This window comes from Pseudidiomarina sp. (assembly GCF_048268165.1).
Taxonomy (GTDB): domain Bacteria; phylum Pseudomonadota; class Gammaproteobacteria; order Enterobacterales; family Alteromonadaceae; genus Pseudidiomarina.
This window is the reverse complement of the sequence record NZ_JBLWWA010000001.1, coordinates 974,290-1,031,960: the sequence shown is the minus strand read 5'-3', so window position 1 is coordinate 1,031,960 and position 57,671 is coordinate 974,290. Positions and strand designations below refer to the sequence as shown.

At 48.6% G+C, this 57,671-nt stretch carries 51 protein-coding genes (2 of these 51 only partly in view); 34 read left to right on the top strand and 17 right to left on the bottom strand.

The window, feature by feature from the left end; translation table 11 throughout:
• Both ACN0UY_RS04975 and ACN0UY_RS04970 read right to left on the bottom strand, forming a co-directional pair.
• Nucleotides 1-201 carry the beginning of an ABC transporter permease gene (locus ACN0UY_RS04975; RefSeq protein WP_417665618.1) on the bottom strand. The gene continues 1,470 nt to the left of window position 1, outside the view, so the window shows 201 of its 1,671 coding nt (coding positions 1-201); the start codon lies at nucleotides 199-201; its stop codon lies beyond the left edge, outside the window.
• Entirely contained in the window at nucleotides 201-1,229 is a 1,029-nt protein-coding gene (locus tag ACN0UY_RS04970; RefSeq protein WP_417665617.1) for a Fe(3+) ABC transporter substrate-binding protein, read from the bottom strand. Before ACN0UY_RS04970 ends, ACN0UY_RS04975 begins: the two co-directional genes overlap by 1 nt.
• Nucleotides 1,230-1,374: 145 nt before the next feature.
• Between ACN0UY_RS04970 and ACN0UY_RS04965 the strand changes: the two genes are divergently transcribed.
• The 13 genes from ACN0UY_RS04965 to ACN0UY_RS04905 all read left to right on the top strand — a co-directional run bounded on the left by ACN0UY_RS04965 (nucleotide 1,375) and on the right by ACN0UY_RS04905 (nucleotide 15,043).
• The gene (locus ACN0UY_RS04965; RefSeq protein WP_417665616.1) at nucleotides 1,375-3,177 is read left to right on the top strand and encodes a cation:proton antiporter; all 1,803 of its coding nucleotides are present in this window, start codon (nucleotides 1,375-1,377) and stop codon (nucleotides 3,175-3,177) included.
• Nucleotides 3,178-3,399: 222 nt separating this feature from the next.
• On the top strand, nucleotides 3,400-3,870 hold the full coding sequence (locus ACN0UY_RS04960) for a hypothetical protein (RefSeq protein WP_417665615.1): 471 nt from the start codon (nucleotides 3,400-3,402) through the stop codon (nucleotides 3,868-3,870).
• A 14-nt stretch (nucleotides 3,871-3,884) separates the two neighbouring features.
• Nucleotides 3,885-4,202 carry a BolA/IbaG family iron-sulfur metabolism protein gene (locus tag ACN0UY_RS04955; protein ID WP_417665614.1) on the top strand — a complete coding sequence of 106 codons (318 nt, stop codon included), beginning with the start codon at nucleotides 3,885-3,887 and terminating at the stop codon, nucleotides 4,200-4,202.
• Nucleotides 4,203-4,288: 86 nt separating this feature from the next.
• Nucleotides 4,289-5,467 carry an enoyl-ACP reductase FabV gene (gene fabV / locus ACN0UY_RS04950; RefSeq protein WP_128351182.1) on the top strand — a complete coding sequence of 393 codons (1,179 nt, stop codon included), beginning with the start codon at nucleotides 4,289-4,291 and terminating at the stop codon, nucleotides 5,465-5,467.
• A 283-nt stretch (nucleotides 5,468-5,750) separates the two neighbouring features.
• Entirely contained in the window at nucleotides 5,751-7,091 is a 1,341-nt protein-coding gene (locus ACN0UY_RS04945; RefSeq protein WP_417665613.1) for a Na(+)-translocating NADH-quinone reductase subunit A, read from the top strand.
• Nucleotides 7,092-7,093: 2 nt separating this feature from the next.
• The gene (locus tag ACN0UY_RS04940; RefSeq protein WP_417665612.1) at nucleotides 7,094-8,293 is read left to right on the top strand and encodes an NADH:ubiquinone reductase (Na(+)-transporting) subunit B; all 1,200 of its coding nucleotides are present in this window, start codon (nucleotides 7,094-7,096) and stop codon (nucleotides 8,291-8,293) included.
• Nucleotides 8,286-9,062, top strand: a complete 777-nt coding sequence (locus tag ACN0UY_RS04935) for a Na(+)-translocating NADH-quinone reductase subunit C (protein WP_417665611.1) — start codon at nucleotides 8,286-8,288, stop codon at nucleotides 9,060-9,062. The genes ACN0UY_RS04940 and ACN0UY_RS04935 overlap by 8 nt, the downstream gene beginning before the upstream one ends.
• Nucleotides 9,062-9,694, top strand: a complete 633-nt coding sequence (locus tag ACN0UY_RS04930) for an NADH:ubiquinone reductase (Na(+)-transporting) subunit D (protein WP_417665610.1) — start codon at nucleotides 9,062-9,064, stop codon at nucleotides 9,692-9,694. The genes ACN0UY_RS04935 and ACN0UY_RS04930 overlap by 1 nt, the downstream gene beginning before the upstream one ends.
• Before the next feature lie 10 nt (nucleotides 9,695-9,704).
• Complete coding sequence (gene nqrE, locus ACN0UY_RS04925) at nucleotides 9,705-10,313, top strand: NADH:ubiquinone reductase (Na(+)-transporting) subunit E (protein ID WP_128351177.1); 609 nt, start codon at nucleotides 9,705-9,707, stop codon at nucleotides 10,311-10,313.
• A gap of 61 nt (nucleotides 10,314-10,374) precedes the next feature.
• A complete protein-coding gene (nqrF, locus tag ACN0UY_RS04920) occupies nucleotides 10,375-11,601 on the top strand; it encodes an NADH:ubiquinone reductase (Na(+)-transporting) subunit F (protein ID WP_128351388.1) in 1,227 nt (408 codons plus the stop codon).
• A gap of 5 nt (nucleotides 11,602-11,606) precedes the next feature.
• On the top strand, nucleotides 11,607-12,632 hold the full coding sequence (locus ACN0UY_RS04915; protein WP_417665609.1) for an FAD:protein FMN transferase: 1,026 nt from the start codon (nucleotides 11,607-11,609) through the stop codon (nucleotides 12,630-12,632).
• Nucleotides 12,633-12,646: 14 nt separating this feature from the next.
• On the top strand, nucleotides 12,647-12,880 hold the full coding sequence (nqrM, locus tag ACN0UY_RS04910; protein ID WP_339878823.1) for a (Na+)-NQR maturation NqrM: 234 nt from the start codon (nucleotides 12,647-12,649) through the stop codon (nucleotides 12,878-12,880).
• A 15-nt stretch (nucleotides 12,881-12,895) separates the two neighbouring features.
• Nucleotides 12,896-15,043 carry an aminotransferase class V-fold PLP-dependent enzyme gene (locus tag ACN0UY_RS04905; RefSeq protein WP_417665608.1) on the top strand — a complete coding sequence of 716 codons (2,148 nt, stop codon included), beginning with the start codon at nucleotides 12,896-12,898 and terminating at the stop codon, nucleotides 15,041-15,043.
• Here the strand turns inward: ACN0UY_RS04905 and ACN0UY_RS04900 are convergent.
• From ACN0UY_RS04900 to ACN0UY_RS04885, 4 genes are all read right to left on the bottom strand, one after another.
• On the bottom strand, nucleotides 14,996-15,973 hold the full coding sequence (locus ACN0UY_RS04900) for a WD40/YVTN/BNR-like repeat-containing protein (RefSeq protein ID WP_417665607.1): 978 nt from the start codon (nucleotides 15,971-15,973) through the stop codon (nucleotides 14,996-14,998). The genes ACN0UY_RS04905 and ACN0UY_RS04900 overlap by 48 nt on opposite strands.
• A 65-nt stretch (nucleotides 15,974-16,038) precedes the next feature.
• Nucleotides 16,039-18,279: a heavy metal translocating P-type ATPase gene (locus ACN0UY_RS04895; protein WP_417665606.1), complete on the bottom strand. Its 2,241-nt coding sequence runs from the start codon at nucleotides 18,277-18,279 to the stop codon at nucleotides 16,039-16,041.
• Between the two features lie 10 nt (nucleotides 18,280-18,289).
• Nucleotides 18,290-18,580, bottom strand: coding sequence for a metal-sensitive transcriptional regulator (locus ACN0UY_RS04890; RefSeq protein WP_128351172.1), 291 nt, complete (start codon nucleotides 18,578-18,580; stop codon nucleotides 18,290-18,292).
• 150 nt (nucleotides 18,581-18,730) lie between these two features.
• Nucleotides 18,731-19,492 carry a YciK family oxidoreductase gene (locus ACN0UY_RS04885; RefSeq protein ID WP_417665605.1) on the bottom strand — a complete coding sequence of 254 codons (762 nt, stop codon included), beginning with the start codon at nucleotides 19,490-19,492 and terminating at the stop codon, nucleotides 18,731-18,733.
• 269 nt (nucleotides 19,493-19,761) lie between these two features.
• Between ACN0UY_RS04885 and ACN0UY_RS04880 the strand changes: the two genes are divergently transcribed.
• The 4 genes from ACN0UY_RS04880 to ACN0UY_RS04865 all read left to right on the top strand — a co-directional run bounded on the left by ACN0UY_RS04880 (nucleotide 19,762) and on the right by ACN0UY_RS04865 (nucleotide 24,627).
• Nucleotides 19,762-22,224, top strand: coding sequence for a VolA/Pla-1 family phospholipase (locus tag ACN0UY_RS04880; protein ID WP_417665604.1), 2,463 nt, complete (start codon nucleotides 19,762-19,764; stop codon nucleotides 22,222-22,224).
• A gap of 60 nt (nucleotides 22,225-22,284) precedes the next feature.
• Complete coding sequence (sohB, locus tag ACN0UY_RS04875) at nucleotides 22,285-23,283, top strand: protease SohB (RefSeq protein WP_417665603.1); 999 nt, start codon at nucleotides 22,285-22,287, stop codon at nucleotides 23,281-23,283.
• 62 nt (nucleotides 23,284-23,345) lie between these two features.
• Nucleotides 23,346-23,921: a DNA endonuclease SmrA gene (gene smrA, locus ACN0UY_RS04870; protein WP_417665602.1), complete on the top strand. Its 576-nt coding sequence runs from the start codon at nucleotides 23,346-23,348 to the stop codon at nucleotides 23,919-23,921.
• A 10-nt stretch (nucleotides 23,922-23,931) separates the two neighbouring features.
• Nucleotides 23,932-24,627 (top strand): hypothetical protein, encoded by a 696-nt coding sequence (locus ACN0UY_RS04865; RefSeq protein ID WP_417665601.1) that lies wholly within the window; start codon nucleotides 23,932-23,934, stop codon nucleotides 24,625-24,627.
• Nucleotides 24,628-24,712: 85 nt separating this feature from the next.
• On the opposite strand, the gene ACN0UY_RS04860 is transcribed toward ACN0UY_RS04865, so the two are convergent.
• Nucleotides 24,713-25,999, bottom strand: coding sequence for a dicarboxylate/amino acid:cation symporter (locus tag ACN0UY_RS04860; RefSeq protein WP_417665600.1), 1,287 nt, complete (start codon nucleotides 25,997-25,999; stop codon nucleotides 24,713-24,715).
• Nucleotides 26,000-26,180: 181 nt separating this feature from the next.
• Nucleotides 26,181-26,777, bottom strand: a complete 597-nt coding sequence (locus tag ACN0UY_RS04855; protein ID WP_128351164.1) for a Yip1 family protein — start codon at nucleotides 26,775-26,777, stop codon at nucleotides 26,181-26,183.
• 177 nt (nucleotides 26,778-26,954) lie between these two features.
• On the opposite strand from ACN0UY_RS04855, the gene miaE reads away from it, so the two are divergent.
• Nucleotides 26,955-27,716 carry a tRNA isopentenyl-2-thiomethyl-A-37 hydroxylase MiaE gene (gene miaE / locus ACN0UY_RS04850; RefSeq protein ID WP_417665599.1) on the top strand — a complete coding sequence of 254 codons (762 nt, stop codon included), beginning with the start codon at nucleotides 26,955-26,957 and terminating at the stop codon, nucleotides 27,714-27,716.
• 9 nt (nucleotides 27,717-27,725) lie between these two features.
• On the opposite strand, the gene lpxH is transcribed toward miaE, so the two are convergent.
• Together lpxH and ACN0UY_RS04840 are read right to left on the bottom strand one after the other, a co-directional pair.
• Nucleotides 27,726-28,472 carry a UDP-2,3-diacylglucosamine diphosphatase gene (lpxH, locus tag ACN0UY_RS04845; RefSeq protein ID WP_417665598.1) on the bottom strand — a complete coding sequence of 249 codons (747 nt, stop codon included), beginning with the start codon at nucleotides 28,470-28,472 and terminating at the stop codon, nucleotides 27,726-27,728.
• Nucleotides 28,473-28,475: 3 nt separating this feature from the next.
• Nucleotides 28,476-28,973, bottom strand: a complete 498-nt coding sequence (locus tag ACN0UY_RS04840; RefSeq protein ID WP_417665597.1) for a peptidylprolyl isomerase — start codon at nucleotides 28,971-28,973, stop codon at nucleotides 28,476-28,478.
• Between the two features lie 142 nt (nucleotides 28,974-29,115).
• On the opposite strand from ACN0UY_RS04840, the gene cysS reads away from it, so the two are divergent.
• From cysS to ACN0UY_RS04825, 3 genes are read left to right on the top strand one after another with little or no spacing between them, the layout of a single operon-like run.
• The gene (cysS, locus tag ACN0UY_RS04835) at nucleotides 29,116-30,510 is read left to right on the top strand and encodes a cysteine--tRNA ligase (RefSeq protein WP_417665596.1); all 1,395 of its coding nucleotides are present in this window, start codon (nucleotides 29,116-29,118) and stop codon (nucleotides 30,508-30,510) included.
• 24 nt (nucleotides 30,511-30,534) lie between these two features.
• Nucleotides 30,535-32,067: a leucyl aminopeptidase family protein gene (locus ACN0UY_RS04830; RefSeq protein ID WP_417665595.1), complete on the top strand. Its 1,533-nt coding sequence runs from the start codon at nucleotides 30,535-30,537 to the stop codon at nucleotides 32,065-32,067.
• Between the two features lie 44 nt (nucleotides 32,068-32,111).
• Nucleotides 32,112-32,966, top strand: a complete 855-nt coding sequence (locus ACN0UY_RS04825) for an MBL fold metallo-hydrolase (protein ID WP_417665594.1) — start codon at nucleotides 32,112-32,114, stop codon at nucleotides 32,964-32,966.
• Between the two features lie 74 nt (nucleotides 32,967-33,040).
• Here ACN0UY_RS04825 and ACN0UY_RS04820 read toward each other — a convergent pair whose 3' ends face one another.
• From ACN0UY_RS04820 to ACN0UY_RS04810, 3 genes are all read right to left on the bottom strand, one after another.
• Nucleotides 33,041-33,439, bottom strand: a complete 399-nt coding sequence (locus ACN0UY_RS04820) for an acyl-CoA thioesterase (RefSeq protein ID WP_417665593.1) — start codon at nucleotides 33,437-33,439, stop codon at nucleotides 33,041-33,043.
• Nucleotides 33,440-33,493: 54 nt separating this feature from the next.
• The gene (locus ACN0UY_RS04815; RefSeq protein WP_417665592.1) at nucleotides 33,494-35,770 is read right to left on the bottom strand and encodes an alpha/beta fold hydrolase; all 2,277 of its coding nucleotides are present in this window, start codon (nucleotides 35,768-35,770) and stop codon (nucleotides 33,494-33,496) included.
• Nucleotides 35,771-35,864: 94 nt separating this feature from the next.
• On the bottom strand, nucleotides 35,865-38,006 hold the full coding sequence (locus ACN0UY_RS04810; protein ID WP_417665591.1) for a TonB-dependent receptor: 2,142 nt from the start codon (nucleotides 38,004-38,006) through the stop codon (nucleotides 35,865-35,867).
• A gap of 149 nt (nucleotides 38,007-38,155) precedes the next feature.
• On the opposite strand from ACN0UY_RS04810, the gene ACN0UY_RS04805 reads away from it, so the two are divergent.
• The gene (locus tag ACN0UY_RS04805; protein WP_417665590.1) at nucleotides 38,156-39,784 is read left to right on the top strand and encodes a M28 family metallopeptidase; all 1,629 of its coding nucleotides are present in this window, start codon (nucleotides 38,156-38,158) and stop codon (nucleotides 39,782-39,784) included.
• A 94-nt stretch (nucleotides 39,785-39,878) separates the two neighbouring features.
• Here ACN0UY_RS04805 and ACN0UY_RS04800 read toward each other — a convergent pair whose 3' ends face one another.
• On the bottom strand, nucleotides 39,879-42,266 hold the full coding sequence (locus ACN0UY_RS04800) for a zinc-dependent metalloprotease (RefSeq protein ID WP_417665589.1): 2,388 nt from the start codon (nucleotides 42,264-42,266) through the stop codon (nucleotides 39,879-39,881).
• 32 nt (nucleotides 42,267-42,298) lie between these two features.
• Here ACN0UY_RS04800 and ACN0UY_RS04795 point away from each other — a divergent pair, with 32 nt between their 5' ends.
• Entirely contained in the window at nucleotides 42,299-42,772 is a 474-nt protein-coding gene (locus ACN0UY_RS04795) for an HIT domain-containing protein (RefSeq protein WP_417665588.1), read from the top strand.
• Here ACN0UY_RS04795 and fldB read toward each other — a convergent pair.
• On the bottom strand, nucleotides 42,747-43,280 hold the full coding sequence (gene fldB, locus ACN0UY_RS04790) for a flavodoxin FldB (protein ID WP_417665587.1): 534 nt from the start codon (nucleotides 43,278-43,280) through the stop codon (nucleotides 42,747-42,749). The genes ACN0UY_RS04795 and fldB overlap by 26 nt on opposite strands.
• Nucleotides 43,281-43,402: 122 nt before the next feature.
• Here fldB and ACN0UY_RS04785 point away from each other — a divergent pair, with 122 nt between their 5' ends.
• Nucleotides 43,403-43,690 (top strand): YfcL family protein, encoded by a 288-nt coding sequence (locus ACN0UY_RS04785; RefSeq protein ID WP_417665586.1) that lies wholly within the window; start codon nucleotides 43,403-43,405, stop codon nucleotides 43,688-43,690.
• Here the strand turns inward: ACN0UY_RS04785 and mnmC are convergent.
• Entirely contained in the window at nucleotides 43,647-45,503 is a 1,857-nt protein-coding gene (gene mnmC, locus ACN0UY_RS04780) for a bifunctional tRNA (5-methylaminomethyl-2-thiouridine)(34)-methyltransferase MnmD/FAD-dependent 5-carboxymethylaminomethyl-2-thiouridine(34) oxidoreductase MnmC (protein WP_417665585.1), read from the bottom strand. The genes ACN0UY_RS04785 and mnmC overlap by 44 nt on opposite strands.
• A gap of 134 nt (nucleotides 45,504-45,637) precedes the next feature.
• Here mnmC and fabB point away from each other — a divergent pair, with 134 nt between their 5' ends.
• The 10 genes from fabB (at nucleotide 45,638) to purF (ending at nucleotide 56,886) form a co-directional block, all read left to right on the top strand.
• The gene (fabB, locus tag ACN0UY_RS04775) at nucleotides 45,638-46,849 is read left to right on the top strand and encodes a beta-ketoacyl-ACP synthase I (RefSeq protein WP_417665584.1); all 1,212 of its coding nucleotides are present in this window, start codon (nucleotides 45,638-45,640) and stop codon (nucleotides 46,847-46,849) included.
• Nucleotides 46,850-46,960: 111 nt separating this feature from the next.
• Entirely contained in the window at nucleotides 46,961-48,148 is a 1,188-nt protein-coding gene (locus ACN0UY_RS04770; protein ID WP_417665583.1) for a 4-phosphoerythronate dehydrogenase, read from the top strand.
• Entirely contained in the window at nucleotides 48,148-49,164 is a 1,017-nt protein-coding gene (locus ACN0UY_RS04765; protein ID WP_417665582.1) for an aspartate-semialdehyde dehydrogenase, read from the top strand. Before ACN0UY_RS04770 ends, ACN0UY_RS04765 begins: the two co-directional genes overlap by 1 nt.
• A gap of 63 nt (nucleotides 49,165-49,227) precedes the next feature.
• Entirely contained in the window at nucleotides 49,228-51,204 is a 1,977-nt protein-coding gene (locus ACN0UY_RS04760; RefSeq protein ID WP_417665581.1) for a FimV/HubP family polar landmark protein, read from the top strand.
• Entirely contained in the window at nucleotides 51,204-52,001 is a 798-nt protein-coding gene (gene truA, locus ACN0UY_RS04755) for a tRNA pseudouridine(38-40) synthase TruA (protein WP_417665580.1), read from the top strand. The genes ACN0UY_RS04760 and truA overlap by 1 nt, the downstream gene beginning before the upstream one ends.
• A gap of 99 nt (nucleotides 52,002-52,100) precedes the next feature.
• Nucleotides 52,101-52,964, top strand: a complete 864-nt coding sequence (gene accD, locus ACN0UY_RS04750) for an acetyl-CoA carboxylase, carboxyltransferase subunit beta (RefSeq protein WP_128351144.1) — start codon at nucleotides 52,101-52,103, stop codon at nucleotides 52,962-52,964.
• Nucleotides 52,965-52,967: 3 nt separating this feature from the next.
• Complete coding sequence (gene folC, locus ACN0UY_RS04745) at nucleotides 52,968-54,251, top strand: bifunctional tetrahydrofolate synthase/dihydrofolate synthase (RefSeq protein ID WP_417665579.1); 1,284 nt, start codon at nucleotides 52,968-52,970, stop codon at nucleotides 54,249-54,251.
• A gap of 3 nt (nucleotides 54,252-54,254) precedes the next feature.
• Nucleotides 54,255-54,791 carry an SPOR domain-containing protein gene (locus ACN0UY_RS04740; protein WP_417665578.1) on the top strand — a complete coding sequence of 179 codons (537 nt, stop codon included), beginning with the start codon at nucleotides 54,255-54,257 and terminating at the stop codon, nucleotides 54,789-54,791.
• A gap of 73 nt (nucleotides 54,792-54,864) precedes the next feature.
• A complete protein-coding gene (locus tag ACN0UY_RS04735) occupies nucleotides 54,865-55,356 on the top strand; it encodes a CvpA family protein (protein ID WP_417665577.1) in 492 nt (163 codons plus the stop codon).
• Between the two features lie 15 nt (nucleotides 55,357-55,371).
• Nucleotides 55,372-56,886 carry an amidophosphoribosyltransferase gene (gene purF / locus ACN0UY_RS04730; protein ID WP_417665576.1) on the top strand — a complete coding sequence of 505 codons (1,515 nt, stop codon included), beginning with the start codon at nucleotides 55,372-55,374 and terminating at the stop codon, nucleotides 56,884-56,886.
• Nucleotides 56,887-56,923: 37 nt separating this feature from the next.
• On the opposite strand, the gene astB is transcribed toward purF, so the two are convergent.
• Nucleotides 56,924-57,671 carry the 3' portion of an N-succinylarginine dihydrolase gene (astB, locus tag ACN0UY_RS04725; protein WP_417665575.1) on the bottom strand. The gene runs 596 nt beyond the window's last position, so the window shows 748 of its 1,344 coding nt (coding positions 597-1,344); the start codon falls outside the window, past its right edge; it ends in the stop codon at nucleotides 56,924-56,926.

Here is a 57,671-nt window from a genome sequence, read left to right as displayed (position 1 = left end):
TACACCTGCCGCGACACCGAGCAACAGCAACACTGAGTTTCGAATGTACTCAGGAACAACTGTGACCCATAAATGGGTTAAGGTGGAAGTATCACCCCCACCTAATAATTGCAGCACCGACCAACAAATGACCAATAACGGCACGCCGATAACGACGGCCGTTAAGACCAAAGTAAATTGGCGCCACAAATTAAACCCCATTAACGCCAGCCAGCACGATTCATTAATTTAACTGCAGCGGCATTGTTTTCGCCAAGAAATGTCATCGACAAATCATCGGCTTTAAACTCGCCCCACGCTTGTAGGGTTTCGCTCCACTCAACACCCTCAACAGCTGGGTATTCATTGTTGGTAGCTGCATACCAAGCTTGCGATTCAGCTGATAACAAGTACTCGATGAGTTGCTCTGCTTCAGCTTTGTTCTTCGCGTGTTTGGTTAAGCCAATACCCGATACGTTAACGTGAGTGCCGAATTCATCTTTATTTGGCCAGAAGATTTTGAGTTTACTGGCCGCTTCGCGTTGTTCAGCGTCGTCACCGGTTTGCATTAAGCCAAAGTAGTAAGTGTTTGCTACGGCTAGATCACAAACACCGGCTGCTGCGGCTTTCAGTTGATCACGATCGCCACCTACTGGCGGCTTGGCCAAGTTGGCCACTAATCCTTTCGCCCAAGCTTCGGTTTTCTCTTCGCCCCAATGTTCAATTAAAGCGGCGGTAAGCGACTGGTTGTAAATGTTGTCTGATGAGCGAATGCATACTTTGTTCTTCCACTGCGGCTTGGCCAAATCTTCGTAGCCACTGAGCTGACTTGGGTCAACGCGGTCGGCAGCATAAAAAATAGGGCGTGCACGTAAGCTTAAGCCAACCCATAAATTGTCGGTGCCATGCAGATGGTCAGGCACTGCTGCTAAGGCAGCAGCTGAGGTGAGCGGTTGAAATACGCCAGCTTCGGCCGCACGATGCAAGTTGCCCGCGTCTACGGTAAGGAATAAATCGGCTGGGGTATTTGCTGCTTCATTTTGCAGGCGAGCAAGAAGTGCATCGCCACCGCCGGTTAAAAGGCGTACTTCAATACCAGTTTCTGCGGTAAACTTTTCCAGTACCGGCTTGATCAATGCTTCTTTGCGAGCTGAATAAAGGTTAACTGTGGCGGCTTGTGCTACTGTAGCAGTGAGGCCTGCAGCGATTGCTGTTAGAGTGAATAATTTACGCAACATAGTTGAACTCATTGTTGAATACCTCGTATTGATGGGGTGAAGTATATCGAAAAAAAAGAATGAACGATATTGATTCGCATTTGGTACCTACAAATAGTTTGACGCAAATGAGAATTATTATCAACACCAGATTTGGAAAATTTTAAAAGGATTCTTTATGTCAAATATGTCCGCGTTAGCCTTGATTGGTGTGCTATCAATTTTATGCCAATGGGGCGCTTGGCGCATGAAAGTACCGGCGATTCTGCCATTATTGATTGTCGGTATTGTCATCGGCCCAGTTTTTGGTGTGTTGAATCCCGACGCTGTATTTGGCGATATTCTATTCCCACTCGTGTCACTGTCCGTTGCCATTATCCTGTTTGAAGGCTCGTTAACGCTGAAGTTTGATGAAATTCGCGGACACGGTCGCATGGTAACGAACCTCGTCAGTATTGGCATGGTGATTACCTGGATATCAATTGCAATCGCAGCCTATTATTTGATTGGTTTTAGTTGGGAGCTGTCGGCACTGTTTGGTGCCTTGGTGGTGGTAACCGGGCCAACTGTAATCATGCCCATGATACGCTCAGTAAGACCTTTGGCGCGCCTTGGCAACATCTTACGCTGGGAAGGCATCATCATTGACCCTATCGGCGCGTTGTTGGCGGTATTGGTGTATGAGTTCATAATATCGAGTCAAGGTGCGGGCTGGACGCAAGCGCTACAAGCCTTTGCAACCACCATCGGCGTGGGCTTTGCACTTGGTTTTGCCGGCGGCAAATTGTTGGGTTGGGCCTTGCTCAAAAGCATTTTCCCGCACTATTTAAAAAACGTGGCAACCCTTGCTGTAGTGCTAGGCGTTTTTGCTGTTTCTAACGCTTTGCAGCATGAATCAGGCCTGTTGACGGTAACCGTTATGGGCATGGTAATGGCCAACATGCGTGGCTTAGATCTTGACGACATTCTCGAGTTCAAAGAAACCTTATCGGTGCTGCTAATTTCCGGGTTGTTTATTATTCTTGCGGCGCGTTTGCAACCTGATGCGTTTAATTCGCTTGGCTTCCCGGCCGTGTTGTTACTGGCAATTATTATTTTTGTGGTGCGACCATTAAGCGTGTGGGTTTCGTCGATAGGCACCCAAACGGCATTTAAAGAGAAGATATTACTGAGCTGGATTGCGCCGCGCGGTATTGTGGCTGCCGCAGTGTCTGCATTGTTTGCATTGAAATTGCAGCAAGCTGGTTGGGAAGAAGCCGAGTTGCTGGTGCCGTTGGTGTTCCTGGTTATTCTCAGCACCGTAGTGCTGCAGAGCTTAACGGCAAAACCGTTGGCTCACGCACTCAAATTGCGAGAGCCGCCAGCGCGCGGCTTTCTTATCTTCGGCGCCAACCCCACAGCGCGTCTGATTGCAAAGTCGCTTAAAGAGAATAAATTTCCGGTGTTGCTTGCGGACACCAACTGGGAGCACATTAAACAGGCGCGTATGGAAAACCTGCCGGTTTACTTCGGTAACCCAACCTCGGAACACGCCGAAAATAATATGGACCTCACTGGTATTGGTCACGTGCTGATTTTGTCACCTTATCGACAGTTAAATCCGGTGGTTGCGATGCACTTCATGGATTGGTTCTCGGAGGATAAAATTTATGCGCTGCATAGCACTGATCATGATGCTCCTGCGCGCAATCAATTGCCGGAAGTGTACCGTAAGCGACTGAAATTGTTTGGTAAAGGCGTTACCTTCTCGAAGCTGGCCAGTCTAACTTTCCAGGGGGCGCAGGTTAAAACCACCGCGCTTACGGAATCATTTCACTATGACGATTATCAGGATCGCTATGGCAACCGTGCGTTACCCCTTTATGCGCTGGACGAACGTGATTTCTGTCATCTTTTCTCAAGCGATCAGACCTTTGAACCAAAGGCGGGCTGGCAGATTGTGGCGTTGGTTAGTCCAGAGGTTGAACAGTCTGAAGAATAATTTTTTTACACTAAATCAACTTTAAAAAGAGAAACTTAAGAATTTGTTGCCAAATTGTAATTGAAATGAAATATTTAATTGGATATTATGCCTGCATGGATTTGGGATAGCACTCATGGAATGACGTTATCCCTTCGAACAAGGATGTTCTTCCCGCTTTTTAATTCCTTCTATAGCCTTTATACTCCCAAGTCATATCGTTGTCTCAAACATGGGTGTGTTATGGCGTTCGCAAAATGGCTTGTTGTTGTCGGTATCACGTTCACGTTGCTGTCCGGTTGCGAGCCCCGTGCTACAGATGATTCACTGGATGAAGCAACCCAGCGGGTGCATGAAATTGACACGTTGCAACTGCCAACAGGCAATTGGGCGCTCTCAAACAGCATCATACAGTTAAGTTTTTGCCGCGATAGAATCAATCAAGCACTCATGGCTGAGCAAGACGAGCTTAATCGCTGGCGCTTGGTGGGTGATATTTCTGTATTCCCCAGCAACCGAGCCGAAGGCTTACAACAGTTAATCGCCATATATAAAGAACATGGGGTGCTGTTATATCAGGTATCGGGAAATTTCGGTTCACAGATATTTCGTATTGCTTATCGCCCCAATCAACCTGAGCCAAACATCTTTAATGCCTTCGCGAAGATCGGGCGTGATGACAGCATCTGCTACAGTTCACTGGACGCCAACTAATTTTAGAGGTGCTTATGACTGCACTTGAGCAACACATTCATGAAAAAATAACGCGGCACTTTGCACCCGCGCATCTTGAAGTGATTAATGAGAGCCATTTGCATGGTACGTCCAGTGATGATTCCCACTTTAAGGTTGTGTTGGTATGCAAAGATTTTGACGGCATGCGATTGTTACAGCGGCACCGCGCGGTGAATAAAGTACTTGCGGAGGAATTGGCTGGGCCGGTTCATGCGCTCGCACTGCATGTGTATAGCGAGCAGGAATGGCAGCAACTGCATGCAGTACCTGAGTCACCGCAATGCCGCGGTGGCAGTAAACTGGAATCGTAACAGCTCAGATCACTTGAGCGCGTGTGGTCGGTTACACTAGCCGGCATTTGTATCGATACGAATTTAAAAAAACAGGACATAACACTATGGTAATTCATCCAAAAATTCGCGGCTTCATATGCACCAATGCTCATCCAGTAGGCTGCGCGGCTCATGTACAACAGCAAATTGACTATGTGAAGCAACAGCCGGCTCTTAACGATGTACCGAAACGCGTGTTGGTGATTGGCAGTTCAACCGGTTATGGCTTAGCCTCTCGTATTAACGCGGCCTTTGGTGCTGGCGCAAAGACTCTGGGCGTATGTTTTGAAAAAGAGCCAACTGAGAAAAAAACAGGTACCGCGGGCTGGTACAACACTGCAGCGTTTCATAAGGCAGCTGCCAAAGAAGGGCTGTACGCACATACGATTAATGGCGATGCTTTTTCGAACGAAATTAAAGACCAAGTGATTGAAAAAATAAAAGAAGATTTTGGTCAGGTTGATTTAGTTATTTACAGCTTAGCGTCACCGAAACGCAAAGATCCTGTAACCGGCGACCTGTACAGCTCAACGCTGAAGCCAATTGGTCAAGCGTACACCACGAAAACCTACAACACCGACAAAGACGAAGTGTCTGAAATTACCCTAGAGCCTGCTAATGACGATGAAATTCAGCAGACCATTAAAGTTATGGGCGGCGAAGACTGGGAATTGTGGATGGCTGCATTGCATGACGCAGGCGTATTGGCAGACAACGCAAAAACCACGGCGTATACGTACATTGGTAAAAAGTTAACTTGGCCAATCTATGGGCAAGCAACCATTGGCAAAGCCAAGGAAGATCTTGATCGCGCGGCCGCAGAAATGCGTACCCGTTATGCAGGCATTAATCTGGAAGCTTATGTGTCATCACTAAAAGCTTTGGTGACACAAGCAAGCTCCGCGATTCCGGTTATGCCACTTTATATTTCTCTGATATATGGCGTGATGAAGGAAGAAGGCACCCATGAGGGCTGCATTGAGCAAACCTACCGCTTGCTAAAAGATGCGCTATATAGCGAAAACCCGAAGCTTGATGAAGCAGGGCGCTTGTTTATGAACGATTGGGAAACCAACGAAAAAACGCAAGCTAAAGTGGAAGCCTTGTGGCATCAAGTGACCCAGGACAATTTCCATCAATTAGCGGACTACGCCGGTTATCACAGCGACTTCCTGAAATTGTTCGGGTTTGGCATTGAAGGCGTTGATTATGATGCGGATGTGGATCCAGTCGTCACCTGGTAACTTAACGTTGTTCGTTGTTCGTACGTTCGCTTCGCTCACTGTTCGTGCGTGCTGCGCACTGTTCGAAATGACTTTGCGAATAGCGAAGCGGACGAACAGCGAAGCGTACGAAAAACGACGCACGCATTTTGGTTTTTCGCATTTGTTTTACCGTGCAAAAGTGCTAAAATGCGCGCCCTAGGTGAAAATGGACAGAATTTGGTCAGTGCAGGCAGGCTGGGTCGTACCAAACTGCGTGTGCTGGAGTGAGATTAATCTTCCCTAACGAGTAGTGCAAACGCGTATGATTACGATCAAGAAAGGGCTGGATATCCCAATTTTGGGTACCCCCCAGCAAACTATCGAGGATGGCCAAGCCATCACCACCGTTGCCGTACTGGGTGAAGAGTATGTGGGAATGCGTCCAACCATGCATGTCAAGGTTGAAGACCGCGTTAAAAAAGGCCAGGTACTTTTCGAAGACAAGAAAAACCCAGGGGTTAAATTTACCGCTCCAGCTGCCGGCGTTGTTAAAGACGTACTGCGTGGCGCAAAGCGTGTTTTGCAAGCTGTTGTCATTGAAATTGACGGCGATGAGCAAGAAACCTTTGCCAAGTACGACAGTAGCGAACTGGCAGGCCTTGATCGCGCTAAAGTGGTTGAGCAACTAAATAATTCGGGTCAATGGGTTGCCTTGCGTACCCGCCCGTTTAGCCGTTCGCCTAAGCTAGATGCCGAGCCTACTGCAATTTTCGTTAACGCTATGGATACCAATCCTTTAGCGGCGAACCCATCCGTTATTATCAACGAACACAAACAAGCATTTATTGACGGTTTAAAAGTTCTTGGTAACTTGACCCAAGGTAAAGTTTTTGTCGTTAAGGCGGCTGATGCTGAAGTTGATACGGGCGATGCTAAAGTTCAACTCGAAAGCTTTGCTGGGCCACACCCGGCTGGCCTAGTTGGCACACATATTCATTTCTTACACCCGGTGTCTGCGGCGAAGCCGGTATGGCACATTGGTTACCAAGACGTAATCGCCTACGGCAAGTTGTTCACTACCGGTGAACTGTTTACCGACCGCGTTGTGGCCTTGGGCGGCCCAAGCACTAAAAAGCCACGTTTGTTGCGGACCCGCATGGGCGCAAATTTGCGTGAGCTAACTAAAGGTGAATTGTCGCAGGGTAAGAATCGCGTTATTTCTGGCTCAGTACTGAATGGTCACAAAGTTGATGACGCACATCAATGGCTTGGTCGTTTCCACGATCAGGTTAGCGTATTGGCTGAAGGCGACCAAAAAGAACTGTTTGGCTGGATTAAGCCAGGTGCCGAACAACACTCAGTGACGCGCGCATACTTAGGGCATTTAATTCCTAAAAAGTTGTTCGCAATGACGACTACCACAAACGGTTCAGACCGTTCGATGGTTCCAATCGGCAACTATGAGCGCGTGATGCCGCTTGATATTTTGCCAACGATTTTGCTACGTGACCTGCTCTCTGGTGACACCGAGCAAGCTCAGAAACTGGGCTGTTTGGAACTGGACGAAGAGGATTTAGCACTGTGTTCTTACGTTTGCCCTGGCAAATATGAGTACGGTCCAGTGTTACGTAACATGTTGACCGAAATTGAGAAAGAGGGCTGATCATGGGCTTAAAAAATTTCCTCGAGAAGATTGAGCCAAATTTCGAAAAAGGCGGCAAGTACGAAAAGTGGTACGCCTTATACGAAGCTGCAGCTACAATTTTCTACACGCCAGGCAAAGTGACGAAGGGCATTACCCACGTAAAAGATAGCGTTGATTTAAAACGCATCATGATTTTAGTGTGGATGATGACTTTCCCTGCAATGTTCTGGGGTATGTACAACGTAGGTAACCAAGCCGCTATGGCATTGGCGAACGGCTATGAATTAGCTGACATTTGGCAGGTGGGCTTGTTCCAGTTGCTCGGTGGTGATTTCGCTGGCGCTGGCTGGGGTACCAAAATGTTCTACGGTGCCTGCTTCTTCCTTCCTGTTTATGCAACCACATTTATCGTGGGCGGTTTTTGGGAAGTGGTATTTGCCTCGGTACGTAAGCATGAAATCAACGAAGGCTTCTTCGTTACCTCGGTACTGTTTGCCTTAACCTTGCCTGCCACCATGCCACTATGGCAAGTTGCGCTAGGTATCACCTTCGGTGTGGTCATTGGTAAAGAAGTATTCGGCGGTACTGGACGCAACTTCTTGAACCCAGCGCTTACCGGTCGTGCTTTCTTATACTTTGCCTTCCCAGCTTCTATCTCGGGTGAGCAAGTTTGGACAGCCGTTGATGGCTTCTCAGGTGCAACTTTGCTTGGCCAGGCTGCTTCAGGCGTCGATTATTTCGCTGACATGGATCTCTGGTGGAGCGCCTTCTTAGGTAACATCCAAGGTTCAATGGGTGAAGTTTCAACCCTGATGATTCTTATTGGCGGTTTAGCACTTATTTATTTCAGAATTGCATCATGGCGTATTGTGTCAGGTGTGTTCGTGGGTATGGCCGCGTTGGCGTTCTTGTTCAATGCTATCGGTAGCGATACCAATCCAATGTTTGCAATGCCATGGTACTGGCACTTGGTTGTTGGTGGTTTTGCCTTCGGTATGATGTTCATGGCAACCGACCCAGTATCCGCATCATTCACCAACAAAGGTAAGTTCGCTTACGGTTTCTTAATCGGTGCAATGACAGTTCTTATCCGTGTGGTAAACCCTGCGTACCCAGAGGGGATTATGTTAGCGATTCTGTTCGCGAACGTATTCGCGCCGCTGTTTGACCACTTTGTTGTTCAATCAAACATTAAACGGAGAATGGCACGCAATGGCTAATAAAAACGAATCACTCGGGAAAACGCTATTTGTCGTTATCGCGCTCTGTTTAGTGTGCGCGATAATTGTGGCGGGTTCAGCAGTTGGTTTAAAACCACTGCAACAGAAAAACGCAGCGTTAGATATGCAACGCAACGTTTTGGATGCCGCAGGTTTGTTAACTCCTGAAACTGACGTCATCGCATTGTTTGAAGAACGTGTTGAAACACGTTTATTCAACTTGAATACGCTTGAAGAAGTGGAGTCAGTTGACGGCAAAAATCCAACAGAATATGACCCAATTGCTTCTGCGAAGAAAGCTGGTTTAGGTACGAAACTGGATAAAAAAGTAGATGTCGCTGGTATTGGCTCACGTGAAGATGTTGCTAAAGTTTACTTTATCAACGATACCCAAGGTGAGTTAGAAACTGTTGTGGTTTACATTCGTGGTTACGGTTTGTGGGGTACTATGTATGGCTTTATGGCTGTAGCACCGGATATGAACACGGTGAAAGGTATCAACTACTACGAACACACTGAAACTCCGGGCCTTGGCGGCGAAATCCAGAATCCAAACTGGGCAGCAAGCTGGGAAGGCAAAGAAATTTATGAAAACGACAGTGTGGCGTTGGAAGTTACAAAAAATGTGACTGACAAAGACCATCAAGTGGACGCACTATCGGGTGCGACGCTAACTAGTAATGGTGTTGAGAACACTATGCAGTTCTGGTTCAGCGATAAAGCTTATGGCCCGCTGTTTGATAAAATTCGTAAAGGGGAGCTGAACTAATGGCTAGTGCAAAAGAAGTCAAAGAGGTTCTATTTGGACCGATTTTTGCCAACAACCCAATCGCTTTGCAAATTCTAGGTATTTGTTCCGCATTGGCTGTTACCTCAAAAATGGAAAACACCTTGGTTATGTGTATCGCACTGACCTTTGTTACGGCGTTTTCAAACTTGTTTATCTCAATTATTCGTAACCACATTCCTTCGAGTGTACGAATCATTGTGCAAATGACCATTATTGCAAGCTTGGTTATTGTGGTTGATCAGATTTTACGTGCTTATGCATACGGCATTGCGAAAGAACTTTCGGTATTTGTTGGTTTGATTATCACCAACTGTATCGTTATGGGACGTGCCGAAGCCTATGCAATGAAGAGCACGCCTGGTTTGTCGTTCTTAGACGGTATTGGTAATGGTTTAGGCTACTCAGTGGTGCTATTAACTGTTGGATTTATTCGTGAATTGTTTGGCTCGGGTAGCCTGTTTGGCTATCAGATTATGCAACTGGCTTCTGAAGGTGGTTGGTATCAGCCAATCGGCTTGTTGGTTTTACCACCAAGTGCGTTCTTCATTATCGGTGGCTTTATCTGGGTACTGCGTACCTTCCGTACCGAACAAGTAGAACCGAAGGAATAAGGGGCAGACCATGGAAGCTTATATCAGTTTATTTATTAAGGCGATTTTCGTTGAGAACTTAGCGTTATCGTTTTTCCTTGGTATGTGTACCTTCTTGGCGGTGTCTAAGAAAGTAACTACTGCCTTTGGCTTGGGCGTTGCAGTTATCGTGGTACTGGGTATCTCGGTGCCAGTCAACAACTTGGTTTATCACAACATTCTGGCGCCTGGCGCGTTGGACTGGGCTGGTTTTCCTGATGCCGACCTGAGCTTTCTGCGTTTCTTAACCTTCATTGGCGTTATTGCTGCGTTGGTTCAGATTCTAGAGATGGCATTGGATAAATACGTTCCTGCGTTATATAACGCATTGGGTATTTTCTTGCCGTTGATTACGGTTAACTGCGCAATTTTTGGTGGCGTTTCGTTCATGGTTGAGCGTGACTATACCTTCGGCGAAAGTGTGGTTTACGGTATCGGTAGCGGTATTGGCTGGGCTCTCGCGATTGTTGCTTTAGCAGCAGTGCGCGAAAAACTGAAATATGCAGATGTACCAGACGGCTTACGTGGTTTGGGCATTACATTTATTTCGGTTGGTCTAATTGGTTTGGGCTTTATGTCATTCTCTGGCGTATCCCTTTAAGAAGCACCGGTAACGATAGCAACGGATTAACGAGAGGTACAAGTCGATGCAAGGGCAAGATTTGACATTAATAGCGCTCGGCGTAGGCATGTTTACCTTGATTGTACTGATTTTGGTGGCGGTAATTATGATCGCAAAATCAAAATTGGTCCCTCAGGGTGATGTCGAGATTTTAATTAACGATGATGAAGACAAGAAAATTACCACGCAGCCAGGCACTAAGTTGCTTGGTGCACTAGCAAATGCGGGTATTTTCGTATCATCAGCGTGTGGTGGCGGTGGCTCATGTGGCCAGTGCCGCGTGGTGATCAAAGAAGGTGGCGGTGAAATTCTGCCAACTGAACGTGACCATATTAACCGTAAAGAAGCGCGTGAAGGCTGCCGTTTATCCTGTCAGGTGAACGTGAAGCAAGACATGAAAATCGAACTTCCTGAAGAAGTTTTCGGTATTCGTAAGTGGGATTGTACGGTTAAGTCAAACCACAACGTTGCAACCTTTATTAAAGAATTTGTGGTGCAGTTGCCTGAGGGCGAAGATGTACCATTCCGTGCCGGTGGTTATATTCAAATTGAATGCCCACCTCACCATGTGAAATTCAAAGATTTCGATATTGAAGAGAAATTCCGTGGCGACTGGGAACACTTTGGTTTCTTTAATTTAGAGTCAAAAGTTAACGAAGAAGTGATTCGTGCTTATTCAATGGCGAACTATCCAGACGAAAAAGGCATTATCATGCTGAACGTGCGTATCGCTACGCCGCCTCCGCGTGATATGAGCTTACCACCTGGCCAAATGTCGTCTTATATCTTTAGCCTGAAGCCAGGCGATAAAGTGACAATTTCTGGTCCGTTCGGTGAATTCTTTGCCAAAGAAACCAAAGCAGAAATGGTTTTTGTTGGCGGCGGTGCAGGTATGGCGCCAATGCGTTCACACATTTTCGACCAACTGCGTCGTTTGAATACTGATCGTAAGATGACGTTCTGGTATGGTGCGCGTTCGAAGAAAGAAATGTTCTATGTAGAAGATTTCGATATGTTGGCGCGTGAAAATGATAACTTTGAATGGAACGTTGCATTGTCTGATCCACAACCAGAAGACAATTGGGAAGGCTATACTGGCTTTATCCATAACGTTTTATACGAAAATTATCTGAAAGATCACGAAGCTCCAGAAGATTGTGAGTTCTATATGTGTGGTCCTCCGATGATGAACGCAGCCGTTATCAAACTGTTGAAAGACTTAGGCGTTGAAGATGAAAACATCTTATTGGATGACTTTGGTGGCTAACCTCGGTGGCTAACCTAAACGTTTCACTTATTCTACGCGTGTGGCTAGCCCTATTTGGGCTGGCCTTTTTCGTTTCGTGCACGCATGTACCGCAGCAAATATCTGTTTCTGGCGAAACCATGGGTACCACGTACCATATTCGTTACGTTACGGCGAACCCCAATCATTCACCAGAGCGTGTTAAAGAACGCGTTGATGGTGTGCTGCAGCAAATCAATAGTCAGATGTCGACCTATGACCCGAGCTCCGAGCTGTCGGTGTTTAATAGTCGCCAAACCACTGAACCTGTGGTGGTTTCGCGGGCTTTAGAAACGGTTGTACGTCGGGCATTGGAAATTGGTGCAGAAACCGATGGGTTGCTGGATGTTACGGTTGGACCGCTGGTGAATTTGTGGGGGTTTGGTCCGCTAGGGCGGCCAGAAACTGTGCCGACAGAAGCTGAACTTGAAGCGGTACGCGACCAAGTTGGTTATCAGTACTTATCGGTCGAAAATCACCAATTGACCAAAGCGGTACCGGATTTGTATGTTGATCTGTCAACTATCGCTAAGGGGTATGGTGTCGATCGTGTGGCTCTATTGCTTGAACAAATGGAAATCCAAAACTATTTGGTCGAGATTGGCGGTGAAATGCGCATGAAGGGCAGCAAGCCCGGTGAGCAGCCTTGGCGTATCGCCATCGAGCAGCCAGTATCGCTCGAGCGTGCGGTGCAACGGGTCATAGAGCCAGGTAATAACGCGGTCGCAACATCAGGTGATTATCGCAATTATTTCGAAGAAGATGGTGTGCGTTACTCACATATTATTGACCCGCGCAGTGGTTACCCAATTCAACACAATCTGGTATCTGTTACTGTAATTACGGAAACCTGCATGGATGCCGATGCTTATGCGACGGCCTTAACAGTTATGGGGCCGAAGCAGGCACTGGAATTCGCCAATCGAAAAGGTTTGGCAGTATTGCTGGTTACCCGTGAAAACGAAGAATTTAAAGAGTACACTAGTACTGCATTCAAACGATTTGAGCAGTAGCTCAGGAGGTCCACATGGGCGTTTTTATTGCTGTATTCGTCATCATGTTGGTGGTGGTATTGGCCATGTCGGTGGGCTTTATCGCCCAGCGCAAATCGATTTCGGGTAGCTGTGGTGGTATTTCATCGTTAGGTATGGAAAAAGCATGTGATTGCGATGACCCATGCGATGATAAAAAAGCGCGTATGGCCGAAGAAGCCCGCGCGGCCAAAGAAAAACAGTGGCAGGAAAATCGCATCGACCAATAACAAGGAGTTGATTCAATGGTAACGCCGGTACAAATTCGCCCGAAAGCGGCTGAAATTTATCTTGATTGTAACGCAACCACACCGGTGTTGCCGCAAATCGCTCACGCCGTTGAACATGTCATGGAACATGTCTTCGGTAACCCCTCAAGCAGCCACATTGCTGGCTTACAAGCGCGTTATATTCTTGATAATACCCGTCGCCTTGGGCGTCAGGTTATCGGCGCGCGCGCAGGGCGCCTATTTTTCACCAGTGGCGCCACTGAAGGCATACAAACCGCTGTATTGTCTGCATTAATCGCAGCACGGAATAACTCCAATAGCGGTGCGCGCCGTTGGTTGTTGTATGGCGCGACAGAACACAAAGCGGTACCGCAAGCCCTTGAGCACTGGAACAAGTTACTGCAGCTGAATGCTGAATTAAAAGCCATTCCGGTTGATCAGAATGGTCTGCTTGACCATCAGTTTATTGCTGAGCACGTGGGTGCTGCGCACATGATCTGCACTATGGCGGTCAACAACGAAACGGGCGTTAAGCAAGACCTTGTTGCACTCGAAAAAGTTATCCGTACGCACAATGATTCGGTGCCGTGGATGGTTGACTGTGTGCAGGCATTGGGTAAACAACACCTACAGATTTCTGAAACGACCATTGATTACGCGCCATTTAGTGGACACAAACTTTATGGGCCCAAAGGCATCGGCTTTATTTACGTGCGTGATGCAGCGCCATTCACGCCATTGATTATTGGCGGTGGGCAGGAACAAGGCCAGCGTTCCGGCACCGAGAACTTGCCAGGCATTGCTGCCTTGCATGCGCTGTTTGAACTGTTATTAGATAAGCAGCAACGCGTATTTCAAACTGAAGAAACCCTGGAGTCTTACCGCGCTCAGTTGTTAGCGGCCTTGCGTAGTGTGTTTCCTACCTTACAGTTAAATCATGACTTTAAGCACTCAGTTCCTACCACGCTTAATTTTTCCGTTCGCGGTGTGCCGTCGCGCGACATTATGGACGTGTTTGATGCAGCCAATATTCGAGTTAGCTCTGGCTCTGCATGCAGTTCAGGTGTTACCCAAAGCTTTGTGCTAGATGCGATGGGGTTAGAGAAATGGCGTTCAAGCTCAGCCATTCGCTTGTCATTTGGCCCTGCTACACCAGCGGCCACGATTGATGCTGCCTGTGAACGCATTCGAGACGCGGCCAAAGCTTTGCGTCAGTCGTGTTTGTTGGTTTCTGATGTCAACGAAGATATAGACAGTGATTTAGATGGCGTGGTGCAATTGCGTTTTGATACTCACTGTTGCTATTTGCTGATTGATAAAGCTGCTAAGGAAATGGCGGTTATCGATCCTGTACCCGAATTGGCCGAGCGTATTGAACGTTTAGTGGCCTGTCAAAATTATAAAGTGCGGGCCGTGTTGTCCACACAGCCGCATCAACCTGACAGCCCAGCCGCGATGTTAGCGCAATTATTATGCGCAAGTGGCTGCAGCGCGGCGCGTGACGCAGTGGGTTGGCCCGAGCAGCACGTGGGTGGCTGTGACGCGCCCGCCGAGTGCGAAGTGCCAGTGTTTGGGTGTTTGCCGGTTGGTAAGCGCCGACTTTATAGGGTTGGCACACGGTTACCAGTGTATCTGTTGAGTTCACCATTGGCGGCGGAACATCCGGCTCCGCATGTTGATTTTGCCTTTATCGGTGAGCATCAAGACGCACAGCTGCTTAACTCTTTGGTCCACGATCAAACGTTATTGCTTGCAAGCCGTGATGACTCCTTCCGAGTGGTGCAACGGCTTTGTGAAGTTGCCGATGAATGTGTGGCTTGTCAGCTGGTTGATGTGCCATTAGAGCAACAACAAGAATGGTTAAAGCAACCCGAAACTTTGGTTGTCGACGTGCGCGAACAGCAAGAACATCAAGTTCGCGAGCTGTCGGTGGATGCTGAAGTTATCAATGTACCGCTGACGCGCTTAGTGCAATTTATTTACACCCACCGTGACAAGTTTGCTCAGCGGCCTATCGTTTGTGTATGCCGCTCTGGTCACCGCAGTGCGGTAGCGGCACAAGTGTTAGCCCGCCACGGATTTTGCAAAGTGAGTCACTTAACTGGCGGAACTGCTTTACTCATCGAAGCTGATGCGCGCGACGTACCCTTCCTTGCCAACTAAATAACAGCGATTTTGAATGCAGGCACTGTTCCATATGTTGGCGTCACTCAGTGACTGCCAACGTTGTTCGGATGCGTGAAAATATGCTGCACCAGCCGGGTTGGATACGATCATGTCTCGGTTGGCACGCACGGTTAGACTATAAAGTGCACCTTCCAGTGATGGCTCAGCCAAGGGCGTAAAGGTATCGTCTTTGTATTCCACCAAGCGCGGGCGTGCAGCGGCGTTGCTTAAATCACCACCAGCTAACAAAACGTGGGTTTCACTGAATGGCCAGACACTGGCGATACCTGCTCCTGGACCTGCCGGAAGCGGCGTATCAATGGCTTTGAAACGAATGCCAAAATTACGCTTTATTAGCAACCTGGCGGTATGCCCATTGGCGGTACCAATCGCCCAAACCTTATTGTTATAACGGACGCAGCCGCCGCTAGCAGCCAAACCGCCTTCATCGGGTAGGGGCTGGCTGTCGACCACATTACTGGCAGAAAGCCAGTTGCGGCCGTCCGCACTGCGCACCATTTCCCATCTACTTTCTTTGCTGTCACCGTATACCCACGCTTCGTTGGAGCTGGCTGTTGCAATGCAATTTAGAAATTGATTGCTACCCGCGCGAAAACGCAGTTGCCAGTCACGGCCACCGTTTGAAGTGTAGTAAATCCGGGAGTCGCCATTTTCGCCGATGCTGAGCGCATATGCATGATTGGCATCGAGTGCTTCAATATCACGAAACTGGAGTGTTGCTGACGCGGGTTGTGAAAATTCCCACGTTTCGCCAGCGTCAAGGCTGCGTGCTATGGTGGCGTTAGAACCGCTCAACCACACTACATTCGTGGTTGGCGCACTCACGCCTATCCAGTGCACATCGGTTTTTGTTTCAAGCGCCGCAACGTTTATTGTCGCGGCCATCGCCATGGTTACAGCTAGCATAGAGTTCGTTGCCTTTAGCCCGAGTTGTAGTATGTATCGTGGCGCGTTCAGCGCCGAAACACAAGCTAACTGTCGCGTTTAATCGGCAATCGCTGTAAACGCAGCGCGTTGAGTACCACCGATACAGAACTTAAGGCCATCGCACCACCAGCCAACCAAGGTGCTAAGAGCCCCGCTGCAGCAACAGGGATGCCTAACGTGTTATACGCAAAAGCCCAAAATAAGTTCTGGCGGATATTGCGAACGGTTTTCTCGCTGACGTAAAGTGCGTCAACTAAACTGCGTAAATCGGCTCGCATAAGCGCAATATCCGCAGTTTCGAGCGCAACATCGGTGCCTGTACCCATCGCGATACCGACGTCGGCAGAAGCAAGTGCGGGGGCATCGTTAATGCCATCACCGACCATGGCAACCAATTCGCCTTGCGCTTGTAATTTCTTCACATGCTCCGCTTTGAGTTCCGGCAGTACCTCAGCAAATATATGCTCAATGCCAACCTGTTTGGCTATGGCATTGGCAGTGCGCTCATTGTCCCCGGTTATCATGACAACTTTGAGTCCGCGTTGTTTTAATGCACTAATGGCTTCTTTAGCATGCTCGCGCACGGTGTCGGCAACAGCAACAATGCCGACAGCTTGTTGATTCCAACTGATCAACATCGCAGTTTTGCCCTGTTGCTCAAGTTCTTCTTTGCGTTCTTGCCAGGTATCGCAGGATATATCGTTGTCGTGCATCAGTCGGCTGTTACCCAAACGAATCGTATGTTGATTGTTATCGAGCGTGATTTTTGCGGACACACCGCGCCCTTCATGAGCATGAAAATTGTTAATACTTAGCTGCTTGGTTGCTTCGTCAATGCCGTTAACAATAGCTTGCGCTAACGGGTGCTCCGACTGTTGCTCAAGCGCTTTGATAGCAGCTTTTAAGTCACTTTCGCTAAGTTCTTCAGTGCCTTTGAGATCAAGCTCCAGATCAGTGAGCTTGGGTTTGCCTTCGGTAATGGTTCCGGTTTTATCAAGCACTATGGTGGTCACATTGTGCGTAATTTCGAGCACATCGCTTTGTTTAAATAACACGCCCATTTGCGCGGCGCGTCCGGAACCGGCCATAATCGAGGTTGGGGTGGCTAAACCGAGTGCACAGGGGCAGGCAATGACTAAAACTGCCACCGTTGCCTCAAGCGCGAAGCCGTAATCTCCGGGCTCGAGCCAGAACGCCCAAATCAGAAACGTAACCAAAGCTATGCCCAATACAACGGGCACGAAAATAGCCGATACGCGGTCGGCAAGACGTTGAATAGGTGCTTTGGAATTTTGCGCTTGCTCAACAACTTTGATGATTTGTGCTAGCGCCGAGTCTTTTCCCAATCGCGTTACTTGAGCTTTCAGGAAGCCGTTTTTATTTACTGTGCCACCAGTTAGGCTATCACCTTCCTGTTTATCTACCGGCACGCTTTCGCCTGTCAGCATGGATTCGTCAACTGCACTTTCGCCCGATATCACTTTACTGTCAGCAGGAACCTGCTGGCCAGGCTTAATGTGCACCAAGTCGTCAACTTTAAGTGATGCTACATCAACGTTCTCAGTGGAGCCGTCCGCAAGCTCGCGGACGGCTTGTTTGGGTTGCAGGTTTAGCAGTTGCTTAATGGCTGCAGAGGAACGGCCTTTAGCACGTGCCTCAAACCACTTACCGAGTAATATCAGGGTGATAAGTACCGCGCTGGTTTCAAAGTAAAGGCCTTGATGAGCAATCTCAGCGCCGCCAGTTAGGGCAAGGTACACACTGTAAAAGTAAGCAGCCGAGGTACCCAATGCAACCAACACATCCATATTGGCCGCACCGCCGCGTAAAGCGGTATAGCTACCTCTATAGAATTGCCAACCAATAATAAACTGCACCGGTGTTGCTAGTGCCATTTGCACCCAGGGGTTCATGACCCACTCGGGCACATAAATGCCTTGGGTCCAACTGAAATGGCCAACCATGCTATACAATAAAGGTGCCGATAAAATAGCTGCGGCAATGAATTTAATAAACTGAATGCGCTGTGCCTGTTCACGCTGGTCAGGTTCGTCAGCGCTGTCTTTGCTATGGTCAATCACGCTGGCGTCATAGCCCGCGTCTTTCACTGCTTGAACCAACGCATCAGGTGCCAGGTTCTCACCTTCAACCGCAGCGACCTCATTGGCGAAGTTAACGTTCACAGAGGTGACGCCTGTGACTGTATTCAGTGCTTTTTCAATCGATTTCGCACAACCGGCACAACTCATGCCCGCCAGTTGTAATTGATACTGTTGCGTAGCCATAGAAATCTCCTCAGCGTTTCAATAAACGCTCAATGGTGGTGTCTAATTCATCCAGCACACTGTCATCACCTGCATTGAGTCGATGCTTGACACAACTGTGCATGTGTTGGGTGAGAAGCTTCCGAGAAACGCCAGTCAATGCAGCTTGCACCGAAGCTATTTGATTTAAGATATCGTCGCAGTACGTGTCGGTTTCGACCATCCGTTGCAGCCCTCGAACCTGGCCTTCTATTCGGGCAAGTCGTTGTTTCAAATTCTGTTTTAGCTTATCAGGGTGTGGCGTGACGGTGTGTTTCATCATTAAAACCTCAGTTATATGATGAATAAAGTATAGGGGGCTACCCTATAAAGATCAAGGGCGTTATTCGTTATTCGTTATTGGTTAATCGTTAAAGAGAACAACGAATAACGACAAGCGAAGCGATCGAATAACGACTAACGCCTTTAGATTTTACTGCGCATTTAGTGATTGATTGTTCACGCCGATGCTATCGTCCGCCATCAAATAGACATACAACGGCATTAAATCCGCCGGGGTCTTCAGTTTGTTAGGATCTTCGGCAGGGTAGGCTTTTGAGCGCATGGTGGTGCGGGTTGCGCCAGGATTAATTACATTCACGCGCAAATTGGTGCCTTCGTACTCGTCGGCCATAACTTGTGCTAAACCTTCGGTTGCAAATTTGCTGACTGCGTATGGTCCCCAAAATGCTTTGCCTTGGCGGCCGACACCTGACGATGTAAACACGATGCTTGCATGCGGTGCTTTCTTCAAGGCTGGCATGAGGGCTTGAGTCATCATGAATTGCGCGGTGACGTTTACTTGCATGATGTCGTTCCAGGAGTCGTGATCGATGTGCTCAAACGGTGACAACACCCCCAGCAAGCTTGCATTCTGTAGCAGGCCGTCGAGGTGCCCGAACTGTTCAACAATTGTGGCAGCCATGCCTTGGTAGTGTGATTTTGTTGCGCCCTTCATATCGAGCGGAACAATTGCAGGTTCAGGACCACCTGCGGCAACAATTTCATCGTAAACCGCTTCAAGCTTCTTCACGGTGCGGCCGAGTAGAATTACAGTGGCGCCGCAATGGGCAAAGGTTTTAGCTGCTTCACGACCGATTCCGTCGCCAGCGCCGGTGACTAAAATAGTTTTACCAGCCAGCAAATCGGGTTTTATCGCGTAATCTTTCGGGGCATTCTTTTGGACATTATGCATTGCGTTCATTTTATGCTTACACTCTAGTTAACTGAACGTTTAAATTAATATGTGGATTCGGTAAGTGTACTGGTTTTTGCTATTATTCTCAGCAGGTGCAGATAAATTATTGAGAAATACTTTCAAGTTACGCTCAGACAGTGTATAAAATTTTGTTAATTAAAACGTCTTGTCGTACCAGTTTAAAAAGGCGATGATAGGCGAAACGAACAATAGCATCCTGCAGGTGCTCAATACATAACAACACGAACAAGGATTGGGGAAGCCTCATGAAAAAACTCTTGCTTGTAACAGCGATCGGTAGCGCGCTCAGCTTAGTCGGCTGTGGTAGCGGTGAAGATGCGCCAGAATCGGTGAAAGCCGAATATCAAGTAGCAGCGACACGCGTTGTATTTGATCCGTCAAATGGTCAGGTACCCGTGCCGAGCAATATTCTGTTAAGCGGTACCGTAGACGGTACACTTAATATTCCTGTGGCCGATCCTACCGACGGTGGTAACCCACAGGTTGCAATCAACGGCTTAGACGGTTGGGGTACGCACTCAACGTTAACATTCAGTTTTTCATTGCCAACAGATGAAAACGGTGACCAGGTTAGTGTAAGCGCAGCGTCGCTTGAAGCGCCCGGTTCAATCCGTGTATTTGAAACCATCATGGGCGGCAGTGACGTAAGCGCTGCTTGTGCCGCAGCGCCAAGCCCAGCAGTAACCTGCGCGGTAGCTGCTGAATTGGTTCATGGTCAAGACTTTATCGTGAAAGCTACCGGCCCTGCAGGTGTTGCAGTCGTGCCGTTGAAGCCATTTAAAGCGAAAACGGGTTACTTGGCTGTATTGACCGATAATATTCAAGACTCACTGGGGCGTAGTGTAAAACCGTCACAAACTTACGGTTTAATGAAACGTTCAGTTAGTACTGACCCAGTTTCTCCTGATCCTTCTGCGCAAAGCTTGCAAGGCTTAATTAATAGCCACGAAGCAGCATTGGCTGCACACGGCGTTGATACCGATACCGTAACGTATGCGTCAAGCTTCACTACGCAATCAACGGCTGATGCATTCTATATGGTAAAAACCATGATGGCTGCACAGTTCTCTGCGACTGCGCAAGCGGGTACGCCGTCACCATCATTGGGTGTGGCGCCACTAGGTTATAACGCAGCACAAGCGCTGGTTCAGGCGGGAGCATTACCAAATGACCCATCGAACCCAGCGTATCAGCTGTCAAGTACCGCTCAGGTATACGGTGGCCAGGTTACTTTGCCTTATTTCTCACCGTTACCAACCGCTGAAAGCCCAACCGCGCCTTTAGAAGGTCGTTGGATGGCGAAGTGTGACAGTGGTGTGTCGGTACTTGGTGCGATTCAGGCCGGTGCTATTGATCCGACCAACACGCCGTCAATTGATCCAACATGGTTAAGTGGTGGTGCTGCAACATTTATTCCAGCTTGGGTGCAAGCATGTTTACAAGCGAGTACACCTGAAGCTGTTGCAGCAATGGACTTCCCGGGCGTTGACGAAGAACGTCACGTGACTAAATTCAACCCAGTACCTGCCGTACAAGGCAATGTTACCGTAAATGCCGTGGTTACAGTGCCTGATTTAGCAACTGTAAACGCTGTACGTGGTGGTATGGGTATGGATCCAATCACCATGCCAGCTGACGGTTGGCCAATTGCGATATTCCAGCATGGTATTACTGCATATAAAGAAACCTCACTGTCATTAGCCGGTATGATGGCTTTAAATGGTGTTGCCACTGTGGCAATTGACCATCCGTTACACGGTGACCGAGGCTTTGGTGCTATCAATGCAACCTCAGGTAAAGGCCCAGCAACTGCTTATATGAATTTAGGCAGCTTGTTGACGACACGTGACAACTTGCGTCAGTCGGTATCAGATTTACTTGGTTTGCGCTTAAGCTTAAATGCAACCAATGCTCCAATTGATGCAGACCGTGTTTACTTCGCGGGCCACTCATTGGGTGCGATTGCCGGTACTGCATTTAGCGCAGTAGCTAATACGCCAATGACAGGGCCATTAGAAGCGGCTTCTGCACTGTTCTCAGTTCAGGGTAGCTCGTTCATGGCTCCAGGTGGCAGTATTGCTAACTTCTTGTTGGCGTCAAATAGCTTTGGCCCGGTTATTAAGAGCCAATTGCTTTATGCACAAAGCGCTGATTTTGCAGCTGCTGTTAACGCAACTGCAGAAGCGCAAGGTGTTGCACCAACAGCTCCTGAATTCCAAGGTTTGTTGATTTCAGTTTATGACCAGTTCTGGGCAAGTTTAAGTGGCGCCGAGCAAGCTGCAATTACTTCGGTGTTCGAGCAGTTCGCTTTTGCGGCTCAAACCGTGGTCGACTCAGCTGACCCGATCAACTACGCGTCAAGCTTAGTTGCGACGGAAACGCCTGTGCACTTAATTGAAGTTGTTGGCGATGGCGCTGAGAATTTACCTGACCAGGTTATTCCGAATGCTGTAGCGAACAAGCCACTGGCAGGTACAGAGCCATTGATTAGCGCATTAGGGTTAGAAGCAGTGACTGAAACCTTAGTGACTGTTGACGGTACGCCAGTTTCTGGTGCAGTGCGCTTCACGGCGGGTAGCCATGGTTCAATTGTTGACCCATCGGCATCACCTGCAGCAACGCAAGAAATGCAAACACAAACTGCGGTTTGGTTCAGCACAGATAACACGGTTATCCCTGTTCAAAACCCAGATGTTGTGCAACCATAAACAACAGCGAAGAATGAATAAAAAGGCCGCTTCGTCGGCCTTTTTTTATGGAGAAAAACGATGTGGGATATAGCGCAAGATTTAATGGTTTTCGTACTGAAAGCAGCAGTTATTGTGTTCGCCGTGATGCTCATTGTTGGTGTTATCGCGCAGGCAGCGCAGCGTCAAAAAGGCCGTAAGGGCGAGTTGGTTGTCGACCGTTTATCGGATGACTTACGCGATGGTGTGCACCGCTTGAAGCTTGAGTTGTTGGATAAGAAACACCGTAAGAAGATACAAAAAGAATTAAAACGTAAGCAAAAAGAGCAAAAAGGCGCAAGCGCACGAAAGCGTATATTCGTGATTGATTTCAAAGGTAGCATGGATGCGCACGAAGTGGATTCGTTGCGCCGCGAAGTGAATGCGGTGGTGGCTGTCGCTGAGCCGGGTGAGCAAGTTATGGTGCGCTTAGAGAGCCCCGGCGGGGTAGTGCATGGTTATGGACTTGGGGCGGCTCAATTACAGCGCTTGCGCGATGCAGACTTAGAGCTAATTGTAAGCGTCGACAAAGTTGCGGCCAGTGGTGGGTACATGATGGCTGCAGTTGCGAATCACATACAGGCAGCACCCTTTGCAATTATTGGTTCTATTGGCGTGTTGGCTCAGTTACCGAATTTTCATCGCTGGCTAAAGAAGCATGATGTTGATTTTGAGCAAGTTACAGCCGGCGAATACAAGCGTACGTTAACGATGTTTGGTGAAAACACCGAAGAAGGGCGCCACAAATTTAAGCAAGACCTTGAGAATATACATGAACAATTTAAGGCGCATATTCGTAAGTTTCGTCCAGAGTTGGATTTTGACAAAGTAGCAACTGGCGAATACTGGACTGCACAAGAAGCATTAACTTATGGCTTGGTTGACTCTCTAACAACCAGCGATGCCTGGTTACTAGAGCGTCGTGAAAGCCATGATATGTTTTTAGTGCGTTATGTGGTTAAAAAGAATATCGGCGAACGTGTTGGGCGTAACGTCGCGGCGATACTCTATGCTGTTAAGAACTTTATCAGTAAAAATTAATCCAAGGTATTAATCCTGCATAAAGGACAGATGAAGCCGGCATTACGCAGTAGAGGTGCACCATGAGCGATGATTTTGAATTGTTTCGTAGTGAGATGACCGGTGTAACACCGTTAGCGGGGCAAGACGTTGCGGATATTCGTACCGCTTTCGCCCCCACGCTGGCACAACAAGAACGGCGCAGGGCGGCCGAACAGCAGCTGGAAGAAGATATAAACTTTCTTTCCACTGAGTATGTCGATCTTGTCGAGCCGAGTGAGCTGCTCGCGTTTAAGCGGGATGGCGTTCAGCACGGCGTTTACAAGCGGCTGCGCCTTGGCCAATACCCGCTGGATGCAAGTTTGAATTTACATAACCACAGCCTGCGGCAAGCACGGGTGGCATTGTTTGAGTTTATTCAAGACTGTCACGCAAGTGGTGTGCGTTCGGCGTTGATTATTCATGGCCAAGGCAAACACTCTAAGCCGCACCCAGCATTAATTAAAAGCTACGTGAATAAGTGGTTGCGTGAACTGGAGCCAGTTATGGCCTTTCATAGCGCGCAACGTCACCATGGCGGCAGCGGTGCTTTGTATCTGATGCTGCGTAAGAACGCCGATCAGAAACAGTTGAATCGAGAGCGGCATCAACGTCGTTAATGGAGTGTGTATGGCACGTCTTAAGCTAAGTTTTACTGTAATCAGTGTGGTGTTAGCGTTGGCAAGCACGCCAACTAGTGCTGAACAGACTCTGTCAGAGCGTCTCGGTGATATTTTACAAGAGCGAGCCGATAGCCATCTAAGTGCTGATTTTGCCTATCGTAAATTGGAATTGATTACGCTACTTGGTGAGCTGCGCGCTGAAGATATTCGTCTAACGACTCGGGTGGAGGCACTTGATGAAGGCCTCAATCAAGTTCTACGAGCAGATCAGGTGTTGGTTAAGGGAGAGTGGCTTACGCCTCAGAAAAATAATCTGGTGGTCGACTCCGTGGTTGCTCGTGATGCCCAGTTAACCGTTGCTTACTATGGCAAGGGCCAATCCAATCTGCATGCTCTTTATGAAGCAGCAATGCGTCAGCAAGTGCTGCAGCGTGCATCAAACTCAATTATGTGGCAGATAAAGCAGTCGCGATTAGAAAACGTGGTGCTGAACCTATTTGACCAAGGTCAGCCTATACTCAGTGTACGATTGGCGTTGCTTGAACTTCCCCCTGCGCACGCGGACGATACCGCCGATACTTATATTGCTAAGTTGTTGTGGCCGGTACTTGAGCAGGTGCTGGAGCAAGCGATGGCAGGTAATTCTGATGCGGTGGTCGATTATGGCAGGTTAACACAGTTTGTTTGGCGAGAAATTCGCTAACGAGAAAGTGCGATATTAGCCGTTAGATATTAGAAAAACACAAATGCATCGATCTAATATCCAATAGCTAATATCGTTGTTGCTTTTAAAGGTTTCTTTCTTTCAAATCGGCTTTCGCGTCATTGAACACATCTTCATCCAATGCACCTTCACTTTTCGCGACCACCACCGATACCATTGCGTCACCGGTTACATTGACTGCAGTGCGTGTCATATCAAGCAGGCGATCAACGCCGATGATTAAACCGATGCCTTCAACGGGCAAACCGACCTGACCGAGCACCATCGCCAGCATTATCATGCCAACACCAGGCACACCAGCAGTACCGACCGAAGCTAAGGTTGCGGTGAGTACCACCATCAGATAGTCAGCAATGGATAAATCAACCAGATAAACTTGGGCAATAAATACGGTTGCGACACCTTGCATGATTGCCGTGCCGTCCATGTTGATGGTAGCGCCCAGCGGCACGGTGAATGAACCGACGCTGTTGTGCACACCCAAACGTTTGGTGACGGTTTCAAGAGTAACCGGCATGGTGGCGTTTGAACTGGCCGTACTGAAACCAAAGATTTGAACTTCGCGCATTTTGCGTAGGAAAATCCTCGGGTTCATGCCTGACAAACCTTTCAGAATTATAGGGTAAGTAATGAGTGCATGGGCAATCAATACAAACAGCACGAGCAAGAAGTACTTGCCGAGGCTGAAGATGGTCTCAAACGAGGTTTCGGCGAACAGTTTCGCCATCAGAGCAAACACGCCATATGGCGCGATGTTCATGAGAATAATGACTAACTTCATGATGACTTCGTTAAAGTCATCAAATAGGGTTTTCACTCGGTCGCCCGCTTTACCTACTAATGCCATCGAGATACCAAACAACAGTGCAAACACAATGATCTGCAGCATATTGCCGTTGGCGAACGCATTGAATGGGTTAGTTGGGAATAAATCGATAATTACCTGAGCCAGCGATGGTGCCTGCGTCGGTTCGTAGGTTGCATCTGTGGCGAGCTCAAGGCCTGTGCCAGGTTGCACCAATACAGCCATTGCAATCGCAAAGGTTATGGCAATGGCGGTGGTGATGAGATACAAACCGACTGCTTTACCGCCAAGACGACCAAGTTTACTCGGGTCGCTGAGGGAACAGGTGCCTACTACTAAGGATACAAATACCAATGGCACCACTAACATTTGCAGTGAGGCGATAAATATTTGTCCAACAACGTAGAAAATACCCTTGGTCAAATAGCCTTCGACAATGGTGCTGTCGGGGAATAGTGCTTTGAGTAAAATGCCCAAGACAATACCGGCAACCATTCCGATCACAATCCGGCTCGTGAGGCTGAGCTTCTTTTTATTTTCTGACATACAAATTCCTTTCGATCACAGCGTGGCAACGTTGACGTGTGCGTAAACTATTAAAAACCGCTCAAGCCTATCAGATTTCTTATTTAAACAGTAGCACTGTGCGTTAGGTTGTTACTGAACCGCCACGAAATAAAAAGCCCAGCGCTGAGGCTGGGCTTGTATGTTTTTCTGCGTGCTTATTTTACATATACTCTGGGCCAAAACCATTGGTCCAAATAATTGCGGAGGTAACCATCAGCACCACCATCATGATTAACCCCGCAGTAACCACTGAGGATGAATACATGAAGCCACGCTCTTCCGGAATATGCATCAGAATAGGAACACCTGAATAGAGCAGATAGACTGAATAAGCCACACCAGCCAAAAAGACCATAGTGACAAACCATAATTCTGGGTACAATGCCGCGACACCAGACATGATTGCAGGTGTTGCTGTGTAGGCCGCTAGTTCAAGCGATTGCGTAAAGGTTGGGTCAGCCCCAAAGGTTTTTGCCATCCAATGAATCAGGTAAGCTAGTGCGAAGGTTGCGATAATAATACCGGCGTACATAGCAATTGCCATGGTCATCGCGCTGGATTGAGTTAGGAATGTGGCTTCACGAGCGCCAATACTCCATCCTAAATGCGCAGACGCGTAATATGCTGCCGCACAAGGTAACAGTGCGATAATCAGGATGTGACTAAGTGCAAAAGTCATACTTTCGTGACGTTGGTCGATGGATTTCCATTCATCGACCGGGTGAGCGTAAAGCCCCCAAATATGATTTAGAATCATGACATTCCTCAACTTCGGTTATTGTTCTGATTTTTTATAGTTTCAATGACGTTTTTTGCACGTCTTACAGTCAATATTGGTCGGATTTTCAGCAGAGTCAAGCAATTTTGCTGAGAATAACCATAAATTATTTGTGTGATTAAAATTTAATCAAATTTACCGGTGAGAGAGTCAACAGTGGATGCACTATTAACCCCAATTCGAAAATTTTTACAGTGTGAAACGCCTACAGCGTGGCTAAATGACGCAGTTAAACCTGAAAATTTACCGAATTTGTTGATTGATCACCTGGTGTGTGAGCTAAAGGCTGCGCAATCGGCAATGTTGTTGATTCGACGTTATGCAGTGGATGATGCGAGCGGCGACGCGTTACTAGCTTGGTTGCAGCCCTATGAAGATTTTGCTTATCGCAAGCGTGGGGATTGGCGTGAGCTGGCCGACCACGAACGCCTCACTAAAGCGATGCTCCCGAAAAGTGATACCGCGTATAGCCAAGTATTAATTGATAAAATGGTCATGCTGATCAAAGAGGAGCTGCACCATTTTTACCAAGTACTGGAGATTATGGATGCGCTCGGTATTGCCTATGACAATATATCTTCAAGCCGCTACGCTCGCGGTATGTTGCGTCATGTTCGTACCCATGAGCCGGCGACATTAATGGATAAGTTAATTTGCGGGGCGTACATTGAAGCACGTTCGTGTGAACGCTTCGCTGCGCTAGCACCACATGTTGACCCTGCGTTGGGAAAATTTTATAGCAGTTTGCTGCGCTCAGAAGCGCGGCATTTTGAGGACTATCTTGAATTGGCGGAGCAAATCTCAGGGCAGCCGATAGCGACACGCGTTGCGTTTTTTGGCGAGATTGAAGCACAGCTGATTCAGCAACCTGATACCGAGTTAAGGTTTCATAGCGGGCCTGTACCAGCAGGGATGTAACGCGGTGAGCTAGAGATTATCGTTGTTTAATGGGGTGGTGATTAGTTGGCTTTCGACTGCAGTGACTTTCAAAAAACTACCTTGTGTGTACCAGTCACCTAACACGATGCGTTCGGCCATTTCACCATTAGGCAAACGGTGGTGATGCACTTTGGGCCGATGTGTATGGCCATGAATCATACGCTGCACATCATAATTCACAAAGGCTTCGCGCACAGCGTGTTCATTGGCATCCATGATGTTTAGCTGGGCCTCACTGAGAGGTTTTTGGGTTTTGCTAGAGGCACGCAATTTGGTTGCAATACGCATACGTAGTTTCAGCGGTAATGCTAATAGAAACTTCTGTATCCAGCGGTGGCGAATTACCTTACGGAAGCGTTGGTAGCTAACATCTTCAGTGCATAAGGTATCACCGTGCAAAATAAGCGTCGGCTGACCGTATAAATTGATAACGCTGGGTTCGGGCAATACTTGCACACCGGTAGTTTCACTAAACCGACGACCAATTAAAAAATCACGATTGCCAGCAATAAAATAAACGGGCACGCCGGAATTTGTCAGCTGCCGCAGCGCTGCTTGCACTGTGGCAGCAAAATCACTGGTGTCATCATCTCCAATCCAGGCATCAAACAAGTCGCCTAAAATATACAAGGCTTCTGAGTGACGGGCTTGTTCTTGCAAAAAACGCTGGAACAGCGCGGTCATATCAGGCCGCGCTGGGCTTAAATGCAAGTCAGAGATGAACCAAGTGGTCATGGTTTACTCGCTAATGCTGGCGCTCTTAATAATCACATCGTCAACTGGCACGTCTTGATGGAATCCAGCATGCGATGTACGTACGGCTTCAATAGCCGTCACAACGTCCATACCTTCTACAACCTCGGCGAAAACACAGTAGCCCCAGCCACCCATACTTTCGTTTTTGAAGTTTAGGAATTCGTTGTCAGCTACATTAATAAAAAATTGTGATGTTGCTGAATGTGGGTCTTGTGTACGGGCCATTGCAACTGTACCCCGGGTGTTCTTCAAGCCATTGTTCGCTTCGTTATCAACCGCTGCTTTTGTCGGCTTTTGGACCATTTCGGTATTAAAGCCGCCGCCTTGAACCATAAAGCCGCGAATAACACGGTGAAACAGCGTATTCTCGTAGAAGCCCTCGCGCACGTAAGAGAGGAAGTTCTCAACGGTTTTCGGGGCTTTGTCAGCGAATAATTCAAGCGTGATATCGCCATGATTTGTATGTAGGGTAACCTGCATCGATTGTGCTCCACGTTTTACAGATGTAAACAGATATAATTTGCGCAGTAGTTTAGCATTGTTTGTGACCTAGGCGCACCTTGCGTTATCATGTCAGTCTTAATTTTATTGTAGTCATGCAGTGAGACAGGAGCAGCCGTGCATGTTGAAAGTTTTTAATACGTTAACCCGCCAAAAAGAGGCGTTTACGCCAATCACGCCAGGCGAAGTGAAGTTGTACGTATGCGGGGTAACCATTTATGACTACTGTCACATTGGTCATGCACGCACCTATGTCGCTTTCGATGTTGTGGTTCGTTACCTACGTGCGCGTGGATACGCGGTCAAGTATGTACGGAACATTACTGACGTTGACGATAAAATCATTCGTCGTGCTGCTGAAAACAATGAATCAATTGGGGCGGTCACGGAACGTTTTACACAGGCCATGCATGACGATTTTGATGCGTTGAACCTGGTTCGTCCTGATGTTGAACCTACCGTGACGGGCCACATGGGCGACATTATTGCCATGATTGAAACCTTGATCGCTAATGGCAACGCCTACGTAGCCAATGACGGTGATGTTTTATTTGATGTGAGCACCTTTGAAGCATATGGCAAATTAAGTCGCCAAAACCTCGAACAATTGCAGTCGGGCGCGCGGGTTGATGTTGCGGACAATAAGCAAGATCCACTCGACTTTGTATTGTGGAAACAAGCCAAAGCGGGCGAGCCGAGTTGGCCTTCGCCTTGGGGTGATGGGCGGCCGGGCTGGCATATTGAGTGTTCAGCAATGAACAAACGCCATTTAGGTGAAAACTTTGATATTCATGGTGGTGGCTCAGATTTGATTTTTCCACACCATGAAAACGAAGTAGCGCAAAGCTGTTGTGCGAACCACAGTAATTATGTGAATTACTGGATGCACAGTGGCATGGTGCAGGTTGATGAAGTGAAGATGTCGAAGTCATTGGGCAACTTCTTCACAATTCGTGATGTGCTGGCGCAATACGATGCTGAAACTGTGCGTTATTTCCTGGTTTCTAGCCATTACCGCTCACAATTGAACTATTCTAAAGAGAATCTTGATCAAGCTCGCGCGGGCCTGGAACGTTTATACACGGCTTTACGCGAAGCACCTGAAGGCGATGTTGATGCGGCACTTACTGCGTCCTACCAAGAGCGCTTTAATGCTGCGATGGACGACGACTTTAATGTACCTGAAGCGATGCCAGTGCTGTTTGATTTAGCGCGTGAAATAAACCGGACCTTGCAAAATGAGCCGAGCAAAGCAGCGGCTTATGCAGCTGAATTGCGGCATCTAGGTGGTTTGTTAGGGGTTTTGCAGCAGCCCGCCGAAAGCTTCTTACAGGGCGGTGACAAAGATGATGTTGCTGCTATTGAAGCATTGATTACCGAACGCAATGATGCACGTGCCGCGAAAGATTGGGGGCGTGCAGACGCCGCGCGTGACGCGTTAAAAGCGATGAATATTGAGTTAGAGGATAGCGCGACCGGCACCAAGTGGCGACGCGAACGAACGAACAACGAATAACGAATAACGAACAACGAGGTTTCTATGTCATTTCCAAAAGTACGTGTATTCGAAAGTTATGCCGCAACAGCCAGCGGTGAATTTGACGGCGTGATTTTACTCGGTGATTTTCAGCGTGATATACCGGATGACTTTGCTGAATTTGTCGCCCAAGCCCAGCAACTTGACGCACGCGTAGGGCAACAGCCGTTATTGACGCCTGCGGACGTATCCGGTGGGCGTTTGATTATTGCACCAACCGGACCACTTACCCGAGATTATGACGATGTGCGCAACGTTGCCGATGCAGCGGGCGCCGCTGCCCGAATTGCGCAGCAAGCAGGTATTGTGAAGCCACTGCTGGTGGTGTTTGGGGTGCCGAATGAAGCACGCTATGGGCAAGCAGAAGCGGTTGCGTATTGGGGGATTTGCCAAGCGCTGTATGAGCCATTGGAAGCGCGTGAGCACTTGGGTGAAGAAAGCATAGAGACCGTGCAAGAAATTGGCATTGTTGGCACTTTAGACGAAACTTGGTTGGAAGCGGTGGAAGCTGGCAAACGGGTCGCTCGTGATTTGGCAGGTACTGAGCCGGAACGTATGGCACCGCCACGCTTTGCCGAGTACTGTCAGCAAACGTTTGCGCACTCGCCTGTACGCGTGACTGTGATTGATGATGTGCAACAACTACAACACGAATACCCATTGCTGATGGCCGTGGCGCGCGCTTCATTGGGAGTTGAGCGTCATCAACCCTGTGTTGTGCGGCTTGAATATAAAGCGCCAGCAGCTGAACAAACGCTGATGTTTGCCGGTAAAGGCATTGTCTATGATACGGGTGGTGCGGATGTTAAAACCGGTGGGCATATGGCTGGCATGAGCCGTGACAAGGGCGGCGCCGCTGGCGTAGCTGGATTTGTTAAAACGGTTGCTGAAATGCGTCCTGAAACATTGAACGTGGTGGCGGAACTTGGCGTGGTGCGCAATAGCATAGGTGCAGACGCATTTGTCGCCGATGAAATTATTACAGCGCACAGTGGTGTGCGTGTCCGTATCGGTAATACCGATGCAGAAGGGCGTCTCGTATTGGCAGATTTACTGTCACATTTACGTGAAGAAGCGCCGAACTATCCACGCCCGCAATTATTCAGCGTTGCAACCTTAACCGGACATGCAGCTTTGGCGAAGGGCCCTTACACCGCATTGATCCCGAATGGTCCAGCACGCGTAAATGAATTGACTGAAAAGTTATGGGAAGCGGGTGAAGTTTATGGCGACCCGACTGAAATCTCGTGGTCACGTCGTGAAGATTACGATTTTGTGCGTCCGCGGACAAAATCTGACGACACGCTTTCCAGTAATAATGGGCCTTCTGCAACAACCCGGCGTGGACATCAGTTCCCAATGGCATTTTTAGCGATTGCAGCGGGTCTTGATAAACACGGTACCGATAGTCAACAACCTTTGCCTTTTGTGCATGTAGACATTGCAGGTAGTGGTATAGAAGGCGGAGACTGGCAACATGGTAAGCCGACAGCGGCACCAGTTACTTGCTTTGCAGGTTGTTACTTGCATCAATAAGCACTTTTAAGAAGGTGCTAACGCACTGACACAGGAGAAACTCAATGCGTGGTTTGAAATTTGGTTTTATTAGCGCGCTGTATCTATTTACAGCATTTGCAGTACAAGCCCAGTCGAACATGGATAACGTGGAGATTAAAGCCACGCAATTGAGCGAGCGGGTGTATATGTTAACCGGTATGGGCGGCAATATTGGCGTGTACGTGGGTGACGACGGTGTGGTCATGATTGATGCTCAGTACAAAGGGCTGGCGGATAAAATTAGCGCGGCCATCGCTGAAATTTCTGAGCAACCAATCAAGACGTTGGTCAACACGCATTTTCATGGCGATCACACTGACGGTAACGCGGCATTTGCGCGCAAAGGCGTAACGGTGGTTGCACACGACAATGTACGGGTTCGTTTGGCAGCAAACAATGACTTTGATACTGCCGGTTTGCCGAAAATGACATTCAAGCAAATGCACAGTGTCGACACCGGCGATGCGTCCATCAAGTTAACGCATTACCCGAACGGCCACACCGATGGTGACATTATTGTTTGGTTCCCAAATAGCAACGTGATTCATGCCGGTGATTTGTTCTTTGTGGATCGTTTCCCGTTTGTTGACTTAAATGCTGGCGGTAACGTTCAAGGCTATATTGATAACGTGCGTGCAGTTGTTCAACAGTTGGATGCGGACACACAAATTATTCCAGGCCACGGTGGCTTATCGAACCGTGATGATTGGATTCGTTTGGTGGATATGATGGAAGCCACACGTGCCGAAGTTATGGCGATGAAAGAACAAGGCATGACCGAAGATGAAGCTGTTGAGAGCGGTTTGAGTGAACAGTGGGCCGATTGGTCGTGGAACTTTATTACTGAAGAGCGCTGGATTCGTACGCTTTATAAGTAATTCTGAAAGAAATAAAAAAGGCCGAAACAGTCGTTTCGGCCTTTTTTTTGACTTCTGCTGAGAACAAAACGCAACTACATCGGCGTTTCAATAGGCAGTGCATCAAGCTCTGCTTTGGTTTTACCATGCGGTTGTGGTGTGCGTGTTTCTGGGTCGATATGAACGAAAACAATATCATCGGCGACACAGATATTTTGTTTGGTTTGTTTGTTGCGTACCACGCAGGTAACCGTGACTGACGACTTGCCCACTTTTTTCACACCAAGGCCAAACTCAACCACATCACCTTGGTAGGCGGATGTATCAAAGCTGATGGCCCCAATGTGTTTGGTGACCAGACTTTTTGCGTCAAGCTGACACGCAGCAAAAATATATGCTTCTTCGTCAATCCACTCGAGAATACGGCCGCCGAACAAAGAGCCGGCGAAGTTGAGATCGTTTGGCATAACCAAGCGGCGGGATAAAAAGCGCATCTGTTTTCACTCCATGTGGGTTTTGATGCGCTCAGTATAACGTATCCAGCAAGGTTAACGTAAGTGCCGAGAGAAAAACTCGGCAATCATGGTGTAGCGATGAATACTCGCCGTTCGCCCGCGAATACCATGGGCTTTGCCGGGATAAGCCATCATTTCAAAGGGCAGCATCGATTGCTGCAATCGGTGCGTTAGCAACGCGGTATGGCTAAACAGTACATTGTCATCGGCCATGCCGTGGTAAATCAACAAGGGCTGTTCAAGCGTATCCGCATAGGTCAATACATTGGCCTGTTGGTACCCTTCAGGATTATCTTGCGGGGTGCCCATGTAGCGCTCGGTATAATGTGTATCATACAGCGCCCAATCAGTAACTGGGGCGCCGGCAACTGCCGCGCTAAACAATTCTGGCGCGCGCATAATCAAGTGCAGTGCCATATAGCCGCCATAACTGTGCCCAAAAACCCCAATCTGATTGGCGTTTACATAGGGCTGTTGTGCGAGCCACTGGGCGCCGAGTTTTTGATCGTCAACTTCCAACATACTCAATTGACGATAGATGCCAGTTTCAAATTGGCGGCCGCGATTGCCGCTGCCCCGATTGTCTAATTTGAATACCACGTACCCTTGTTGCACCAGGTACTGGGTAAAATAATCACCCCAACTATTGGTTACACGCTGCGCACGCGGGCCGCCATATACTAATACCACTGCCGGATGATTTTGGTTGTCAGCAATCTGGGCAGGCTTGTTAATTTGATAGTACAAGCGCTGGCCATCTGCGGCATTAATGTGACCAAACTCTGGGAAACTCCAGGTGGCCAAATAAGGCGAAAGCGGATGCTGTTGGTCTAAACGGTTTTCATGTAACCAGGTGATGCGTTGTCCCGTAGGACCATGCAGGCTCACTTGCGGCGGTTGGCGCGCGCTGGAAAAGTAATCGATATAGCTACGGCCATCGCTGGCAAATACCACCTCGTGCATGCCTGCGCGGCTACTGAGTTGGCTGGGCTGGCTGGGTGTTGTGGTATTCAGGTTCACCCGATACAAATGGCGCTCAAGGGGCGATTGTTTACGCCCAGTGAAATAAACCACGCCTGTAATTTCATCGACGTGGCGCAAGCTGTCGACCATCCAATCACCGCTGGTGAGCTGGCGAATTAAGCTGCCGTCAGTACGATACAAATAAAGATGTTTAAACCCGCTGCGCTCAGAGGCCCAAATGAAGTAACGGCTGTCATCAAGAAAGTACAAGTCATCATTCAGGTTGATCCAACTGGTGCTGGTTTCCTCAATCATCGCCTGTGGCGTCTTTTCAGTGAGCTGCTGGCGATACAGTGTCAGACGATTTTGTGCGCGATTTTGCCATTGGTAGCTGATGCTTTTGCTATCCGGCAACCATTGAACACGCGCAAGATAGCCAGCTTGATGACGCTCTTGTAATTCCAGCCACTTAAATTCTGGCGGCTGCACCGCCTCGGCATCGAAATTTGGTAATCGCATTAAACCAAGGTCAATGTCGACATTAGCAGTACCCGCGGCAGGATAACGCTGTTCAACCAGCTCACTGCGATCAGCATGCACGTCAACACGGCGCTGCACAGCAACAGGAGATAAATCGATGCGTGTAACCGCTAAATGAGTTTCGTCGGGGCTCCACCAGTACCCTGTCATGCGTTTCATTTCTTCTTGCGCGACAAACTCTGCCGTCGCGAACTGCTCATTGGTCTGTGAACGCTGGGTAAGTTGATGGGTTTTGTTGGTGGCTCGGTCAATGACAAATAAGTTGTAGTCATGAACAAAGCTGATGTACGTACCTTGCGGCGAAAAGCGTATATCGGTTGCAAATAAGTTATCGTCCGTAAGCTTGCTCGCTTGCTTGGCCGCACGGTCAAACAGGTAAAGCTGGCCATTAACCGGAAAGAGTATCGCCGTGCTGTCAGGCGCCCAATAGTAATCGACAATACCACTTGAGCGCACCCGCAATCGTTCACGTCGCGCTTGCTCTTCGGCCGAAAGTTGCTGGTTTGGGTTGGTAAGGTCGGCAGCTTTTACGATGCGTTGATGTTGGTTTTCACGTACATCATAAAGCCATAAATCAAGTACGTTCGGATGCTCTGTCGAGCCAGCCAGATAACTTACATGCGTGCCGGAAGGCGAGAATTTGATTTGCTGTGGTGCAGAGGTGGTTAAATTGGGCGCTGAAAAAATACGCTCGATGGATAACCCTTCAACCGCTTCAATAGTTGCTGCTGATTGTGCCGCCGCACTAGGTAAAAAACAGGTTCCTAGTAAGGCGGCACATGTAATTAGTACGACTGCAATGCGCATTGCGACCTAGTCTCGTTAATAGAATTTACGTAACTAGTTTATCAAAGCCTGCAGCAATACTTGTGACAGTGCGATAAAGCGCACACTCAGTGCGCTAGAATTCTCCACGCAAGCCAATACTGAAGTTACGGCCGCGCATTGGCGCATCATCTTTTAGGAACGATGTATGCACAAACGCAAGTTCGTCAGTGAGGTTTTCGCCTTTTAAATAAATACTAATGTTATGACTTGCAAAGGCGCGAGGAAACCAATTCACTTGCGCATTCAACAAGCCAAAACTGTCTGTCTGTTCTTCGAAAGGCGCGACAAAAGATTGCTTGTTATACCAGGTATAACCCAGTTTGCTTTCCCATTGATCAGCGGCATAACGTAGTTCCGCGCCAATTCGCTGTGAAGGAATGCGGGGCAGGTTCTCGTTATTATCGCGCGTTTTCGCTTTAACAAAGTCACTAAACGCATGCAATTCAAGTTGGCTGGTCAGTTCGTAATAACCACTTAGTTCAAAGCCGTACAGAGCTACATCGCGTTGGGTGTAGGCAATGACAGGCAGGCCATCATCATGATCATGAATGTCGTCGTGGGTATGCGCACCGGCATGTTCCTCCGGTTTTTCAATGTCTAAGCTGTTGATACCGGTAAACTCACCAAAAACGAAGTCATCAACTCGGTTGTAGAACAGGTTCCAATCCATATGGAAACGGTTGAAATCGAGGTGCAAACCTAAATCGAGATTGTTCGACTTTTCAACTTGCGGCGACTGGTCTGCGGCTTCAAGGTGATAGGCATGCTCGTCTTCAGGGTGCAGCGCATAAGTTAAGCCGATTTCATAGGTTTGCGTGGCCAGATGGGCACCATTTGAAAATAGCTCGTTGGCCGACGGTGCACGCTGCGCATGACTGATATTGGTAGAAAACTGCATTCCTGTAGTAATCGGGTAGGTAAATCCAACTGAGGCAGACAGCGGTGAAAACGAATAGTCATTGACTGCAACGTCTTCAACCCGCGCACCAACCTGCCAGTTGAGTTCAGCCATGTCGCGCTCGAGCAGCCAGAATAGCCCGTGCTTGGTGGTGTCCGAATTAGGTGTGTAAGCTTCTTCACCAAAAGCGGTTTGTGCTTGATCAAAATAGTGGTAGCCAAATGCACCTGTCCAGCCAGCAAGTGCAGCATGATTGGCCGTTATGCGCAACTCGTGCTGATTGTTCGTGAAGGTGGTGCTGGGGGCATTGTCTTCAATTTCTTGATGCTGATAATCTGTAAATCCGTAGCTGAGGTCAAGCCGCTCGATGCCGGCTGTTGGATTCGTCATGGCACCACGTACTTGCACGCGATTTTGCCACATATCGGCAAATGGCCCGGCTTCTGCCACGTCATCTTGATGCACTTCTTCGTCGGCATGCTCGTCTTCATGGGCGTGGTGACCAGGAATGCCATACTGTTGCTCAAGTCGGCCATAAGAAATGCCAATAAAGCCGTTGTCAAAAATATAGCTAAGCCCAAGGTTTGCACCTTGTGCATCAATAAAACTGTTCTCAATTGAGGTCAGTGTTTCGCCTTCGTCATTCACAAATTTTGGCACATCATAATCGTCACTGCGCCGTTTAAAGCCGTCAAAGTGCCACACGGTGTTGTTGTGATCGGCACTGAAGCCAACGGTTGCTTCACGCAAGTTACTGGCTGTGTCGAAGGTGGTGCCATAAAAGCCTTTTGTACCGCCGATAAGCTCTTGTGCAATGCGATTATCGACAACGTTGACTACGCCGCCAATAGCGCCTGAGCCGTACAGCAAGGTTGCAGGGCCACGGAAAATTTCGATTTGCTGGGCCACGGATGTTTCAGTGGTCACGGCATGGTCAGGCGAACCGCGCGATACATCACCGGTGTCGAGACCATTTTGGGTGATCTTAACGCGCGGGCCGTCTAATCCGCGCACAATCGGGCTGCTGGCAACGCCAGCAAAGTGGGTCGCATTGATGCCAGGTTCGTGGGCGAGCGTTTCACCAAGTGTATGCGCTTGCTGTTCTCGTAACTGATCGCCAGCTAGCACCGAAATAGGCTGTGCTGAGTTTAAGACCGTACGATTTAAAGGGCTTGCGGTAACAACAATAACTTCCGTATCTTCGTGCTCATGACCTTCAATGTCGACTTGCTGAGCTGACGCTGTAGTAAACGTGGCCGCGCTGACAAAACTTGTTACTAATAATGCCAAGGGGCTTTTACGAAACTGCGATACCATAGCTTGGGATCTCCGAACTGCTGTTTGTATGTAATGTTATAATATAACAATACAATAAGTTTTTACGTGCAGCAAGCGCTAGTATGCGTTGATGAGGTTGGTTACACTGTCGGCGATACTTTTAATTTATTCATAACTGGAAGTTTATTATGCGATTTTCTTCTTACATTGGTGTTATTGCATTAGCGTTGGGTCTTACTGCCTGCGTTGATGACACACAATCGAGTGCCGCACCAAGTGCGGATGCAGTTGCGCTACAGGCGCATTTGGAATTTTTGGCAAGTGACGATTTAGAAGGCCGGGACACTGGCAGTCGTGGTCATGAAATTGCCGCCAAATACATTGCCACAGAATTTAAAAGCCTGGGCCTTGAGCCAGCGGGTGACGATGGCACTTACTTTCAGCGGATCAAGTTTCGTCGTAGCTTTTTAGAAGAAAATAGCGCGTCATTTACGCTCGATACCGGTGACGGCAAAGTTGAACTGGAATATCCAAAACAGTTTCTGACAGGCCCAAGCCCATACAGCGAACAAGACGATGTTGAAGCGCCGTTGGTGTTTGTTGGTTATGGCTTAGTTTCTGATGCCTTTGGTATTGATGATTATGCTGGCCTTGATGTTGAAGGTAAAATTGTGGTCATGGTAACGGGCCGTCCAGAAAGCCTCCCGAGCGAAGAAGGTGCGCACTTAAATAGCAGCAAAACCAAATTCGCTGCTGAACGCGGCGCTGTGGGTATCATTAATTTGCATACGCCAGCGCGCGAAGAAGTGCGTCCGTTTGAAGTCAGCATTATGTATCAACGCGCACCAAGTGTACGCTGGTTGCACCCAAATGGTGAACCCAATGTGGCCTTCAAAAATATTGCGGCTTCAGCTTATGTTCATCATGAAGCTGCGCAGCAATTATTCGTGAATGCGCCGGTTAAACTTGATGCTATTTTCGCACAACTTGAAGCGGGTGAATCGCCACAGGGGTTTGACCTGGGTGTAACAGCACGTTTGCAGCGTGAATCGCGTCATGAAGAAATCACCAGCCCGAACGTTGCCGCGGTATTACCAGGCAGTGACGAAAACTTGAAAGATGAATACGTGCTGTATACGGCGCATTCAGATCATATTGGTGTAACGAAAGACTTGAGCCAAGACGACCACATCAACAACGGTGCTATGGATAACGCTTCTGGTGTGTCTGTAATGCTGGAAACTGCACGGATGTTTACCGAAGCAGGGCAGCAGCCAAAGCGTTCAATTATGTTCTTATCGGTTACTGCAGAAGAGCGTGGTTTATTGGGTGCTGACTACTTTGCGCATCACCCGACCGTACCATTAGGTCAGATCGTTGCTAACGTTAACCTTGATATGCCGGTATTGTTGTATGACTTTGCTGATGTTATTGCCTTTGGTTCTACGCATTCTACATTAGGTGATAGCGTTTCGCGTGCTGCGGGTCAATTTGGTATTGAGCTGAGTGACGATCCAATGCCAGAGCAGGCTATTTTCACGCGTTCAGACCATTACCCGTTCGTGAAGAAAGGTGTTCCGGCAGTATTCCTAATGACCGGTTTTACATCGAAAACTGAAGGTGAAGACGGTGGCGAAGTTTGGGGTACATTCTTTGCTGAGCATTATCACCGCCCGAGCGACCAGCCAGATTTACCGATCAACTACGAAGCTGGGGTTACTTTTACCAATATTAACTATGCGATTGGTCAAGAAATTAGCAATCAAGTAGAACGTCCACGTTGGTTAGAAGAAAGCTTCTTTTCGCAGCTTGATTAATCCTTAAGTTAGCGGCGTAATTTAGGCTGCTAGAAACAAAAAACCACCAACATTTGTTGGTGGTTTTTTTATGGGCGAGAAGTAACCCTTAAGTTTAAATTGGCGAGCCAGGAGGCAGCGCAGGGGCAGGTTTTAATGGCCACGGTTTACCGGCCTGCCATTGCGTGAGTGCATACACTGCATAGTCACGATGTGCCGATGCAGGGGCTTGTTGCCATTGTTGCAGCTGGCTCTGCAAGAAGCTAAATAACGGCGCTTTGACGGCTGCACTAAGTTGCTCGTTCTGATAAGCACGCACTATTGCGTCTAAACTTTCAAAGGCTAAGCGCTGGGTCAGAGTATTTGCCTTGGGTGCTTGAGCAGGTGCAATCGCAGCTTCAGCAACGTGCTTTAATACCGCGGCAACATCAGGAATCGCCGCGATACGGCTATGCTGCTGTTGCAAACGTTCTAAGCGCTGCGGATGAAGCAACAGGTCGAGCACAAAGCGGGCACTGCTGGCCGCCATCGTATCGGTATCAGCAACGAGCCCGGTTAAGCCAGTAAAGCGCTCACGGTCATAACCTTCACCATAGGCGGATGGCGCCAGTATTGAAACAATGTGTTCAGGTAGGTTGAGCGTGTCAGCAGTGAGTGTCTGCGTAATCACCTGCAAGGCACGATGCTGTTGTGAGGCATTTACCGGACGAATATCGGCAGCTTCTTCGCCCTTAACAGCGTAGCTGTAATGCAGGCCAGCGACCATTTTTACCGCCGCTTCAACTTGGTAGCGGTGTAATAAATACATCGGGACCAACACATTATTGAGTTCGCTTAATGGGCGACCTGCAGCTAAATTGCCTAATCCGAAGCGTTGCAGGGCAGTTTTTCGTACTGCCAAAACGCGTTCCAGTTCAGTCACAGCATCACTGCCGTTATCCCACAAGTGAGCATCAGGGTGCGCACCGCCCGCCGCACGGGCATCGCGGTCTGATATAAATTGTAGCCCGAGGCGTTTATTTTGCGCTAATACGTTCTCTAAATCGCCATTTCCGTAGCCGTAGGCCACCACTTGCATATCCCAAAGGCCCAAGCCTTCAGTGTATGCACCGGCTAATGTTAAACCGCCTGAGGCCGTGTCGATACTGATCAGCGGATGAGGATAATCCATTACCGAGGCGCGGTCGTTGGCGCTGGCAGCGAAATTGTGGGCGATACCCAAAGTATGGCCAATTTCGTGTGCCGACAGTTGTCGAATTCGGGCCAAAGCCATTGCTTCTATTTTATCGAGCAATTCTTGTTGTTGCTCTGGTGTGTCTGCGGCAAAAGGCGCCAACAAACCTTGCGCAATTAACATGTCTTGTCGCACACGCAGTGAACCTAAGGTTACATGCCCTTTGATAATTTCACCGGTGCGTGGGTCGATAATCGATGAACCATATGACCAGCCACGGGTAGCACGGTGTACCCATTGAATCACGCTATAGCGCACATCCATCGGATCGGCACCGGCCGGTAATTCGCGAACTTGAAAGCCATTTGGATAATCAATTGCAGCAAAAGCTTCAGCCCACCAGCGGCCCCCCTCAAGCAAAGCGGTTCGAACAGGTTCCGGCACACCGGGATCAAGGTAATAAATGATCGGCTCGTCTTTGCTCAAGCGGTGGCGCGGAATATGTTGTACCGTGGTGGATTGATCCAGTGGCGCGGCATAATCACTATGGGTTTCAGCCCAGAAACCACTTTGCGGATGAAATTCACGGGTTACATAATTATCGTCAGGAAGGCGAATAAACGAGTGATGTAAATGCAAGGTAATATGATTCGGATCTGCCGCCACACTGCGTATATATTGTCCTGTGCCTTCGCCACTAAAGGTTACCTTGGCTTCAAGTTCAGTGTTATCTGGAAACGCTTTGCTGCGCGCCGGATAAATCACTGACTTATCAGCACTTAATTTGAATTGCCCCTGTTTCGTGTCGCGTAAGCGGTTCACAACCCCGTGCGTGTCACTCAACAAAAAAGGCGTGTAATCGATGATAACTGCGTTGGCATCGGCTGCCACCACATCAAAGCCAGCAATCACCGAGTCGGCAAAAGCTTCATTGATGCTGGCTCGCTCTGCGGCATTGTCAGTATTGGCACGAAATTGCGTGTTGTGTTGCAACAGCAAGGCCTTATCACCTTCAATATAGAAGCTGGCTAAGCGCGTCGCGCCAAGCTGACCGCGGTCAAGACCAATATCGTTCGAGCCAAACCCCCATGGTAAACTGGTTTGGAAAATGAACTGCGGTGCCTGACGCGGAACCTGCAGATAAATTTTCCCTTTTGCTTGGTCATGATAGAAGGTAAAAAAACCTTCGTGCTCGGTTAACTCAGCAGTAAACTGAGTGACAGCGGAAGACGATTGTGCCTTCGCTTGCGGTGTTGGTGCCGCCGTAGCCGATGACAGACTCAGGCTAACGGCAAGAGTTAGAGCAATAATGTAAACGATGCGTAGCATGCTTTTGACCCACAAATTTGATGGATTGAACAATGATAAAAAACCGTTATAGCAAACTCGCTGGCCAAAGTAACCACACGAATCCGACACAAGCGGCTGACGGCCAATTATTTACGTTAGATCAGCGCTTGGGTCATGACAGTTTTCTGCTGGTGCAGTGGCAACTATGCGAACTACGACGTTTCGATGACGCGCGCTATGATTGGTTGATGTTAGTGCCGCGGGTGGCTAACTGCGTGGAATTCATTGAGCTCTCGGAGTCGCAACAACAGCAATTGGCGACTGAAATTCGCCAAGCCTCGTTATTACTAAAACAGCATGGGCGGGGTGAAAAGTTAAATATTGGTGCATTGGGAAACGTGGTAAGTCAGTTGCATATTCATCTGGTACTGCGCAGTGAACAGGACCCAGCTTGGCCGGGCCCGGTTTGGGGGCATTCGCCCGCACAACGATTCAATGATGAGGAGCGGGCTGCTGAGCTTAAACGCTGGCAAGCTCTTCTTTAAGCTGCGCGCACCATTGCTGAATGCGTGCCTCACTGAGCTCGTATTGACTGTCTTCATCAAGCGCCAAACCAACAAAAAATTCGTCACCAGCGGTGAGCGCTTTCGATGCAGCGAAGTCATAGCCTTGATTGGGCCAAAAACCGATGCGTACACAGCCTTGCGTGCCGGGGTTCGCTGCGAGTTCGTCGTGCAACATACCTAAGGCATCCTGAAACCAGTCGGTGTAACCAACCTGATCGCCCATGCCGAACAACGCAACCACCTTATTATTCAGTTGAAGTTCGGCAATGTCACTCCAGTGACTTTCCCAATCTTCTTGAATTTCGCCAAAGTCCCACGTTGATAGGCCAAAAATGATGACGTCAAAGTCTTCGGCTTGCTGCAACGGAACATCTTTTATGTTGAACAGCTCAACTTCACCGTCTGCAAACTGAGCTTGAATTTTTTCCGCTGCAATTTCCGTGAAGCACGTGGTTGAGCCATAAAATAAACCAATACGTAAAGCCATAGTATCTCGTATGGATAGCGTCAATGAATGAGGTATTAGTGTATCAGAAAATCATCAGTTTATGATATGCTTCGCCGCCTAAATCATCCGACCCACATTCGCTTTTTTGAGGTATCGCAATTATGGCATCCGCAGCATTTAATCATTTCGTGCAATCGCTTGAAACCGTGTTTGATCAGGCCGTAACAGATGGTACTGATGATGAGCTATTTGCCAGTGGTTATTTGCGAGGCCATTTTGACTTAGTGGTGGCGCAACTTGAGTTGAATGATGCTGCCCGTACCGATGCAGTATTACCCGCAGTGCAAGCATCGGTTGATCAAGCGAAGCATGAGTTGGCCCCCGCTGACATGACCCACATTCAAGCTATGTTAGATCGGCTTGAAGCCGCTGCGGCGCAAGCCGACTAATCAAATCAGCACTTATTGGTAATGGCTCCTGCAGCCACTGCCCAACTAGCAGCTCCGCGCACAGCGGGGCGCTGGTGAACCCGCGTGAACCTAAACCACCCAATACGCCTAATGAAGGTGTTAGCCAGCCACACGCGGGCAAGTGATCACGTGTGGTGTTTCGCAGCGAGGCTCTATCAGCAATCGGTTCAAGTTGCCCGGTCCAGTTGTTGTTCAAATTATCATGCAAGGTGGCCAAATTTTCGGCGGTATCTTGCGCTGTAGGTTGGGCAAATTGCTCGGTGTCGAATTTTCGCGCATAGGTGGCGCCGACACAATGTGTACCATCTTGTGCTGGTGTAAAATACCCCTTGTAACAGACGACTACAGGGCACTGTTCACTGATTTTATTTGCTTTTACCTGAGAGACCTGTCCGCGGACATTTTGAAATGTCATTTGCCAAGGCTTGAGCAACTGCTCTAAGCCAGCCCCTGCCGCAACAATCAGGGTGGTTGCATGAAGTTTTTGGCCTGTGGTGGTGTTAAGCTGCCAGCCATCGACGTGTGCCTGAATGTCGGTTATTGGATCAACAATAGTTAGCGTCACCATGTCACCGCATGCAGCCAGTATTTGCTCTACTAATTTATGGGGCGGAACCCAACCTGCTTTTGGATAATATAAAGACGGCATCGCCGGCAAATGAGACCAAAGCTGTTGGGTTTCATCAGCGCTTAAGCCCTTAACTGTTGCTGGGCTGTATATATCAGCCGCCATAATTTTTTCATGACGCTGCTCGCGTGCCGCATTAAAAGCCAACTGCACAACGCCTGTTTCGTGCCACTGTACAGGGGCTACCTGCTGATAAAATTGGCGTGCATGATCAAAAGCACTAAGAAAAAATTGTGTTAACGGACTGAGCTCAGCGTGCAGCAATGGGTAAACCGCACCTTGCGCATTCCCAGACGCCCCGTCGGCAATCCCGGTGGTGAGCAAGTCAACGCGATACCCGCGTCGGGTTAATGACCATGCTGCGCAAGCCGCAGCTATGCCACCACCAACAACGGTAACGTGCTTATTAGCGATTTGGGATGTTTTAGCAGGTGCGAGACTGTGGCCATAGAGCATTTCTCGTTTATGGCGAAAACCTTTGGCTTTGTTGACAGTAAAGCCCGCAGCCTGCAAATCACGGCGCACCGCACCGGCAGCGGTGAAAGTGGCAAAGGTGGCGTTGTTGCGACAACTTTGTGCCATTGCAGCGTAGATACTCGGTTGCCACATTTGTGGGTTTTTGTCGGGCGAAAAGCCATCGAGGAACCATGCATCAACCGTTTGCTGGGCATGCGGAAGCCACTGCGGCAATTGTTGATGTATATCACCGAACCAAACATCCAGAGTCACGCGACCTTGGCAAAATTGCATGCGGTGACAGCCCTGGTGTGGCGCTGGATAAGCTTTTATTAGCTCAGCCGCTTCATTCGCAAGTTCAGGGAAGTGACTTAAGGCGCGTTTTAAATCAGCTGCAGGTAAAGGGTGCTTTTCAAATGAAATAAAGTGCAGCCGCAGTTGCGGTGGCGCATGCTTTTGAAACGCGGCCCAACAGGCGAGAAAATTCAGCCCAGTGCCAAACCCAGTTTCGGCAATCGTAAAGGTTGTATAAGAATGCGTTTGCCAGCGCTTTTCGAGATCGTTATGCTGGATGAATACGTATTGGCTTTCGGCCAACCCGTTTTCGTTGGTAAAATAGATATCGTCAAATTCAGTGGAAACAGGTAACCCAAATGCGTTATAGGTAACTTTTGCGGGTGACGGACGATCAGCTGACTGATGATTCACGAGTGAAAACTCACAACATTCGGTTAAAGATGCGTATTAGTTTAACAATATTTGGGTAAAAAGGCGGAAAGCAGACCACTTTTTTACAGAAGTGGGCTAACATACACGAGCGCTCAGCAAGACAGGATATGAGAATGAGAAGAGCAGTGATTACCGGCCTTGGCATTGTGTCAAGTATCGGCGTGAACAAACAAGAGGTGTTGGAGTCGTTGCAACAAGGACGCTCGGGCATCGAATTCTCTCAAGAGTTTGCAGATATGGGTCTGCGTTGCCAGGTATGGGGGCCAGTTCGGACCAACCCGGCTGACCATATTGATCGTAAGGCATTTCGCTTTATGGGCAACTCAGCCGCTTATGCCTATATGGCTATGGCGCAAGCTATTGAAGATGCAGCTTTAACAGAAGAGCAAATCTCGAACCCGCGTACTGGGTTGGTGGTAGGTTCCGGTGGTGCGTCTGGTGAACATCAGGTGGGTGCCGCAGATACCTTGCGTGAAAAAGGTGTGAAACGTGTTGGGCCTTATATGGTTCCGCGTTGTATGGCGTCAACTACCTCTGCATGTTTGGCAACGCCATTCAAAATTAAAGGGGTGAACTATTCGATTAGTTCAGCTTGTGCAACGTCAGCGCATTGTATCGGGCATGCACTTGAATTGATCCAATTAGGCAAACAAGACCGCGTGTTCGCAGGCGGTGGTGAAGAGCTGCATTGGACGCTTGGTATGGAATTTGACGCTATGGGTGCATTGAGTACGAAGTACAACGATGACCCAACGAAAGCGTCACGTACTTACGACGCTGACCGTGACGGGTTTGTTCCTGCTGGCGGCGGCGGTATCGTGGTCGTTGAAGAGTTAGAAACCGCGCTTGCACGTGGTGCCCATATCTACGCAGAAATTGTCGGGTATGGCGCAACGTCTGATGGCTATGACATGGTTGCTCCTTCTGGTGAAGGTGCAGTGCGTTGCATGAAGATGGCGATGGAAACAGTTGATACACCAATTGACTACCTGAACACGCATGGAACTTCGACGCCAGTAGGTGATACCAAAGAACTGGAAGCGATTCGTGAAGTGTTTGGTGATGCATCACCTTTTATCAGTGCAACGAAAGCTATGACCGGGCACTCATTGGGGGCTGCAGGTGTGCATGAGGCCATTTATTCATTGTTAATGATGAAGCATAGCTTTGTAGCACCTTCAATTAACATTGAAAACCTGGACCCTGCTGCAGGCGACATGAATATCATTCGTGAACCTAAACAGACTGAACTGACAACCGTCATGTCGAACAGTTTTGGTTTCGGTGGAACTAACGCAACGTTAGTTTTGCGTAAATATCAATAAAATTAACATCTTCATCTAATAGACGATGGTAAAAAGGTGCGCATTGGCGCACCTTTTTGTTGTATGCTCTTTAACAATTCATCCATCGCTAAATTTTAGAAGGTCTGGTCAATGCATGTATTGGCGGATGCCTCGATGCCCTTGGTTAACGAACTCGCTGATGCATTAACTGCTCAGGGAGTGAGGTTAACGCTGACTACATTTCAAGGGCGACAACCGCAACCAGAGCTGTTAGCGCAAGCTGATGCATTGATGATTCGTTCGATCACCACGGTTGATTCGCAATTATTGGCGCTCGCTCCAAAGTTGCGCTGGTTGGGTACGGCTACCATCGGCACCGAGCATGTTGATACGGCTGCTTGCAAAGCTGCTGGGGTTGTCTTTGTGTCGACGCCCGGTGTAAATGCAAACGCAGTTGGTGATTATGTGGCAAGTGCCGTGAGTAACTTTTCTTTGCAGCGCGGGCAACTGCCGCAAGGAGAGGTTGCTATTATTGGTGCTGGCCATACCGGACGGGCCGCTGGGCAACGTCTCAGTGGGCTGGGTTTCACCGTGCACTATTATGATCCTCCACTGGCAGAGCTAGGTGTTAAAGGCGTGCATGCCAATTGGCAGCGCGTGCTGAACAGCGGCGTCATTAGTTGCCATGTTCCTTTGACGCAAACAGGTACGCACGCTACCTACCATTTATTCGACAGTGCCGCGATAGCCGCTTTACCCGCAGGTTGCTTGCTAATTAATGCAAGCCGCGGTGCGGTGGTTGAGGAACAAGGTTTACGGCAAGCGATGCGTGCGCAACAGGCTTTGCACGTGGTGCTGGATGTGTGGGAGCACGAACCCACCATAGCCGCTGACTTAATGCCTTGGTTGCTCTATGCAACTCCGCATATTGCAGGCCACAGCGTAGCGGGTAAAGTAGCAGGTACATTACGATTGTTTGAGGATGTCTGCGCAACCTTACTGGCACCGCAGCAGCAGGTTCGTTTGCCGCAACTGTCGCAGCTACTGGAACGTTGGCCTGAGGCAACGCACAAACGGCAGTGGCAGACTTTGCAGGCGCCGACATGGCAAATGCTAGCATCTTGGGTGCGTGACATTTATGATATACGAAATGACGACCAGTTATTACGTCATAGCGCGTTTACCAAAGAGGATTTTGATCGCCTGCGCCGCAATTATGCAGCGCGCGCAGAGTTATCCTGTGGCGAAGTTCATGGTAACGACTGGTTGGCGCAGAGTGAGTGGCAAGAACGACTTGCTCAGCTCACCTTTTCATTCAAATTTATACAGGAGCAGTAATGTCACGCGCTTATAATGTTGCAGTACTTGGAGCGACTGGCCTTGTCGGTCAGCACATGATTGAAATTTTAGAAGCTCGCGACTTTCCTGTCGCTCAGTTATTTCCGCTGGCAAGTAGCCGTTCAGCAGGTTCGACAGTTACCTTTCGTGGTGAAGAAATTACCGTGCTCGACGCCGATACCTTTGATTGGAGTCAGGTTGAACTTGGCTTTTTCTCAGCGGGCGGAGCAATTTCGCGCATCTATGCGCCGCGAGCCGCGGATGCTGGCTGCATTGTTATCGATAACACCTCGGAGTTTCGCTACGAGCCGGATATCCCCCTAGTGGTGCCGGAAGTTAATGCGCACGCATTAGCTGATTTTCGTAATCGCAACATTGTTGCCAACCCGAATTGCTCGACCATTCAAATGTTGGTGGCACTCAAGCCGATCCACGATGCCGTGGGTATTGACCGTATTAACGTGGCCACGTACCAGTCGACTTCGGGCGCAGGTAAAGAAGCGATGGATGAATTAGCGCAACAAACGGCAGCCTTGTTGAATGGGCGTCCGGTTGAGGTTGACTGCTTTAGCCGCCAAATTGCGTTCAATTGCATTCCACAAATTGACGTGTTTATGGATAACGATTACACCAAAGAAGAAATGAAAATGGTGTGGGAAACACAGAAGATTTTTGGTGATGAAAGCATCCGGGTTAATGCGACAGCCGTGCGTGTGCCAGTATTTTTCGGGCATGCGGAAGCGATTCATATAGAAACCTTGCAGCCGCTTGATGCAGTGCAGGCGAAGGAATTATTACGCAATGCACCGGGTGTGCTTTTGTTTGATAACAATGACGATTTTCCGACACAAGTAGGTAACGCAGCAGGACACGATGAAGTTTTTGTAGGCCGCGTGCGAAACGACATTTCACATCCACAGGGTTTAAATTTGTGGGTGGTAGCAGATAATGTTCGCAAAGGCGCCGCGACAAACAGTATTCAGATTGCAGAACACTTAATTCGCGACTATATGTAAAACTATCCATCTTTCAATGCGGTACCGATAATTACAACGATTACAAAAGAGGGAACCAGCTCAATGAAACGGAATACCTTGGCAGTTGCAGCCGGTATAGCACTGGCACTCGGCTCGTCGACGGTGGTAACCGCAGACGCAAGCTTTGTGAATACAAGTGCAGTTGTGATGCTGCAGGGGCAGGCGACCTCGCGGTGGCAAGCTGATCGGTTTGGTCCAATCGTTTCATCCGACACACTTTGGTCTATTGCTATGTATTATGGCGATAAAACCGATTTGTCGGTGTATGAAATGATGGATTTATTCATTGAGTTGAATCCTGAAGCCTTCATTAATGGTCGTGCTGACCGCATGATGGATGGTTACTATTTAAAAGTTCCGCCAGCGGCGCAAGCCCAACGTGCTGCATCGGCACCGGTGGTTACGGACGAGCCAGTTGAAACCGCACGTACTGCAGAAATGGTTGAGCCGACCTCGCCAGGTGCGGTGACGGAAACTCCTGCGACCGATAATGCTGAAGCGGCAACGGGGAGCGTTCAGTACGACGTGCAAGAGCTGAGCCAATTACGCAATCAGTTGGCCGAATCAATTGAGTTGATTGAACGCTTAAATAGCGAAAACACTGTGTTGCAGGAACGTTTAGACAGTGTGACAGCCCAGCTTGAACAAATGCAGCTGAAGGTGAATGCCGAACAGCGGGCTGAATCGGATTTACAGCAACAAATTGAGGCTGAATTGGCTGCAACTCAGCAGGAGCAAGTTGATTTAACCGATGCAACGACGGCAGAGACCACCGCTGAGGTTACAGACGGGCAACCTGCAACTGCAGCTGCAACGGTTACGGAAGAACCTGCGGCGGAAGTTACAACTCAGGCAGAAGTGAAACCTGAGCCAGAAGTTGAACCGCAACCAGTTGCAACACCAAAACCCGCACCTCGTAAGAAACAATCGGATTATGAAGCCTTTGTCGAGTGGTTGTTACAACCATTCCAGTTAACTTTGGCTATTTTGATTCCATTATTATTGGCGGCGATCATTTGGTACATGCTGTATGTGCGTCGGCTTAATCGTGAACATATAGGGCCATACAGCGGTGCCATGCAGGCTGCTGCGAAAGAAAAAGAGCAAGGCAAAGAAGAATCGACTGAGAAACTCAGCGCTTTTGAAGAGGCCGAGCAGGCCGCAGCTGCTGAAGAAGCTGCCGAGATGCCGGAATTTGAGCGCTTGGATGATGAGGATGACTATGCTCAGTTGGAAGACAATGTTGAGGATGAGGCGACACAGCTTGAAGATGAGCTCGCTGCGCTGGACGAAGATACAGAATCGTCTGAAATCGATCAGCCAGCTGATAAGGATCAAGACACCGATTTAGACAGTTTATTGGCATCAAGCTTTGACCAGGAAGAGAGCACTGAAGAAGTTGAAGCAGCGTCTGAGCCGCAATCTGAGCCTGAGCCTGAGTTCGAGACGCTGTCAGATATTGAACCAGAACCAGAAGTTGAGCCAGTACCAGAAATTGAGCCCGAGCAAGACCATACGGATGAAGCTAAAGCCGAGGTTAATAGCGACGATGATATGACTTTGGATTTTCATATCGACGACGAACCAGCTAGCAAAAAGCCGGAGTCAACCGACGTTGATGTTGAACTGGAGCAATTTGAAGATATTAACCTTGATGACATTGACTTAGAGGGTCTAAGTGCTGAAGAGCCGAGCGATGCCAGTGACAATAAAACAGAGACTGAGTTGACGCTTGATGAAGACGCCAGCGACGAGTTTCTCGAAATTGATGCGTTATTGGAAGAGGCTGAATCTGAGGATTCTGATTTTGACAGTCCACGTTTTGAACGCGAAGCGGGTCAAGTTGATGACAGTGAAGAAACGCCATCAGGTATCTTAGATCTTGCCCGTGCCTACATGGATATGGATGAGTACGAATTAGCGCGTGAAGAACTGGAAAAAGTTGCAGCTTCTGATGATGAAGATGCTAAACGTGAAGCAGCAATGTTGTTACAAAAAATTGAAGAACAGGGTCATTAATGAGTAGTACGCGCATTGCGCTTGGAATTGAATACGATGGCAGTCAATATTTTGGATGGCAACGGCAACGTGAAGTTGTTTGCGTGCAGGAAGTATTGGAACGGGCGTTAACTAAAGTCGCCAATCACCCGGTTGAAGTAACTTGTGCGGGGCGTACTGATGCCGGTGTGCATGCAACCGGCCAAGTCGTGCACTTTGACACGGCCAATGAGCGTGCTATGCCAGCGTGGACCATGGGTGTGAACAGTAACCTGCCGGACTCAGTTGCGGTGCGCTGGGCAAGCGAAGTGCCCAGTGACTTTAGTGCGCGCTTCAGCGCAACCGGGCGGCGCTATCGTTATATTATTGCCAATCAAAAAATGCGTCCAGGTATATTGGGGCGCGGTTTGAGCCATTACCATCAACCTTTGGATGCGCAACGTATGCACAACGCTGCGCAGCATTTGCTTGGCGAGCATGACTTCAGTGCTTTTCGGGCAGCGCAGTGCCAATCGCACTCCCCGAATCGCTGCGTTACCCGCATCGATGTGAGCCGCCAGGGCGATTTTGTGGTGGTCGATATCGCCGCTAATGCCTTTTTGCACCACATGGTTCGAAATATTGTCGGTAGCCTGCTGGAAGTAGGTAAAGGCGAGCAACCGCAGGATTGGTTAGCAACGCTGCTAAATGGTCGCGACCGTAAGCTAGCCGCTGCTACTGCGAAGGCCGAAGGTCTGTATTTGGTGCAAGTGGACTATCCAAGTGACTTTAAATTACCCATATTACCGCCGGGGCCTTTGTGGTTACCTGACTGTTAAGACCACTTTTTGCTAAACTGATTACCTTGAATATGCTTTAATAGAGGCATATTTATGGCGTACTGGTCATACTAACGAACAAGTTAATAACGGAATCTTATGAGCTGGATTGAGCGAATTCTTGCAAAACCGAAGAGCAACAAGCGCCGCAACATTCCTGAAGGGGTGTGGGCGAAGTGTACAAGTTGTGATGCCATTCTTTATAGTGCCGATCTTGAGCGCAGCTTAAATGTTTGTCCGAAGTGCGATCACCACATGCGTGTTTCGGCGCGGGTACGCCTCGCACACTTTTTAGATGACGGGAAAGGCGATGAAATTGGTGCTGAATTAGAGCCTAAAGACATTCTTAAATTCCGAGATTCGAAAAAATACAAAGACCGTATTGCCGCAGCGCAGAAGGCCACAGGCGAAAAAGACGCATTGATTGCCCAAAAAGGCCGACTCAAAGGCATGCCAGTAGTGGCTGTTGCATTTGAATTCGAATTTATGGGCGGTTCAATGGCATCGGTGGTTGGTGCGCGTTTTGTTAAAGCTGCAGAGGTTTGTTTAAGAGAACGTATTCCACTTATTTGCTTTTCAGCTTCAGGTGGCGCCCGGATGCAAGAAGCCTTGCTGTCCTTGATGCAGATGGCGAAAACGTCCGCTGCTTTGGCGCGCATGAGCGAAGAAGGCATTCCTTACATATCGGTGCTAACCGACCCAACCATGGGTGGTGTTTCAGCAAGCTTAGCGATGCTGGGCGACATTAATATTGCTGAACCGAAAGCGCTAATTGGCTTTGCGGGGCCGCGTGTTATTGAACAAACGGTGCGTGAAACCTTGCCGGAAGGCTTCCAACGGGCAGAATTCTTGTTGGATCACGGCGCCGTGGATATGATCATCGATCGTCGCCAAATGCGAAATCGTATTGCAGCGTTGTTGGCGAAGTTCCAACATTTACCGGCTGTTGCTGACGAATATTAATTTATGAGTAACGTCGCTAAACCTTCCTCTTCAGCCGGGCTAAATGCCTGGCTGAATTATTTAGAGCACCTGCATCATAGCGCCATCGATATGGGGCTCGACCGCATCAAACAGGTCGCCAACCGCCTAGAACTTACCACCACGTCAGCGCAAGTTTTTACCGTGGCGGGCACCAATGGTAAAGGTTCGACCGTGCGCTACCTCGAGACCATTTTGCAAGAAGACGGTTACTCCACCGGCGTGTATATTTCACCGCACTTGCACCATTATGCTGAACGCGTTCGAATCAACACCAAGCAACTTAATGAAGCCGAACATGTGCAGGCTTTCGCCGCCATAGAGGCCGCGCGTGGTGATGTTTCACTGACTTACTTCGAGTTTGGCACCTTGGCCGCGTTGTGGTTGATGAAGCAGCAGCCATTAGATGCATGGATATTAGAAGTGGGTCTTGGCGGACGCTTGGATGCTGTCAATATTGTGGATGCTGATGTAGCGTTACTAACAAGTATTGGTATTGATCACATTGGCTTCTTAGGCGATGACCGAACTGGTATTGCGCGCGAAAAGGCGGGGATATTTCGAGCCAAGCGTCCAGCTATTTGTGGTGAACCTGAATTCCCGCAAGAAGTTGCTGACGCAGCATTACAAAATGGGGTGTTATTGCAACAGGTGGGGCTTGATTTCCATTATCGTATGGCGGGTGCTGGGGTGTGGCACTTTCATAATCAAGATACCGTTTTAAACAATCTACCGTTACCTCAATTACCCTTACCCAATGCAGCAACAGCGATAGCGGCGCTGGCCGCGAGTAACTTACCAATCTCTGATAAAGCTATTCGAGCCGGGCTTGAAAAGGCGCGTGAGCCGGGTCGGCTGCAATTACTTGAAGCATCAGCAAGTCGCCCGGTGGATACGCTGCTGGACGTGGCCCACAACCCGCATGCAGCGAATTATTTAGTGCAAGCCTTATTGAATCGCTTTCCCCAACGGCCTATTTACGCGGTAGTGGGCATGCTTCAGGACAAGGATATTCGTGGTACCTTGGCTGCGTTGGCTCCAGCGGTGAACCAATGGTACTTTGCCAGCTTAAGTGAACCGCGCGGGGCTGCCGCAGAGCAACTGGCAGAACAGGCGCCCGTTGGCGCGCCTGCGGCAGGTTGTTTTACCAGTGTTGAGCAAGCGTATCAACACGCGTTACAGGACGCCTTAACCATGCAAGATACACAACCGCTGGTATTGGTGTGCGGGTCGTTTTACACTGTAGGGAAAATACCAACCACGGAGTAGTGCATGGCGTCGAAGCTGCAGAATCGAATTGTCGGAAGCGTTATTTTAATTGCTCTTGCAGTGATTATTTTACCTGAGTTGTTTGACGGCAAGCCGCAGAAACAACAGGAATCGTTTGAAACAATTCCACTCCAACCCGACGTCGAAGTCGCGGAGGTTCCGGCTCAATCTGTACCCGAACGCGAGCTACCGCAATCACTTGATAGTGTTGAAACGCTTGAACTTGATGCCGATGATGCACCACAAATCAAAAAACCTACCCAAAAAGCAAATGAAGCCCCAAGCACGGCGGAAATTCAGCAACCCGGCTGGATTATTCAGTTGGGGGTGTTTCGCAATCAAGAGTCGGTTGAGCGCTTGGTGAAAGAATTGCGCGCCGCCGGCTACCCTGCTTACCGTGAAGTTGTGCAAACAGCTCAAGGCCCTCGCAACAAGCTGCTAGTAGGGCCGGGCCTCGTCAAGGCTGAGCTTGAGGCTGACCTGCCGAAACTGAAAGAACTGACCGAGCTAAACGGTCGAGTCATGCGTTATGAACCATAAGTTTTTTGACGCAAATCGAAAGGCTTTCTGTTACAATTCGCGCGAATTTTAAACCGGCTACGGAATGCTAACTATGGTCTGGATTGATATAGCGATTATTGTCGTGATTGGCTTATCAACGCTAATCAGTTTAACCCGCGGGTTTGTCAAAGAGGCGTTATCCCTTGCTATCTGGATAGCCGCTTTTTTTATCGCTAAATTCTTTTATCTTGACCTAGCTGCGTATTTTACCGGCATCAGTGACGAAATGTTGCGCAATGCCGCTGCTGTAGCAGCGCTGTTTGTGGCAACGCTTATTGTTGGCGCGCTGATTAATTATTTAATTGGGCGATTGGTGGAAACAACCGGGTTAACCGGTACTGATCGTCTGTTAGGTGGCATTTTTGGCGCACTACGTGGTGTTCTGATTGTTGCTGCTTTACTGTTTTTTATGGACTCTTTTACCGGGCTACCGAGTGAACCTTGGTGGCTAGAGTCACAGTTGATTCCACACTTTGGTGTGGTAATTCAATGGTTCTTTGAATACTTGCAGAATACGTCAAGTTTCTTACCAAAAAATGTTTAATGAGGTTGTAGTTGCATGTGTGGCATTGTTGGAATTGTAGGTAAAGACCCAGTCAATCAAGCGTTATATGACGGTTTAACGATGCTCCAGCATCGCGGCCAAGATGCAGCGGGCATCATGACAGTCGATAACGGTACGCTACGTTTACGCAAAGCCAACGGATTGGTGCGCGATGTGTTTCAAACGCGCCATATGCATCGCTTACAGGGGCGAGTAGGCATTGGTCATGTACGTTACCCTACCGCCGGCAGTTCAAGCTCAGCAGAAGCGCAGCCGTTTTATGTGAATTCGCCGTTTGGTATTGCGATGGCACACAATGGTAACTTGACCAACGCCAGCGAACTGCAGGAGCAATTATTTGCGAAAGCACGCCGGCATATCAATACCACTTCAGATTCTGAAATTTTGCTTAATATTTTTGCCCACGAGCTGTATCAGCAAGAAAGTCTCCACTTAACACCGGATGACGTATTTGCGACAGTTTCGCGTGTGCATCGCCAAATTCGTGGCGCTTACGCCGTGGTAGCAATGATTATCGGCCATGGCGTTGTCGCGTTCCGTGACCCATGGGGCATTCGTCCTCTGGTTCTCGGTATGCGTGAAACTCCGAAAGGCAATGAATATATTGTTGCTTCTGAAAGCGTGGCAGTTGACGGCACCGGGTTTAAATATGTGCGCGATGTTGAGCCTGGTGAGGCCATTTACATTTCCGAAAACGGCGAGCTGTATTCACGTCAGTGCGCGGACAATCCGCAACATTGCCCATGCATTTTTGAGTATGTTTACTTTGCGCGTCCAGATTCGTTTATCGACAAGATTTCAGTGTACGCGTCACGCGTTAATATGGGCCGTAAGCTTGGCGAAAAAGTAAAACGTGACTACGCTGATTTAGACATCGACGTGGTGATACCAATTCCTGAAACCAGTTGCGACATCGCACTCGAAATGGCGAACGTACTTGAATTGCCATATCGCCAAGGGTTCGTAAAAAATCGCTATATTGGTCGCACCTTTATTATGCCGGGGCAGACCCAACGCCGGAAATCAGTGCGCCGCAAGCTGAACGCAATCAGTGCTGAGTTCCGTGGTAAAAACGTACTCTTAGTGGATGACTCTATCGTTCGCGGTACTACCTCTGAGCAAATTATCGAGATGGCACGAGAAGCGGGTGCGAAGAAAGTGTATTTCGCTTCTGCAGCGCCAGAGATTCGTTTTCCGAATGTGTATGGCATCGACATGCCAAGTGCGAATGAATTGATAGGTCATGGCCGTGAAGCCGCTGAGATTAACGATTTAATCAAAGCTGATGGACTTATCTATCAAGAACTTGATGATTTGATTGCTGCTGTGCAGCAAGAAAACAAAGAGATTAAGCGCTTTGAAACCTCAGTATTCAACGGTGAATATATTACCGGTGATATCAATCAGAGTTATTTAGACCGTTTAGACGCTGCGCGAAATGATGTGGCCCGCCATGGCGGAGATAGCAGCGAAGATGCGAATCTGGAAGTTCACAACGAAGACGAATAACCCGGCAGTGTATGCCGGGTCATACATGTTCGTTTGACTAAAGCTGGAACGGGTAAACTGACCCAAGTTTAAGAATTTGGGTCAATTCATCAAGTGCAGTGCGAGATTCGTTTAGTAGTTGTGGATCGCGCAGATCAGAAACACTCAGTTCATCACGGTAGTGTTTGTCGACCCAAAGGTTGAGACGAGCAAATAGCTGATCGTTCATAATCACGGCTGGGTTTACTGCGTCCAGTTCCGTGTCATTTAGCGCCACGCGCAAACGTAAGCAAGCAGGGCCGCCACCATTGCGCATGCTTTGTTTTACATCGAAATAATGCACCTGACGAATCGGCGTGTTGCGGGTAACTAGTTCGGCAAGATAAGCCGCTACACGCGGATTTTCCTGACACTCTGTCGGTGCAATAATTGCCATGCTGCCGTCTTTTAACGTTAACAGCTGGGTGTTGAATAAGTACGTTTGTACGGCATCAGCGACTGACACTTCTGCAGTTTTCACTTCAATAAAATGCAATTTTTCGTCGCCAAATTTCTGCTGCATTTCAGCGAGTTTGGCTGGCGTGTCTAAAAACGCTTGCTCGTGATAAAACAGCACGTTTTGGTTACCAACAGCGATAACGTCGTTATGAAAAACACCTTGGTCAATCACGTCAGGGTTTTGCTGGATAAATACGGTGTTGTCATCGTTTAAGCCGTGTGAGCGAGCAATCGCTTGCGACGCTTCAAACGTTTGTCGGGCTGGGTATTTTGAAGGTGCTGGCTTGGTGCTGTCGAACGCGTAGCGG

Excerpts from the sequence above, each read along its gene's own strand:
- ACN0UY_RS04970 (WP_417665617.1), bottom strand. The coding sequence starts at position 1,229 with ATGAGTTCAACTATGTTGCGTAAATTATTCACTCTAACAGCAATCGCT.
- ACN0UY_RS04965 (WP_417665616.1), top strand. The coding sequence starts at position 1,375 with ATGTCAAATATGTCCGCGTTAGCCTTGATTGGTGTGCTATCAATTTTA.
- ACN0UY_RS04960 (WP_417665615.1), top strand. The coding sequence starts at position 3,400 with ATGGCGTTCGCAAAATGGCTTGTTGTTGTCGGTATCACGTTCACGTTG.
- ACN0UY_RS04955 (WP_417665614.1), top strand. The coding sequence starts at position 3,885 with ATGACTGCACTTGAGCAACACATTCATGAAAAAATAACGCGGCACTTT.
- fabV (WP_128351182.1), top strand. The coding sequence starts at position 4,289 with ATGGTAATTCATCCAAAAATTCGCGGCTTCATATGCACCAATGCTCAT.
- ACN0UY_RS04945 (WP_417665613.1), top strand. The coding sequence starts at position 5,751 with ATGATTACGATCAAGAAAGGGCTGGATATCCCAATTTTGGGTACCCCC.
- ACN0UY_RS04940 (WP_417665612.1), top strand. The coding sequence starts at position 7,094 with ATGGGCTTAAAAAATTTCCTCGAGAAGATTGAGCCAAATTTCGAAAAA.
- ACN0UY_RS04935 (WP_417665611.1), top strand. The coding sequence starts at position 8,286 with ATGGCTAATAAAAACGAATCACTCGGGAAAACGCTATTTGTCGTTATC.
- ACN0UY_RS04930 (WP_417665610.1), top strand. The coding sequence starts at position 9,062 with ATGGCTAGTGCAAAAGAAGTCAAAGAGGTTCTATTTGGACCGATTTTT.
- nqrE (WP_128351177.1), top strand. The coding sequence starts at position 9,705 with ATGGAAGCTTATATCAGTTTATTTATTAAGGCGATTTTCGTTGAGAAC.
- nqrM (WP_339878823.1), top strand. The coding sequence starts at position 12,647 with ATGGGCGTTTTTATTGCTGTATTCGTCATCATGTTGGTGGTGGTATTG.
- ACN0UY_RS04905 (WP_417665608.1), top strand. The coding sequence starts at position 12,896 with ATGGTAACGCCGGTACAAATTCGCCCGAAAGCGGCTGAAATTTATCTT.
- ACN0UY_RS04900 (WP_417665607.1), bottom strand. The coding sequence starts at position 15,973 with ATGCTAGCTGTAACCATGGCGATGGCCGCGACAATAAACGTTGCGGCG.
- ACN0UY_RS04895 (WP_417665606.1), bottom strand. The coding sequence starts at position 18,279 with ATGGCTACGCAACAGTATCAATTACAACTGGCGGGCATGAGTTGTGCC.
- ACN0UY_RS04890 (WP_128351172.1), bottom strand. The coding sequence starts at position 18,580 with ATGATGAAACACACCGTCACGCCACACCCTGATAAGCTAAAACAGAAT.
- ACN0UY_RS04885 (WP_417665605.1), bottom strand. The coding sequence starts at position 19,492 with ATGCATAATGTCCAAAAGAATGCCCCGAAAGATTACGCGATAAAACCC.
- ACN0UY_RS04880 (WP_417665604.1), top strand. The coding sequence starts at position 19,762 with ATGAAAAAACTCTTGCTTGTAACAGCGATCGGTAGCGCGCTCAGCTTA.
- sohB (WP_417665603.1), top strand. The coding sequence starts at position 22,285 with ATGTGGGATATAGCGCAAGATTTAATGGTTTTCGTACTGAAAGCAGCA.
- smrA (WP_417665602.1), top strand. The coding sequence starts at position 23,346 with ATGAGCGATGATTTTGAATTGTTTCGTAGTGAGATGACCGGTGTAACA.
- ACN0UY_RS04865 (WP_417665601.1), top strand. The coding sequence starts at position 23,932 with ATGGCACGTCTTAAGCTAAGTTTTACTGTAATCAGTGTGGTGTTAGCG.
- ACN0UY_RS04860 (WP_417665600.1), bottom strand. The coding sequence starts at position 25,999 with ATGTCAGAAAATAAAAAGAAGCTCAGCCTCACGAGCCGGATTGTGATC.
- ACN0UY_RS04855 (WP_128351164.1), bottom strand. The coding sequence starts at position 26,777 with ATGATTCTAAATCATATTTGGGGGCTTTACGCTCACCCGGTCGATGAA.
- lpxH (WP_417665598.1), bottom strand. The coding sequence starts at position 28,472 with ATGACCACTTGGTTCATCTCTGACTTGCATTTAAGCCCAGCGCGGCCT.
- ACN0UY_RS04840 (WP_417665597.1), bottom strand. The coding sequence starts at position 28,973 with ATGCAGGTTACCCTACATACAAATCATGGCGATATCACGCTTGAATTA.
- cysS (WP_417665596.1), top strand. The coding sequence starts at position 29,116 with ATGTTGAAAGTTTTTAATACGTTAACCCGCCAAAAAGAGGCGTTTACG.
- ACN0UY_RS04830 (WP_417665595.1), top strand. The coding sequence starts at position 30,535 with ATGTCATTTCCAAAAGTACGTGTATTCGAAAGTTATGCCGCAACAGCC.
- ACN0UY_RS04825 (WP_417665594.1), top strand. The coding sequence starts at position 32,112 with ATGCGTGGTTTGAAATTTGGTTTTATTAGCGCGCTGTATCTATTTACA.
- ACN0UY_RS04820 (WP_417665593.1), bottom strand. The coding sequence starts at position 33,439 with ATGCGCTTTTTATCCCGCCGCTTGGTTATGCCAAACGATCTCAACTTC.
- ACN0UY_RS04815 (WP_417665592.1), bottom strand. The coding sequence starts at position 35,770 with ATGCGCATTGCAGTCGTACTAATTACATGTGCCGCCTTACTAGGAACC.
- ACN0UY_RS04810 (WP_417665591.1), bottom strand. The coding sequence starts at position 38,006 with ATGGTATCGCAGTTTCGTAAAAGCCCCTTGGCATTATTAGTAACAAGT.
- ACN0UY_RS04805 (WP_417665590.1), top strand. The coding sequence starts at position 38,156 with ATGCGATTTTCTTCTTACATTGGTGTTATTGCATTAGCGTTGGGTCTT.
- ACN0UY_RS04800 (WP_417665589.1), bottom strand. The coding sequence starts at position 42,266 with ATGCTACGCATCGTTTACATTATTGCTCTAACTCTTGCCGTTAGCCTG.
- ACN0UY_RS04795 (WP_417665588.1), top strand. The coding sequence starts at position 42,299 with ATGATAAAAAACCGTTATAGCAAACTCGCTGGCCAAAGTAACCACACG.
- fldB (WP_417665587.1), bottom strand. The coding sequence starts at position 43,280 with ATGGCTTTACGTATTGGTTTATTTTATGGCTCAACCACGTGCTTCACG.
- ACN0UY_RS04785 (WP_417665586.1), top strand. The coding sequence starts at position 43,403 with ATGGCATCCGCAGCATTTAATCATTTCGTGCAATCGCTTGAAACCGTG.
- fabB (WP_417665584.1), top strand. The coding sequence starts at position 45,638 with ATGAGAAGAGCAGTGATTACCGGCCTTGGCATTGTGTCAAGTATCGGC.
- ACN0UY_RS04770 (WP_417665583.1), top strand. The coding sequence starts at position 46,961 with ATGCATGTATTGGCGGATGCCTCGATGCCCTTGGTTAACGAACTCGCT.
- ACN0UY_RS04765 (WP_417665582.1), top strand. The coding sequence starts at position 48,148 with ATGTCACGCGCTTATAATGTTGCAGTACTTGGAGCGACTGGCCTTGTC.
- ACN0UY_RS04760 (WP_417665581.1), top strand. The coding sequence starts at position 49,228 with ATGAAACGGAATACCTTGGCAGTTGCAGCCGGTATAGCACTGGCACTC.
- truA (WP_417665580.1), top strand. The coding sequence starts at position 51,204 with ATGAGTAGTACGCGCATTGCGCTTGGAATTGAATACGATGGCAGTCAA.
- accD (WP_128351144.1), top strand. The coding sequence starts at position 52,101 with ATGAGCTGGATTGAGCGAATTCTTGCAAAACCGAAGAGCAACAAGCGC.
- folC (WP_417665579.1), top strand. The coding sequence starts at position 52,968 with ATGAGTAACGTCGCTAAACCTTCCTCTTCAGCCGGGCTAAATGCCTGG.
- ACN0UY_RS04740 (WP_417665578.1), top strand. The coding sequence starts at position 54,255 with ATGGCGTCGAAGCTGCAGAATCGAATTGTCGGAAGCGTTATTTTAATT.
- ACN0UY_RS04735 (WP_417665577.1), top strand. The coding sequence starts at position 54,865 with ATGGTCTGGATTGATATAGCGATTATTGTCGTGATTGGCTTATCAACG.
- purF (WP_417665576.1), top strand. The coding sequence starts at position 55,372 with ATGTGTGGCATTGTTGGAATTGTAGGTAAAGACCCAGTCAATCAAGCG.